This window comes from Cytobacillus sp. FSL W8-0315 (assembly GCF_038002905.1).
GTDB classification, from domain to species: Bacteria; Bacillota; Bacilli; order Bacillales; family Cytobacillaceae; genus Cytobacillus; species Cytobacillus pseudoceanisediminis.
Window position 1 is genome coordinate 2,246,460 of record NZ_JBBOOC010000001.1, and the last position, 57,671, is coordinate 2,304,130.

A 57,671-nucleotide genomic window follows, 5' to 3' on the forward strand; every position below is an offset into this window, starting at 1 on the left:
ATTGCTGAGATGGCTAATAGTCTATTGGAAAGGGATAAAGACCGGGGGATGCAAGCTCGTTCGCAAGCCTATTCCGAATGGTTAGGGCAGCAGAATTTAACGAGAACAGACCGTGACTTTAATTATCAAAAATCACTTAATGACCGTAACTTCAATTACCAAAAACAGCTTAATGCGGATGAGAAGAAATGGCGTGAGCATACGTTTAATAACATGTCAGCAAAAGATAAGCTTCTATTTAACTATACCAAGCAAAAAGACGGCGAAGACGCTGCATGGCGCATGTTTGAGTTGAAATATAGAGGTGAGTTAGAAAAGAGCATGAATGATTCGCAATTAAGCCTGTATGGACAGGATTTTCTAATACCGTAGGAGGCGGGTCTGGTTCAACTACTTTAGGTTCTTTATCTAAAAAGTATGAATCAGGCTCATCCGGTCCTGGAACCATCGCCCGAAATAGTGGTGATTGGGGTGGTGCATCCTACGGAACCTATCAAATTGCCACTAATACCGGTACTATGTCTAGTTTCTTAAGTTATGCCAAAAGAAAAGACCCGAAGATCGGGAACATGCTTGCTAAATATGCTCCAGGTTCTAAAGCGTTTGATTCAGCGTGGAAGGGAATTGCAGCTATGAAGCCCGCGGAATTCAATCGTCTGCAGCATAATTTTATTAAGGCTTCCCATTTTGATCCTGCTGCAAAGATGATAAAAGGCGCTACTGGTTTTGATGTTAATAGATATTCCGTTGCTGTTCAGAATGTTCTTTGGTCTACTGCTGTTCAACATGGGTCAGGTGGAGCGAAAAACATATTTAGAAATGCTGGAATCAGACCAGGGATGAGTGAAGCAGAGATAATCAGACGGGTGTATAACGAACGGGGAGCCAATAACGGCTTAAAGTATTTCTCTCGTTCCTCCGCAAGCATACGTCAGTCAGTTGTGAACCGATTCCGAAATGAAATGAACGACGCACTCAGAATGTTAGGTTAGGGCGGTGGAAAAATGGCATGGAATGAAGATAAGTATAAAAGGATATTTGAATCGCAGTATGGTAAAGGCTCGTTTGATTCGGGCCTTTCTTCTGCTCGTGCTATTGGCGAGAACAAGGCAAGGGCTGAATATGCGAAGAAATTATATGAACAGCGCAAAAAAGAACAGCAAGAAGCTGCCCTGAAGCAAAGTTTATTTTCCGATAACGTAGATAATACCACGCTTACTATGAGGGATGGCACGACTCTAACCCTTGAAGACATGAGAAGGCAAGGAGCGTATCGAATTAGCGAGGAAATCCGTAACGACCCTTATCTGAAAGCGCAAGTGAAAGAAAAAGGGTTTGGCATAGATGAATATGTCGATTCCCTTTATGATAAACTGTCAAACGGTAAGTTTCGTTCACAAAGAGAATATAATAAATTCTCTGAAGCACAACAAAAAGAAGCAAATAAAAAGCCGACTAAAGAGGATTTAATCGCTCAATTCAGCAAACAAACTGCTTCATCATCAGCGAAAAAAAAAGAGAAGAAAGATGATGACGGCCCATCCTTATTAAAAGATATTTTCACTCCTTTAAAACGGTTCGGTCAGGCTATTAATCCTTTTGATGATGTGAGTATCAAAGAAGCGATTCAAGGCAATGTAGACGATGCCTTAAAAACAGAAAGAAGTTCTGTCACCAAAGAAGTGACAAGGGGATTAACACGTATTGCTAACACCGGTACATTAGGTGCTCTTGACCAAGTTTACAAGAAAACTAATGACGGTGAAAGGGCTGCTCAATTCACAAACGAGGATAGAAGCACAGGCGGTAAGGTAGCTGATTTCGGTTATGATGCACTAGGTTATCTAATCCCTGGTGTTGGTGCGTATGGAGCTGTCAGAGGGGCAGGATTAGGCGTTAAATCTGGTTCGCGAGGATTAACTAAGCTCAGGCAACTAGCGCAAGAGGGAGCCATTACAGGGGCTGGAATTGGAGCAGCTGAAGTAGGGGTAAGAGAAGGTCTTAATCCTGGTGATACTACTACAGCAGATAACCTGAAACATATTGCTCTTGGTGGTGCATTGGGTGCGGTTGCAGATCCTGCATTATATGGTGCTGGTAAAGTAGCTGGAAATGCGCTTGCTAGGTTTGCTAAAGGTGATGTACCTACTTATAGCGGTGGTGTGAGCAATGATGTAATAAACAATTTACCTAGGTCTCAAACCCCTAGTCAAGGCGGTCAATCAAATCAATTATTTGATAATCTAATAGCTAATTCTCGTCAAATGGATGAAACTGCAGCTACAAGATCCTTAGAATCTTTAAGAAATCCTGAACCAATTCAACCGGCTGGCAATCTTGAACGTTTACGAGCTGGACGGGATTTTGAACCGATTAACAGAGGAACTGCAGAAAGAGAACCTGAATTAGCGCGTGTGAGTGACGTATTGCTAGATGATGCACGACAATCCCAGGGTGATATGAACTCTTTCCGTTCAAGAATTAACGACACACCACAGAAGAAAGATGGCAACTTAAAAGGATTGCGTGCTCAATTCATTGATGATGTAGCCCCATTAGAAAACATCGAAAAGCAAATAGCAGGAAAAGTCGGCAGCGCAGAGAATAGTTTATACAAGCAAGCGCGGTTATTTAGAGGAAGTCCGGAGAAAGCGCATATGATGGTACAAGAGCAATTACAGCCAGTGCTTAGAGATCTTGAAACGAGTAAAATAGATTATAAAGACCTTCGTGACTATGCGCTTGCTGTTCATGCGAAAGATGTTAATGAAAATGGTATTAATTCAGGCTTTACCAACGCAGAAATAGATGATGTTATCCGGAAACTTGGTTCTGAGCCTATGGAAGCAGCAAGACAAAAGCTCTTAGGCGTTAATAACAATGTCCTGGATATGCTGTCATCTAATGGAGTGCTTAGTCGTGAACAAGTAGACGCAATGAAACAGAAATGGCCTAATTATATGTCTTTGTTCCGTTCCTTTGATGATGATAAAATCGAATTTGCTGGAGGAATGAATAAAGCAATGGCGAACGCAACAAACCCTATCAAGAAATTGGAGGGTTCTAGCCGTGATGTTATTGACCCCATGGAAAGCATGGTAAAGAACATCTTTAAAGCGGTGAACACAGTAGAAAAGAATAAAGTTTCTACACAAGTTGCTAAATTAGCTGAAAAAGATGTTGAGGGTAATTTCATCCGGAAGTTAGCGGATACTGAAGATGCTAGCAGGCTAAATGTTATAAGTGTTCTCAATAATGGGAAGAAAGAAAAATATGAAGTTCCTCCTGAAGTCTATAAAACTTTAATGAATTTAGACAAAGAGAGCACCAATACACTTATAAAGATACTTCAAAAACCAGCTTCTATGCTTCGTGCCGGTGCTACCCTTACACCTGAATTTAGTTTACGTAACCCATTGCGTGACGTTCCACATGCTTTCATTGTATCTGAATCGGGCTTTAATCCCATCACTGACTTTACCTATGGATTAGTACAGTCAATTGGTAAGGGACGTACAATAAAAATCGGTAGGAAAGAGTACAAAGTACCTGGTGAGCTTTATAAACAGTGGGTAAAAGAAAATGGTGGTTATGGCAATATCATTTCAATGGATAGAGAACTTCATAGGCAAACTCTTAAAAAGGCTCTTACTGACGTTAACACGAATTATATTGATGTATTAGATCCGAAAACGTATACTTCAATCATGAAAAAGTTCGCTAATCCTATTGGTGTATTACGTACTGTTGCAGATGTAAGTGAATCAGCAACTAAGGTTGGAGAATTTAGAGCAGCGTTGCGCAAAGGGGTATCACCACAAGAGGCGGCATATCGTGCGAGAGATATCATGGATTTCGGAAGAGCTGGTATTAGCGTGAGGGAGGCTAACAAAGTAGTGGCATTCTTAAATGCGAATATCCAAGGTAAAAGCAAATTGTGGAGAGCATTTAAAGAAAATCCTGCTGCTGTTACAGGTAAAGCTATTGCATCAGTTACTTTGCCAACGATAGGCGCAATAGTAGCCCAACACACATATTCTAACGAAAAACAAAGAGAAATACTTGATGATGCTCCACGTTGGTTGAAAGACACTTTTTATCTTATTCCTGTCCCTGGCACTAATCAAATTGCCCGAATACCTAAACCTTTTGACTTAGCTTTCGCATTCTCGAATACAATTGAAAGAGCGGCTGATTATATTTACAAAAATGACAAAGAAGCTTTCAATGATTGGGTTAAACAAGGGTTTTCTACTGCGGCTGTTCCTACTATGTTAACAGGGATTGCTCCTCTTGTTGAAGGTATGGCAAATTACTCTTTCTTCCGTCAAGGTCCGATAATTCCGCAACGAGAGCAAAACATGGAGTATCCAGACCAATACGATATTAACACCACTGAGACTGCTAAGTTTATTGGAAATCAAATCAATAAGGTTACAGGTGGTCAGGGCGCTTTCAGAAACTTTGGATCTCCGAGAGTAATTGATAACACAATCCAAGGATTTACAGGCGGTTTAGGAACTTACGGTACTAGTGCTATTGATTACTTTGTAAATAAAGCTAGTGATACTGATAAGCCGCAAAGACCAACCAAGAGCATCGATCAGGCGCCATTAACAAGGGCTTTCTTAGTTAATCAATCTTCAACCGGAGCATCTTTAGATAAGTTGTATAAATTGAAAGATACCTTGTCAAAACAACGTGGTTCTGCATCTACCAACGATAGGGAGTTCGAAAAAGAAGGCTTATATGATGCTGTTAATGATTTCACTAAACGAATTAGTGAAATTAACAAAGAAATTCGAGCGGTTGAAAACTCTCCGGAGCTTACTTCGGATGAAAAGAAAAATGCAATGGATGAACTGAACAAGGTAAGGAATGAAATTGCTCGCCAAGCTATGGAACTATTACAAAATGTGGAGTGATGAAATTGGCGTGGTATCATTGGATTGCAGGATGGCTCATAATTATAGCTGGAACAACATTTACAATTATTCCGGATAAACCTTTGTGGTTGTGGGCTGCGATTTTTATTGTAGGTTTAATGGGATTGTTAATGGTGTTTTTACCTCATAAAGAGGATAAATATGCGAATAAAAATTAAGAGGGCTGATTTTCAGCTCTCTTTTTATTTGGGGGAGAAAAGAATGAAACATAATACCGACACATTATATACAGTTATCACTGGCGGCACTATATCTAGTGTCGCTTATTTATTTGGAGGATTAGATAAGCTACTGTTAGCATTTGTGATTCTTATGGCATGCGACTTCGCCACAGGAGTACTAGCTGCTTTCTATGATAAGAAAGTATCTTCGAAGAGCGCGTATAAAGGCTTGGCTAAAAAAGGCGGCATGTTCGTTATGATCATTGCTGCTAATGTAGTGGACCAGGTGACAGGGAGTGATAATCACTTCATGAGGAATGCCATGATCATGTTTTTGATTGCCACAGAAGGAATTAGCTTAATTGAAAATCTTGGCCGTTTAGATGTAACGGTACCTAAATTTTTGTCGCAGGCATTCTCTCAATTGAAAGATAAACATGGTAAGGGGGAGTAAATATGAAAATCTCATTGTCTCCAGGTCATGCTTCAACTACTTCCGGCAAACAAACACCTGACGGCATGAAAGAATGGGAGTTTAATGCTGCGGTTGTAAAGTGTATTATTGACGGGCTAGAAAACTATGAAGATGTTCAAGTTTTGCGTTTGGATGATCCATCAGGAAAAAAAGATATTTCCTTGAAAACTCGTTCTGATAAAGCAAACGCCTGGAAATCAGATGTGCATATTGACATACACGCAAACGCTGCGGGTCCTGGAGGCTGGTATGATGACGCAAAAGGGATTGAAACCTTTGTATACACTTCTAAGCCTAAAGAAGCTCTTACACTTGCTCAAAAGGTGCAAAGTAACCTTGTCTCAGCGACTAAACTTCAAAACAGAGGTGTAAAAGCAGCTGATTTCCATATGCTCAGAGAAACAAAGATGACTTCTATTTTAATCGAAGCTGGATTCATGACAAATAAGGATGAAGCGAAACTCCTGAAGTCCGATAATTATCGAAGAATCGTTGCTGGAGCTATTCTTGATGCGTTGGTTAGTCATTATGGGTTAAAACAGAAAGCGAGGGTATCAGCCGTGAAAAAAGAGGATCTTTCTAAGGTATGGGGTGCAGATTCCATTAAAAAAGTAATTGATCAAGGTGTTATCCCGGGATATTCTGATGGAACATGGAGACCTAACGAACCAATTAAAAGGGCAGAACTTGCTGTTATTTTGGATAGGTTAGGATTACTGAATAAAAAGTAAAATCAAGAGCCCTCTGCTTTTACGGAGGGCTTAACTAATCATATCCACTCTTTTAGCGGTTTCCCCTTATTCCACGTTAGATTCTTCACATTCTCATATACTTCCGGATAACACTTGCTGCAGTAATACTGTCCTAACAGCACCCACATTTCATTTTCTGGATGCCATTTAGCACAGTACAAACACATTTTATTCATTTCTTACCTAATTTCCTTAAAATCCGAGGATGTGAAGTTTTTAATAATAATTGGAAAATTTTCTTTAACGCTTCATCTGATGGCTGTTTCATGTTGTTTTCTCCTTTTTAATTATCCTACGTTTAATAGTATAGTAAATAAATTCTTGTGCCTTCTTCTTATTTAACTCAAATTTAGGTCCTTTGATTATGTTTACTTTCATATTTCACCTCTTACTTATCCCATAGACCATCGTTATCTAAATCTCTGTCTATTCCACCTGCGTCATAATCCCACATGCCGTCATTATCTATATCGTTGTCAATCCCACCAAAATTATAATCCCAAGAACCGTCATTGTCTAAATCTTTGTCAATTCCTGAATTAAAGTCAGGGACAGGCTCATATGTGCTGAGTTCAAGTTCTTCTAATGTAATAACCAATTCTTCATTAGCTGATTTTAGTTCTTCGTTCTCTGTAGCAAGATCGTAATTTTCTAATTCCAAATCACTCATCTCATCTTCTAGCTCATCTATCGTAACCTGCATTTCTTCAATTGTATCTTCCAATTCATAAATCGCTTCATCATTTGCTGCATTCTCGGAACACCCGGCGAGCAATAATAAAGGGATCATTAATAACCTTTTCATTCTTCTGTACCTCCACTTGTTCGTTCATATAAATCATCTACCTTAACACCTAATAAATCAGCTAATATGTATGCTTTATCAATAGGTATAAGACTTCGGCCAGATTCATAATTTCTTAATTGTTTCACGCTTACACCTAAATTTTCAGCTATGAAACTCTTTTTATAACCACTTTCATCTGTAAGTTTTTTAATTTTACTCTTAATATCCATCATCATCACCTGAGAATATATTCCACATAGACAAGTGTTATTCCTCTTAGGAACAAAAATTAGCCTGTTCGAGGAATTTTAAGTGGCATAACGGACAATCCAATCATAATACCATTAACTATATCCCTTGGAATTTCCAAATTAGAATTTGTGTTGGCAGAAGAAAAAGCCTGTTATACCAAAGTAGAACAGACATTTTTAGCATTCTAAGTAAAAGGGATACTTACTATCGTAAGTTCAATGAGGTGGCGTAGGAAGGAGGAAGATAAACAAATGATTTTCGAAATCTTATCGACAGCTGCATTCGGAGCAATTTCTTTGAAAGCTTATTTATCAAAAAGCGGAGTAGGGAACGATTCTCAAAAACTGAATAAAATTTTTACTCTTAGCGGCCTGAATGTTAAAGACGGCAAACAGACACTTACAGCTCAACTGATGAAGAAAAGAAATTATGATTGGGGAAACGAATACCGTTACCGCATACCATTAGGCAGAAGTTTTGAAGATTACCTTAGCAAACAGAAAACCATTGAAGCGGGGATAAATACTCGTTCTGTAAAGATGCAGTTTAAAGACCTTAGAAGCCTAAAATTAGACCGTCACATCATTTCAAATATAAAGAGTCTATACGAGAAGAACCTAGCCGATAGGAAGGAGATAGAGCTTTCATATGACGGTATGTTGATTATAAGAGTGTACAATGATCCGTTACCCGCCAAAATTGAATTTGAAAAGGCTGATGACTGGAAAGTGTTTTTTGGTGTAACCAGGGAGAAAAACAAACCTATCTATCATGATTTTAGAGAAATCCCTCATTTAGCATTAGGAGGGGCAACACGCTATGGAAAATCAAACACAATTAATTGCATTATCACATCCTTGCTCCAGCAGCATCCCGAAAACACAAGATTACACCTTGTTGATTTAAAAGGTGGTATGGAATTATGTGATTACGAAAACATCAAACAGACAGTATCTATCGCTTACGAGCCAGAAGAAGCTCTTTTAACACTTGAAAATGCTTATTGCCGAATGAAAGCTATGCAGCAAAGGATTAAAAAGTTAGGCAAAAAGAAAATTGAAGATACCGATATCCAAGAAAGAAACTTTATCATCATAGATGAAGTTGGGGAATTAAATCCGGATGAGGCAGTGGATGGGGAAGAAAAGAAGCTGAAACAAAAATGCCAAAAATACATGTCCCAAATAGCTCGTTTAGGTGCAGGGGTGGGATTTTACCAAATTCTAGCCACCCAGTACGGAACTGGAGATGTCATCCCTCGTCAATGTAAGCAAAATAGTGACGGAAAGTTATGCTTCCGTGTGCAGTCAGGTACGGCCTCTAGAGTTGTTTTGGATAGTGATGGAGCGGAGCATCTTCCTAAAATCAAAGGGCGGGCAATTTATCAAACAGCAGATAAAAGAACTATCGTTCAAACACCTCTTATCACACCAGATATCATACAAAAAACTATTCAACCTTACATCATTGATAAAGGAGGTTTGAGACTTGAAACCATTAACAGAGAGACAAGAGAAGATACTGTTATCTTTGAAAAAACAGGATTATCTTAATCGGGATCAGTTAATGCGAATGCACAGGCTGGGAAGTGTAAGAAATGCCAACCTTGTGTTAAAAAACCTATCACACTATTTATCAAGCTTTAGGGAAGATTCTAATCCCACTGTGTATTTTTTAAATAAAGAAGGAAGAGAGTATGTCAGGTCTGAAAAGGTAAAACGAAAAACCAAATTTGTAAATCACTATCTTATGAGGAACGATTTTTACATCTACATGGGCTATCCTCACGAATGGGAAAACGAATTGAAAATAAGTGATGGAACATATACGGTCATATGTGATTCTTATTTTAAAAAGGATGGCAGATATCATTTCCTGGAAGTAGACTCTACACAAAAAATGATTGTTAACAGGAAGAAGATTGAGCAGTACAAAGGCTTAATGAAAGAAGGGAAACTTGCTAAAAATGTAGGTCATTTCCCTAAGTTAGTTTGGCTTACAGTAACTGAGTTGAGAAAAAAACAGTTAGCGGCATTGTGCAAAGGGCTGCCTTTTGCAATTTACACCATGAATGAAATCAAATAAAGGGAGTGTCTATAATGTCTAAAATGATTAATTTTAAAGACTTTATGACTGGAGAATATAAAACGAAGGAAAAGGTGAAAAAGAAAAAAAGAATGCGTAATGTGGCAAGAATCGCAAGCGCAGCTATACTCCCTGTGGCAACTTGCGGGGCTGTTGGGACATTAGGGTTTGCTGCAAAGGCTTTCGCTGCCACGAGTTCTCCTGTAATTGCTCCAGTTGCAGTGGAAGCTACAGCGAAAGAATGGATGGGAGAGCAAACATTATCAGCATTAGCACATGTATTGGATCCTGTAATAGATATTCTCGTGGCATTATCCTTTCCTATAGCAAGTGTGATAATTGTAGGAGCTTGTTTCTTGTTTATGTTTAGTAGCGCAGAGAAAGCTTGGACTATGATTCAAAACGCAGGACTAGGTTATGTGTTGATCCAGGTATCCCCTTTAATCTTAAATGTACTGAAGCAAGTGGGCAATGCAGTATAAAAAAAGTGGTCAGCAGCCAAAATGACCACATGACCACAAAATGACCACGCACTTGCAATACACAAGCTGAAATTCAAGGGTTTTAAGGCTTCATAAGGTGGTGAGAGGAACCTGTTTGAAACCAATTGCTTCTACATTATCATTTGTCATCGATGGTAAAAGGGATTGGCGGAATATTTAAAGCTTAACTGATCATGGCCGAATAGGCCTTTTTTTTATCTCTTATTTTAATGGCGTGGAATTATATATAAAAATCAGACTTGAAAAAAAATTAAATATATTTGAAAATAAAATAGCTGGTCTATTTTTTGCGACTCCCATTGTATAGGAATTATTATCCAGAAGAATTTATCGCATGATTGACAAAGTTTTTTAGATAAAAGTGAAAAGATAGAAAAATGGCTCATGGTCATAAAGGGGGATTTGTATGGTTCGTGCTCTTCAGCAAATATTTATCATATTTATATTAATTTTGCTACTTGCGGCATTGCCAAAAATTATTTCTGTTGATCCATCAAACGGGAGTCTTGATTGGAGCTTTGAAAGTCTACCGCAGATTTATGGAGATTTTATTAAAGAAGTAAGCGGGGGCAGCCTGGGTACCTATCAGCTCGGCCGGCAAACTCGTCCTATAGCGGAGGATATTGCTGATAACTTTACTACCAGTCTGCTAATTGTATTGATTGCTGTGAATGCTTCCTTAGTTATAAGTCTTATTTTCGGGGTATTTATCAGCCGTTTCAAACTAACTAAGCTTTTTGGTGCATTCTTGAATATCCTTGCGTCCATACCCGACTTTATCATCATTGTAATGTCTATGATTCTCGCTGTTAAAATATATAAAATGACGGGGATCAGAGTGATCTCACTAAGGCCGGATGGAGGAGCCCTTAACACCTGGTTTCCAACAGTGCTCGCAAGCTTAGCTCCAACTCTATATCTATTTAAGCTTGTTTCGGTAAAATATTATCAAACAAGCGGGGAGGACTATATAAAGACTGCAGTTGCTAAAGGAATGAGCTTGAATTACATAAATTTTCAGCATGTATTTAAAAATTTGGAGCCATTTATTAAATCTGAGCTAATCAAAGTGATTTCCCTGGCGATTGGCAATCTCTTCATTATTGAACATATTATGAATGTCTCCGGCATAACTAAATTTATTTTTCAGAGCAATGAGGTCCAGCCGATCGCAATTGGCTTGTTTGCCATGCTTTTGATTTCTCTAATTGTCTATATTTCTAACAGGCTCATATTCTATCTGTTTAAACGGGGTTTTATCTATGAATAAGCTGCTAAAAATAAATTACTCCTTGATTATCGGAATTCTTATGGTTGCAGGCTTGCTTTTTTTCAGCATATTTGGACCTTATCTTGCACCGCATTCATTGACTGCAGCATTGGAAACACAATATACAAACGGGAAGGTTTTGGCCCCGCCATTAGAGCCCTTTGAATCACCCTCCTATCCGCTGGGGACAGACAAATGGGGCTACGACCTTTTGTCCATGATTTTATATGGATTAAGATACACTGTTTTTATTGCAGCTGCTGTTACGATGATTAAAATGGCTTTCGGAACAATCATCGGTTTGTATGCTGGCACATTGAAACGGACACCAGGCTGGCTGATTGCTTTTGAAAATGCCTGGAGCTATGTTCCGCTGTTTCTGATCCTGTATTTTTTCCTGGCGCCAATAAGCTTCAACAGCAGCCTTAAACAAAATGTATTAATAGTCTACTTTATAGTTATTGCGTCGGTCATCAGCATTCCTAGCATCGTGTCATCTGTAAGGCTTAAAACCGCTGAATTATATAAGTCCGTTTATATTGAAGCGGCCAAAGCACTGGGTGCTGGAAAACACCGTTTGATTTGGAAGCATCTATTTCCTCAGTTAAAGGAAACTTTCCTTGTTATGTTTATACTTGAAATTGTGTATGTGATTGCTCTTATGGGCCAGCTGGCGCTTTTAAATATTTTTGTCGGCGGAACCATTATGAGATTTGACCCCATCATATACCTATCAGCTACAAAAGAGCTCGCAGGGCTGGTTGGGCAGGCGAGGTTGAATATCTATGGAAACACTCATATATTAGTTGCGCCACTTGCAGTCCTTTTATATACAACAGTATCCTTCAGCCTTCTGGCAAATGGATTGAAGAATCGATTTCAGTCAAATTATCAGCGTACACCGTGGATTAGGACAGGGCATGAACCATTAATTCAGCCTTCCAGAAAACAATATGGCCAAAAAAAGAAGTTTTGGTCATTTTCTGCCCCAAAAGCAGCCTTTTCTTCACTAGTCATTGCTTTTGCTGGTGCTGGAATTTATGTAATGGCAGCAAAAGATGCCAATATTGGCGTTAAAAGCGGCAGCCACTCGGATTACAACATTGATCTGAAAATGAATGGCGAAGGTTATTTCACTGCCAATGCTAATATCCAAGTGAAAAACCAATCAAATAAAGAATGGGAAGACCTTGTATTTTATTTCATTCCAAACGTTTTTGCAGAGGGACATACATTTGATTCAGTCGAGGGAACATCTGAGGCAGATATCGGGAAGGTAACAGTGAACGGGCAAAAAGCGTCATTTATGCTAAAGGGTGATACGTTAACCATAAAGTTAAAACCTGAAATGAAAGATAAAAGAAGACATAATGTAAAGATCGAATATGGATTTACAGTCCCTGACAAAGGCAGCCGCTTTTCAAAAGTAGACACAAACTATTATCTTGCTCAATGGTACCCTATGGCTGCAGTTTATCAAAAAGGCAAATGGAATAAAGAGCCGTATATGGAAGGACTGGAAACATTTCATACAGGCTTCTCTGATTTCAACGTTTCCTATAAGCTTCCGAAAGGGTATTCTCTGGCTTCCACAGCAGACAAAGATCCTGCAGAAGGGAAGAATGAAGGGCATATTAAAGCCAAAAAGGTCAGGGATTTCTTCATTGCTGTCATGAAGGATATGGAAGTTCATGAAACGGAAGCGAAAGACGGCGTGAAGGTCAGATTGTTTTCAAGAAGCAATCATGACAAAGACCCTGTAGCTTCATTGACACTGGCCAAAAATGCATTAACATTCTATCAGGATCATATTGGAGACTACCCGCATGAGCAGCTTGACATCGTTTTAGATGATGGACAATTTATGGAATATCCCGGTATTGTAACCATTAACCCTTATATTGATGATAAGAGATTTTATGATATATCTATTGTTCATGAAATTGCGCATCAGTATTTTTATGGAGTAGTGGCCAATGACCCCTACAATAATGCGTGGATTGATGAAGGAATTACTGAATTTGCCACCTCTATGTATTTCTATGCAGGTCAAAACCAGGCTGAAAGACAGGCATTTGGCATTTCCCATTTTCGAATGGAGGCCATTGAAGAAGCTGGACTTGGAAGGCAATATTCAAATGTGCCGGTTAATGAGGTAAAGCATTCAGGCTATATCTATGGGCAGCCTTCTCTGGAGATTTTACAGATGATTCAGGAAAAATATACCCTAAAAGGAGAATCCCCTAAAGCCGTGGGGATGCAGTTCCTGTCAGATTATTATCAAAATTTCCGTTATAAAGAGGTCGATACAAAGGAGTTTATATCCTTCACAAAAGATTACTTCAGTGTTCCGACCGGTTATTTCAATAATTGGATTGATACATCTAAACTAGACAGCTAAATAGTTCATTTAAACAAAAACAAGCAGTCATTGAGCCTGCTTGTTTTTGTTTAACCAGGCCGCATTAGTGAATTAATTTTACCTGGCTTGCAGGCAGGATCAGCTTTCATCGATTACGATTCTTTTTCCCTGCTGCTTTGGCACCGTGATTTGCAGAAGGCCGTTTTGGTAAACTGCCTTTACTTTCTTTTCATTAACTGGCTGGGGAAGCGGAACGGTCCGGCTGGAACGCTGCATGCTTTGCTGTCTTCTAAAGATTTTATTTTTCTCATCCTCTTCTGTCACCATCTCAGAGGACTTGACAGAAATGGTTATATAATTGTCCAGGATGTCAATTTGTATTTGCTCTCTATTTATTCCTGGAAGTTCTGCACTAATGATATGTTCTTTTTCGGTTTCCGCAACATCGACATGAAAAGAAGAAGAATTTGGGAAGGGATTCTTAAAGAAATCATCCATGGTCTGCAGAAATCCTCTAACGGGTTTTTCATGAAAAAGCTGATTCATCGATTTCATTAAATCACCAAAAGGCTCATTTCGGTCTTTTTTCTTTGGATCCTCCATATACATCCATCCCCTCTCAAACAGGATTTTTCAACATATCCTATGCTGCCAATTGGGTGGATGTTCCTGTTGAGCAAATAAGGTTAAAAGAAAAGCGGAAGCGCCCTTTGGAACAAGTAAAACCGCTTGTTCCTGCGACTGCGAGAACCTCCAAGGAATCTTTCCTTTGGTGCTCACGGCCGAAACCTCGAGGGAGTAAACGCTTGAGCTGGAAAATAGAATAAACCGCATAGGCGGTTTTTAAAAGATTGTCTCTAAGAGCTGATCAGGGTTTATGATTAAATGTCCATCCTGATCTGTTTCAATTAACTTTTCTTTTTTCATTTTGGTTAAAGTCCTGCTGACCGTTTCCCTTGTAGTGCCAATCATATTGGCGAGGTCTTTATTGGTGAAGTCCCCTTTTAAAAGAAAGCTGCCGTTTTCAAGCGTTTTTCCATGCATTTTGGCTAGACGGACAAGTAATTTGATAATTTGTTCATAAGTATTGTTTAAAATTTGCGCTTCCAGCCGCTCCTGAAGATCAACAATCTTCTCGCCCAGAACTTTAAACACCTTAATGCATAGCACGGGATTTTCAATTAGTACCTTTTCAAATTGCGAAATTGGTACAACGACGAGTTGAGCATTTTCAAGCACCTCCGAAAAAGCCGGATATCCCCCTTTTCTGAAAAATCCTACGTGAGGAAACATCTCGCCTTTTGTTAAGATGGCAACAATCTGCTCTTTTCCATTAATATCACTTCTATAAATCTTAACTCTGCCGTTGTTAATAAAATAAACATTATCCAGCGGGTCATCCTGAAGAAAAACATGGCTTCCTTTTTTCCAATCCCGTGAAATTGATATCTCTACCACTTTATCGAGCTCTTCATTGTTCAGTTCTTTAAATAGAGAGAACTGGGAAAGAACTCCCTTAATTTCTTCTGCTCTCATAATCCACCTCTTGCGTCTGTCCTATAAAGCTTATTGTAACAAAAAACATTCTTAACGTTCATATAAAGAAAAGCTTATTTTAAAATCAGTTTCCTTAAAGAAGATAGTCCGGCTGGGACGTCTAAATATATCGGACCTTCTTGGTGAAAAATGATTTTAATCCCTGAGCGAATATATTAAACGTTAAGATGGCACAGGTCATTGCAAATGCTGGGAAGAAAGGAATCCAAATCGGGCCTCTTATATCCTCAAAGGCTTTCATCAGCATCATAGGCCAAGAAATCGAATTATTGACCAATTGCCAATCTCCTCCCATGGATTGAACTAAATCCTGGGAAATAAAAATGCCGACAAACCCTAATTGACCAAGTAAAAACATGACTTTTCCAAGGTCTGTAACCATATATACAAGAAGCTTGCTAAATAGAAAAGGCAGATAGTATGTTCTGAAAAGCCTGTATGGTGAAGCTCCAGCAGCAATCCCTCCATATATATATTCTTTGGAAGAAATCTGATCAAATTCCAGCTTTATCATTTCTGCGGCACGGGGCATTTCTGCCAGACCTATAATTAGGAGCAGGAATAGGGGCCGGTGTTCAGTTAACAAAAATGGCGGAAGCATGGCAAGAAGCATGACAATGATGATGGTCGGAATATATGACAGCAGTCCATTAAGCCATTTAAGGAAGAGGTGTGTACCCATCCATTTTTTGTGCGCAAGAAAGGAGAGCGGAATTGCCAGTGTATATCTCAGGCCAGTTATACAGGCGACCAGCAAAATGGTTTCTTTTGCGCCCAATATAATCAGGCTGAGTAAATCCCTTCCGCTTTTGTCAGTGCCGAATATGTATTCCTCTGATGGCGGATAAGGCGGTATAACGGGCTTTTTATCCTCATTAAGGATGTAAGTAATCTTTGTTAACTCGCGGTCTACAAAAGGAAGATAAGGTCCGGCAAACGTGATTGCCAATAGTAGCATCAGAAAAACAGTTCCTGTGCAAAATAGGGCATGTCTCTTAAACCATATTAAAACGCGCATACTCCATCACGCCCTTCCTTTTGGCATGAGCCAGAATTTTGCTATCTGTGAAAGGATAATAGTAATAAACATGATAAAGAGAAAAGGGAGCATCAGGGACAGTGCCTTAATTTCATCATTAGATGTTATGCTGAATAGAAGCTCCTTGCCTGCCCCATTATAGCCAGCCAGCTTTTCAATGATTGGCAGACTGGATAGGATATAGAGCATCACCAGCTGCGCCTGGTTCAAAATGGGGGACCAGCAATTCCATAGCATATGCAGGAGTGCTTTAAAGTCGCCAAGCCCTTTTGCATAGGTGGTGCGCACATACTCTTCGCCCATTTCATTTTCAAGTGCAGCCGAGGTAAAACGGGACATGTGAAGAAATGGAAACACGGATAAAGAAATGAGCGGCAGTAAAAAGCTATACCAATTTTCATGCCCATATAGCTTAAAGTAAGGAAGCCCTTGCTGCATCAACAGAATCAGAAGGTATTGAATGGCAATAAAAAGAAAAAAATCGGGTATGGAAGAAAACAGCCAGGAAAGAAAGTTCTGAAGCTTCCCGGAAAATTTTTTTCTCCTGTAAAATTGGAGTGCACCCATCAGTGTGCCAAGCAGCATGCTGACCATGAAGGCCGGCAAAATAATCTTAATGCTGCGCTTAACAAATATCGCTGATTCCTCACTGACTGGGCGTCCGCTCCTTGCATCACCCAAACCTTTTTCAGTTACTATATAAACAGTGAAATCTTGTATTCTCTCTTTATATAATTCAAAGCTAAAGGGGTAATCCGCTTCAACATGAAACGCCGAAAAAACAGCTATTTCTTGTTCCCGGGGAAGAAGAAGAATCAGGATAAATCCAATTAGAATTAACAAAAACACCGCTGCTGATTTTAAAATGCTGTAAAGCATGGCTTCACCTCTTAAAAAAATGAAAAATATACATAATATTGTCCTATATTTAGAACTTTCAGTCAATTTTTCCCATGAAGTCTAATTTAGGGAATTGAGGACGAAGGATTTTAGAGTTTAATAGAATATTTCCATAAAAAGTTAATGGGATTTAAGAGTTTGCTCTGTTAGAACGAACGTTTATTCGCTAGAATAGGGGTATGAGGTGAAATAGATGAAAGTGCGTAAAAATCTGCCTGAAATCATGAAAGAACTTATATCTGAACAGCAATATAAAGATAATATTGTCCATTGGCATACAATAGAAGAAAAAGAGGCTAAGACTGCCGGCCTTCCGGAAGACATACATCCGTCTTTAATAGAAGCATTGCAAAAGAGGGGCATTACAAGGCTTTATACACATCAAAAAACATCTTATCGGGCAGCCATGAATGGGGACAGTCTTGTGGCAGTTACTCCAACGGCCTCAGGCAAAACACTTTGCTACAACCTTCCAGTCCTGCAGACGATCGTCAATGATCCAGATGCAAGGGCGCTTTATATGTTTCCGACAAAAGCCTTGGCTCAGGACCAAAAAAGCGAAATCAATGAAATCATCCAGGAGTCCGGATTGGATATCAATTCCTATACATACGACGGGGATACACCAGCAAATATTCGGCAAAAGGTACGCAGGGCTGGGCATGTGGTTATAACAAACCCGGACATGCTTCATTCGGCGATATTGCCCCATCATACAAAATGGGTGTCTTTGTTTGAAAATTTGAAGTATGTGGTCATAGATGAACTTCATATTTACAGAGGGGTATTTGGCAGTCATGTAGCCAATGTCATACGCCGCCTTAGACGGATTTGCCGTTTTTATGGAAGTGACCCCATTTTTATCTGTACTTCTGCAACAATTGCAAATCCATTGGAACTCGCAGAAAAGCTTACAGAAAAGCCGATGAAACTTGTAGATAATAATGGAGCCCCGAGCGGGAAAAAACATTTTGTATTTTACAATCCTCCTATTGTCAATAAACCGCTGAATATTAGAAGAAGCGCTACTCTAGAAGCGAGAAAGCTCGCAGGTGAACTACTGAAAAATAAAATCCAGACCATTGTGTTTGCAAGAAGCAGAGTCAGAGTCGAGATTCTGCTGACATACCTCCAGGAGCTTGTAAAGCATAAGTTGGGACCTAAAGCCATTCGGGGTTATAGAGGCGGTTATCTGCCAACTCAGAGGCGGGAAATTGAAAAAGGACTTCGTTCAGGGGAGATTTATGGAGTTGTCAGCACAAATGCGCTTGAGCTCGGAGTGGACATCGGACAGCTGCAGGTTTGTATTATGACCGGATACCCCGGTACAATTGCCAGCTCATGGCAGCAGGCTGGCCGTGCAGGCAGAAGGCATGGTGAATCGCTTGTCATCATGGTGGCAAGCTCCAGTCCGCTTGACCAATATGTTATTCAAAACCCTGATTACTTTTTTAATAAAAGTCCTGAAACAGCCAGAATTAATCCAGATAATCTTATTATTCTGGTGGATCATATCAAGTGTGCAGCCTATGAGCTTCCTTTTAATGCCGGGGAACGTTTTGGCACCTTTGAAACTGAAGAGGTATTGGAATACCTGGCAGAAGAAAGGGTACTGCATCAAAATGGAGATAAATTTTATTGGATGAAAGACTCATTTCCTGCCCATAACATCAGCCTCCGTTCAGCATCACAGGAAAATGTCGTTATAATCGATCAATCGGATATCGCGAATGTGAAAGTTATTGGCGAAATGGACCGCTTTTCCGCTATGACCCTTCTGCATGAAGAAGCAATCTATCTCCACCAGGGGACCCAGTTTCAGGTGGAAATGCTTGATTGGGAAGAGAAAAAAGCATTTGTCCGCGAAGTGGATGTAGACTATTTTACAGATGCTAACCTGGCAGTTGAGCTAAAGGTGCTGGAACAGGATAAACTCAGATCATCCACCATTGGGGAAGTAGGGTTTGGGGATGTAAGTGTTGTGGCAATGGCTACGATCTTTAAGAAAATTAAGTTTGAAACACATGAAAATATCGGATCCGGTCCAATAACACTTCCGGAAGAAGAACTTCATACAAGCTCAACCTGGCTTTCGTTTAACAAGGAATCCTTAAATTATAAGCAAGACCGGCTTGAGCAGGGACTCATCGGAACAGCACATGCGCTTAAACATATTGTGCCTCTTTTTGTTATGTGCGATCCTCAGGATGTTCATGTTGTCCCACAGGTAAAAGCGGCCCATAATGAAAAGCCGACGATCTTTTTTTATGACAGGTATCCCGGCGGGGTAGGGCTAAGCGAGAAGATTTTTGGGGGAATAGAACATATCATGCACGAAACGATGGAAATGGTCAGCAGATGTTCATGTGAGCATGGGTGTCCTTCCTGCATTGGAACTGATACCTCTTCAGAAACCGCGAAAAAAGACGTACTCAGGATTCTCAGCTCTTTTAAAAATGGAGTTAATCGAGCAGGTGATAGACTTGTCCATTAAAAACAAACTGAACAGGCTAAAGGGCCATCTCGGTACAGAGAAGGATAAACAGCCATCACCCGTCAAGTTGTCAAAGAATAATATCGATGTGCCATTTAAAGAAGTATGGGAAGCCGAAAGTGTCTATCCATATTATTTTGAAGACTCCTATTGCCTTGTGAGGGAAAAGGAATATAGCCTTGATCAAATGCATGGAATCTATTCTTTTGGCCAGTTTACAGCGGCGGTGGAGGCCTGGAATTCTTCAGGCATCAGGCATCCGCTGTCTGCTGCCGGACATGGGCCGGAAAATCTTTTCTTCTTTGATACAGAGACAACAGGCTTAGGCGGAGGGACTGGAAACACTATTTTCCTGCTTGGCCAAGCCAGTCTGCACGGAGATAAAATAAAGCTGAAGCAGCATATCCTTCCTCATCCTGGAGCCGAGATTCCATTGTATAAAAGCTTTCTTGAAAGCATTGATTATTCAACAATGGTGACATACAACGGGAAGGCTTTCGACTGGCCGCAGGTAAAAACGAGGCATACCCTTCTGAAGGAGCATGTCCCCAAACTTCCTCCATTTGGCCATTTTGATTTGTATCATGCAGCAAGGAGAATGTGGAAGCACAAACTCGAGAGGATAAAACTTACTGCAGTGGAAAAAGATGTTTTGGGGATCGAAAGAAAGGATGATATTCCGGGTTTTCTGGCACCGATGATCTATTTTGATTTTGTGGAAAGAAAAAATCCTGAAGGAATGCTGGGAATAATTAAACATAATGAAATAGATATTTTGTCCCTGATCAGTCTTTATACACATCTTTCTTTCCAAATAATGCAGCTGGATGAAAAACAGACTCCCCGTGAGGTCTATGAAGTAGGAAGATGGCTTTCGACATTGGGTGAATCTTCACAGGCGAAGACAGCCTTTAATAGAATATCTGAAGGAGAGTCTTCTGAAGCTTTGGATGCCAGGTTTGCACTGGCTTTTGAGCATAAGAAACATAAAAATTGGGATGAGGCGGCAAAATTATGGAAGGATATTGCTGAAAAAGGCTTGATGAATAGGAAGGTAATATCATGCATTGAACTGGCCAAGATCTATGAGCATCGCTTAAAGGATATAGGCCAGGCAATTATATATGCGAAAAAAGCTTTTAACATGATGAAAGATATCTCAGGTGGCGAAACAGAAAAGCTGAAAATAAAACAGGAAGAATTGCATCGGCGGATTGTACGGCTTGAACGAAAGTTTAATCGAACTTAAATTTCCCTGTAACATAATTTTAATATACCAGACAAAAAAATCCACTATTTCCTAGTTGTATGTACTTCTTCTTACAGGTAAAATTATAACTTGTGTGGTACTTTTTTAGGAATTTTATATAGTGAGGCTGGTAAAATGTATAAAGCAATCTTATTTTTATTCTTCCTTGTGATTTTCACTACAGCAATCGTTTTCTCCAATTTAAAAGACAGTTTCTACAGCATGCTCTAAGGCTAGTACCTAAAAAATAGGTGTTTTCATTAGTACAAGATTACTCTTTCTCACATAGGTTGTTAATGTAAAAACAATTTGGAAAGGGGATCTTTACATGTTTTGCAGACCAAGACCTTCGCAGGTGATGCCTGCTGTTGTTCATCCGACAAAATGCTGTGTAACTCATTCGTTCCAGAACATTGTGGTTCCACACATTCATCCTACACATCATACTCATGTAAACCACATTAACTATGAGAATCAGCATTCTTTCCCGCATACTCAGTCAAATGTGAACCAGGTGACACAATCAAATGTTAATATGGGACCAAGACCAGGCGTGGCAGGTGCATATAGCCCAGGAATGGGTCCAGGTATGGGAATGGGCCCAGGTATGGGAATGGGTCCAGGATATGGCGGACCAGGAACTGGCGTAGCAGGAGCATCAACCGGAATGGGGCCAAAACAAGGGCCGAGTTTTTCCGGCAGATAATCAACAAGGGCTTTATGCCCTTGTTTTATTTATATAAATATCAAATGGAAACTTAAATGAGTCCCGGCCAGATTTCTTTAAGGAGTTTTTGCAATTGACAAAAGTAGCAGTTATTTCAGGGTATAAGCCTTTTGAAGTAGGGATTTTTAAAAATGATGACCCGGCAGTCGGCTATATAAAAACCGCCATAAGAAAAAGCCTGCTTTCACTGATTGATGATGGGCTCGAGTGGGTAATCATCAGCGGGCAGCTGGGTGCCGAGCTTTGGGCGGCTGAAGTTGTATCTGACCTGAAGCTGGAAGGTTACGAAGACCTGAAGCTTGCATTCATAACTCCTTTTTTGGAGCAGGAAGCATCCTGGAAGGATGCGAACAAAGAATGGTATGAATCCATACTGCTTCAGGCTGATTTTGTTGATTCAGTATCAAAAAAACCTTATGAAAGTCCTCAGCAATTCAGGGTGAAAAATCATTTTTTTGTCGGCAAAAGTGATGTGCTGCTTCTTTTTTATGATTTGGAAAAAGAGGGAAGCCCCAAATATTTGTATGAAACCGCAAAAAAATATCAGGAAGAAAATGAATATGAAATTAGACTAATCACCTTTTATGATTTACAATTGATTGTAGAAGAAGAACAATTCTCTCAGAGAGACATATTTGAATAATACACAGATAAATTGACAAATGTACATATCTCTGGAAAAATAGTATTAATTATGATTGGCGATATACTGAGGTGAGTATCATGCTATCCGATAAAATTAAATTAACTGCAAAAGATATTTTGGAAAAAGAGTTTAAGACAGCTATGAGAGGCTATAAGCCTGAAGATGTTGACAAGTTCTTAGATTTGGTCATAAAAGATTATGAAGCATTCCATCAGGAAATTGAAGATCTTCAGCAGGAAAATATGAGATTGAAAAAACAGGTTGACGATGCTTCACGCAGACCGGCAGCACAAACTGCAGGTACAACCAATTTTGATATTCTAAAAAGATTATCAAATCTGGAAAAACACGTTTTTGGCAGTAAATTGTATGATTGACAGGAATTAACAGTTTTTCCTGTTTAAAACCATTGCTATTCCATCGCAGATTACATATAATATTCTTTGTGATCATTAATAGCGTTCGGGTAATCGCTGCAATATGTTTTATATTGTAGAGGAAAGTCCATGCTCGCACAGGCTGAGATGCCTGTAGTGTTCGTGCCTAGCGAATTCATAAGCTAGGGCAGTCTGAGCTAGCTCTGGCTGACGGCAGGGAAAATGCCTAAGTCCTTCTGGATATGGCATGAATACCTTGAAAGTGCCACAGTGACGTAGCCTTTTCAGAAATGAAAAGGGTGGAACGAGGTAAACCCCGCGAGCGAGAAACCCAAATGATGGTAGGGGCACTTTCCCTGAGGAAATGAACAACGGGAAGGACAGGCAGATGCCTGTAGATAGATGATTACCACCTGAGTACGAGACATTTGTCGCTTGCAGTACTACGGTACAAAACATGGCTTACAGAACGTTATTAGTGAGACAGTATGAGTGTTATAAATTCAAGCTCTCCTTTTTGGGAGAGCTTTTTTACTTTTCTGCCTGCTGTTAAGAAGTTTAAGCTGTTTTCGTAAAGTTTGTTGCTATTTAATAACTTAGTTTAATGGTGTAAATTCGAAGTAGCTTATTCAATGTCCTGCGGGAGGAGGGGGAGCGGGAGACCCCGTAGTCGAAGCTGGGGAGGCTCCCGTTCCTCCCCGCGGAAAGCAACTTCCCGCAGTGGAAATCAACGGACTAATTCATTAGCAAAAACACAAAACTTTTAGAAAAAAGCAAGGCTGAAGTCCAAGATGACCAATCAGAGAACCTGAAAGGCTCATTGCGGGTAAGTAAATAAACAGATATACTTTATATGTTGATTGCTAAGCCGAGTTAGGGTATACATAATAGTAATAAGAATTAGGTTAGGGTGAAAATATGTCTAAATACGATTTAATCGCCACTACGGCCATGGGGCTTGAGGCACTCGCTGCCAAAGAAGTGCGCGATCTCGGATATGAATGTGAAGTTGAAAACGGCAGAATAACATATAAAGGCGATGAAGCTGCAATTGTCCGGTCGAATTTATGGCTGAGAACAGCAGACAGAATACGCATAAAAGTGGGAGAATTTAAAGCAACAAGTTTTGATGAGCTTTTTGAGAAAACAAAATCGCTGCCCTGGGAAAATTATATGCCTGAAAATGCCGAATTTCCTGTTTCAGGAAAGTCTGTGAAGTCCAAGCTTTTTTCAGTTTCCGATTGTCAGGCTATTGTCAAGAAAGCAATAGTGGAACGCATGAGAACAAAGTATAATAAGACAGGCTGGCTCGAAGAAAATGGGCCGTTATTTAAAATAGAAGTTGCTCTTCATAAAGATGTAGCGCTTTTGACCATCGATGCCAGCGGAAGTGGACTCCATAAACGGGGATATCGTACGGGGCAGGGGGAAGCACCCCTAAAGGAAACACTTGCAGCTGCACTGGTTATGCTGACTAATTGGAACCCGGATAAGCCATTTGCAGATCCCTTCTGCGGATCTGGCACTATTCCGATAGAAGCAGCGTTAATCGGCCAGAATATTGCACCAGGTTTTAATCGTGAATTCATTTCGGAAGGATGGTCATGGATTCCTGAAAAAGTCTGGGAGGATGGAAGAAACGAAGCTGAAGATCTGGCGAACTATGATCAGCCTCTCGATATTACAGGTGCTGACATTGATCACAGGATGGTGAAAATAGCAGAAGAAAATGCTTTTGAAGCCGGATTGGGAGATTTAATAAACTTCAAACAAATGCAAGTGCGCGATTTTACGACTGCTAAGGAATATGGTGTCATTGTCGGAAATCCTCCGTATGGGGAGAGACTTGGTGAGAAGGCAGCGGTACAGCGAATGTACGCTGAAATGGGGAGGGCCTTGGCCCCTCTTGATACGTGGTCGATTTATATCCTGACTTCAGACGAGGAATTTGAAAATCACTTTGGAAAAAAAGCGACTAAGAAACGCAAGCTCTTCAATGGTTTTATTCGCACAGACTATTATCAGTACTGGGGCAAAAGACCGCCAAGAAATAATTAGATGTAAAAACAAAAGCATAATTCCTCCTGAGGCTGTATAGAATATATCTATCTGATTCTTTTTTCAACATCAGAATCTATATTCTTTTTCGAGAGCTGTCTAGCTCCAGCGCCTACCCCCTCGAGTTCACAAGCCATTCCTCCCAAAAAGGCACAAAACGCCTTTCCGTGAGGCTCGTCTTGTGCATGTCGGGGGTGGGCAAGGCGCTTGCGCTTTTCTAAGGAGGGGTGGCAATGAAACATTCAAGCATTGATTTTAATAAAATTTCCCAGGCGCTTAATGGAACACTTGAAGCAATACAGGGTGACGGTGATCCATCAGCAGAAGCACTGGAGAGTCTAAGAAATGCACAGGACGAATTGCAGCAGGCATTGTCATTTTCTATGTCACGTGTCAACTAATCGTCAATACCTGAGCAGGGGCTGCCTAATAGCACCCCTGTTTTTTTATGTAAAAGATCAATATTCGTTTTTTTATAAATCTTGACAGTTGCAGTATTTGAGATAAAATTATATGATGTTCATTTGATTATTAACAATCTAAATATGAAATACTGATAGAACTGAAATCAAAGCGTCTGGATAAAAAGGCGCTTTAACTTTTTAATTACGGAGGGGTAGCATGTCTAACCGAATGCCTTTTGCCATATCCAAAAGCGAATCTTTTTACGAAAAGCTAAGCGAGTGGATCGGAGATGTTTTTTACGATATATTGCCTGAAGCAGGATTTGAAATTCGGGATGAACAAATATTTATGGCCTTTCAGCTTGAGAAGGCATTTAAAGACAAAAGTGTTATTTTTGCTGAGGCTGGTGTAGGGACTGGGAAAACGATTGTTTATCTTTTATATGCAATCAGCTATGCAAGGTACATAAACAAACCTGCTATTATCGCATGTGCGGATGAGACTTTAATTGAGCAGCTTGTGAAAAAGGAAGGAGATATTGCCAAGCTGGAGAAAGCATTAGGATTGAATATTGATGTCAGGCTGGCAAAATCACGTGATCAGTACCTATGCTTAAATAAGCTGGATAAGCTCGTAGCGAATGATGTTCATGATCATTATAACCGCATTTTTGATGATCTCCCGGATTTTGTTCAAACAGGATCTTCCATGCAAAAGTTTGAGAAATATGGTGACCGGAAAGATTATCCTGATTTGCCGGATGAGCATTGGAAGAATGTCTCGTGGGATTCAATCCAGGATTGTTTTACTTGTGAGAAGCGCCACCGCTGTGGTCAAACCCTCCATAGGGAATACTACCGGAGCGCAAAAGACTTGATTATTTGTTCGCATGATTTTTATATGGAACATATCTGGACAAAGGAATCAAGAAAACGTGAAGGGCAGCTGCCTTTGCTTCCTGAGAGCTCCTGTGTGGTTTTTGATGAAGGCCATTTGTTGGAATATGCATCCCAAAAGGCTCTGACGTATCGTTTTACTGAGCAGATACTGGAATCCATTTTAACAAGACTCATGGCTAATGATGTACGTGAAAAAACGTTAAATATAATTGAGGATGCCATTTACCAGAATGAGCATTTCTTTTTAACACTTGCCATGTCCGCTTCTGGTGACGCAGGCTCTGACAAGAAAACGATTGAAAAAACTGCCGATGTAATGAGAGAAGGCCGTAAACTCCAGAACTTAATCAATACACTTGAGGAAGAATTGGTGTTTGAAAGCGAAATGTACGTTATTAATGAATATGACTTAAAAATTGTCGAAGAATATCTTGAGCAAATCGCATACTCACTTTCACTGTTCCTAAAGGATTTAAAAGGAATTACCTGGTTTGAAGAAACAAATGGTGAAAGAACCCTGGTCATCATGCCAAGAATGGTGGAAGATATTATGCGGGAAGAAGTATTTTCCCAGAAGAAGCCGTTTGTATTTTCTTCAGCAACATTATCAGAGAATAAATCCTTTGATTATATGGCAAAGAGCCTTGGGGTAGATGAGTATTTATCATTTACCGTAGATTCCCCATTTGACTATGAAGAGAATATGGTTATTCGCATGCCGGAATTTGCAGAGGAATCTGCCACAGCGAAGATGGATTATATTCTTGAACAAATTATGCTGACAGAAGGCAGGGCTTTAGTTTTATTCAATAGCGCTTCTGAATTGGCAGAATTCAAAGCCTTTGCATCAGGAAAATTGAGTGTGCCAATCTTTTTTGAAGGGGATGCAGAAATAAGTACCCTCGTGTCAAATTTCCAAAATGATGAGTATTCAGTACTCTGTTCTGTCCATTTATGGGAAGGTCTTGATATACCGGGAAGATCCCTGGAAAATGTGCTTATTTTTGGCTTGCCATTTCCTCCTCATGATCCGGTCTTTACAGCCAAAAGGGAAGGTTCATCTTATCCTTTCAGAGAGGTTGATCTGCCATATATGATTCTGAGGTTAAGGCAGGGTATTGGGAGATTAATTAGAACACATGAAGACAAGGGCACAGTTCACATTCTAATGAATGAAAATGAAAACGAAGAAGTGCGTGAAACGATAAAAAAGGTTCTGCCTGCAGAGCCATCCATAAAGAGTTGAACAAAGGCAGTGCCCCAAGCGGGCACTGCCTTATTGTTAACCTCTCAAAAGCTGATTTGCTTCAGATGTCATACGGGCAGGGGTCCAGGCTGGTTCCCAGACAAGATTAACCTCAACAGCAGAAAATTGCTTCAGATCTTCAATGCAATATTTCACTCCGCTGACAATACTGTCATGAAGCGGGCATCCGGGTGTTGTCAGGGTCATGGTAATAACTGCCTTGCCATCATCGGGAAAATCAATATTATAAATAAGTCCCAAATCCACCACGTTTATATTTAACTCAGGATCCATAACTCTTTTTAGATTGCTGAGAACTAATTCTTCTGGATTCATGTTCATTCCTCCTATTTTTTTAAAACAGAAATAATTAAATAACAGAAAACAATGGATGCTCCAAGAGTTAAAATCTGGCCGGAAAGGAACAGGGCAAGGTGTTCATATGCAATGGAAACAGTCACACTGAGTATACCGAGAATAAAGGCGGAAAGAACCGGAATGGATGCCTTGTCATTCATCATATCCTTGAGCGAAGGCACACTGTGTTTGCCTATCTCTTTGCTATATCTCCAAGTCCACCATAAGAATGGAACAATTTTAAATAAATAACCCATAATGCTCAATGCTACCCAAAGCTGGAGGTATGCAAATGCCAGATATCCAATGGCACTTTCGAAGCTCCCGGTAAGCGAGCATATGAAAGCTCCCAGGTGGATGGCCAGTCCTGCAGGTATAGCGAGCAGAGCAAAGCGGAATGAATAATCAAGCTTTTTCTTTACTCTTCTCTGCAGGATTTGCAGCATGTGCCAGGTGAAGAATGCAAATCCGCCTGCCAGAATCATTAATGCAATGGTAAAAAGTGAGTTTTTCTCTGTGAAAAAAGACAGAACTGCCGCAGCCAGCCCTGATGCATAAACCGTAAAGACGTATTTGGCCGGCTTCATGCTGTAGCCATGAGACAAGGAAAACATGGGAACCATTTTATAGGAAAATCCAAAAATCAAGAGGGTAAACCAGCCCGCTGTTGCGAACAGTATGTGGCTTTTAAAGACTGCTTGATAATAATCAGAGATAAATCCAGTTTTCATGCTGAAGACCATAAGGATTCCCAGTAGAATTGCAGTTAACAGGCTAATTAGTGCAGTTCCCACGAAAAGAGTCAATACATTGGGCTTCGCCTGCTGCCTTAAAGTCATGAACATTTGCAGCAGAAACATTAAGATCCCCGTTAAAGTAATAAGCCCAGGCAGCAGTGCACTCTCCGGATTATGAAATAAACTATGGGCAAAATATAATATTCCAAAGGCAGTAACCGTAAATTGGATAAAGCCAAACCTTTCATTCCAAATTGGTGTCAGAAAAACCACTGGAACGAGCTGATACATGGCTCCCATTGCTGTCATCAGCGCCCATCCCAATATAAAAAGGTGAGCGGCTGACCAAATTGCGGGTACACGAAATTGGCTGCTGATGATGGAATCCCCTTTAAAAAGAATAAGGGACATAGCTCCTATTAAACAGAGCAGGCTGAAAAGTATAAATAAAAATGGAAGTTTGATATTGGTCTCATTTTTTGTTTTGGCGAACATTGGGATCACCTGCTTATTTCTTAATTTCTATTAAAAAGCTTCCATCTTCCTGTTCGGCAGTTACATGGCTGCAGCCCATTTCGTCCAGCTGTTCATAAAGAAACATGGGCCGCCTGTCATTAATGATTAATAAGGTTTCTCCTTCTGGAAGGCTTTCAAGAGCTGCAAGTGTTCTCAGCATGGGCTGCGGCGGCTCCAGTCCCCGGTTATCCAGCTTCATTTTGACTCACCGCTCTTAGTAAAGATCACTTTCCAATGCTTCTTATCAATTTCTTCAGTTTTATATTCAAACCCTTTTGCCTTTAATACTCCAAAAAGAGGGATGGGCTTAAATGGTGCATGCAGAATAAAAACATCTTCGGCATCCAGTCCAGATACCGCGGACATGATTTTCTGAAATGGCTCCAATTTGTTTTTTATATCTTCTCTTACATCAAGTTCAACGACTTTGTTTTTCATTTTGACCTCTCCTTTAATTGGCTGATAGTTTAAAATAGCTGCCAATAACAGTGAATCAACTGCAGTGAGAATAGTTATTAATTGCTTTAAGTTTAACAGCGGCAGCTTTTCAAATAAGTGACATAAATCATATTTCGAAGAACATTTTTCAAAAGGCATTATAAAGTTATAAAAAAATCATTGGAACAAAAAAACCCGCAGATGCTTACTCTGCGGATTCTTCCTGTTCTTCAATACATTTAAAACAGATTGTTTCATTTTTTTCGTTATGAACTCCGTTGAAGAATCCATCAAGACAGAATAGGTCTTTGCCGCAAACAGAGCAGCTGCCAACTAATTCCTTCATTTTCGGTCACTCCTGGCTCTCTAATATTTGGGAACTTTGCTTTTTAAAGTATATGAACATCCCGCATACCGTTAACAGTAAAAGCGCTGCGGCGATCAAGAAACCTATATTGAAAGTTACTCCCATTAAACCTAATACGGTGGAGCCGGCTACAACGCCCAAAGAAAAAAAGGCATAGAAGAGGCCAAATGCCTTTCCTCTTGTTTTTTCAGTTGTATGGCTGGCTATAAGGGCATTAATGGAAGGGAATAAAAGAGCAAACCCGGTGCCGTAAAGGACCATGCATAAAAACATGAATGCAAGAGAATAAGCTGAACTTAGCAGAATGAGTGCAATTCCAATGATCAGCATCCCTGAAAGCATGCTATTGTGATGCTTAAATGTATCAAAAATTTTATTAATAGGCAGCAGAAAAATAAGAATTGCGGTTATTCCGAAAGTGCTTAATAAGATTCCGCTGTACATTGAATCAAATTGCAGAGCTTCTACCTGAAGGGGGAGAAGGTAAGCAAGTGCCCCTTGAGCAAACATGAGTGAAAAAGCTCCTAAATAGCTTGCTGCGAGCATAGGATTCTTTAATAATGAAAGCATTTTCTCAGAATGAGAGCTTTCTTCTTTAACCTTTTTCAGATTCCCTGATGGCAAAAACACAAAGGCCAGGACTGCACTGCTGATCATCGTTGCTGCTATAATTAAAAAGACCCAGTTTATGCTGTAATTGGAAGCAACCACAGCGCCAAAAGCAGGCCCGATAATGGCAGAACAGCCAACAGCAGCACCTGATACAGCCATTTTTTTTCCTTGTTTGTCTGATTTTCCGCGGTCTGCGATGACTGTAAAAGCTGCAGGTACCAGAAACCCGCCAAATAACCCATGAAAAAACCTTACTGTAATTAAATGCAAAGGTGTCTCAGCAAATGCATACAGGACTAAAATGGTGCCAGTTAAGGAAAGGCCAGAGACCAAAACTTTTTTTGCTCCGTTTTTATCAATCCAATAGCCTGCTAATATATTGCCTATCATATTCGAGAAGGAATACATCCCAACAATTAATCCCACAAAGGCTGGTGAGGAGTCAAAGGTTTTGGCAAAAGGGCTCATAATAGGGAGCTGGGAAAAGGTATCAATAAATGCTGCGATAATGATAAAGTAAATCAAATATTTCATGCTATCTCACTTTCTCGCGTCCAACGGGCAGTAAGACCTTCACTTTAGGGCTAAAGAGGAATCAAAAGAGGATAAGTGGGGGTCAAACTGCCCATAAGGGCACGATAAGTTCAACTAACAATCAGCGGGGAAAAGCGCCCCGCTAATTGAAGTTTCACTTTATAGTTAGTTCACTTTCCATCATTATAACTCTTTGGCCGGCAGGTTAAAAAGAAAAACAGCAATGGGAAAGAGATTATGTTGACTGCCTTTTCAGAAAAATGTGATAAAATGATAATGTAATAGATATATATAGGGGGTAAAATTATGGCAGAATCATTAAAACAGACAGAACAGCAATTCCTTGATTATGTCAAAAAAATGACGGCATATAATGAAGCCATCGGGCTGATGTATTGGGATATGCGGACAGGGGCACCCAAGCAGGGTCTGGAACAGCGTTCCGAAGTGATTGGAATGATCTCTTCAGAAGTATTCAAAATGTCAACATCTGAGGAAATGGCTGCATACATAGCAAAACTTTCAGGTCAGGAAAATCTTACTGAAGTGACATTGAAAACTCTTGAAGAATGCAAAAAGGATTATGATCGGAATAAAAAAATTCCTGCGGAGGAATATACGGAGTATGTCATCCTGCAATCCAAAGCTGAAAGCATTTGGGAAGATGCAAAAGCAAGCTCAGATTTCGAGATGTTCCAGCCATATTTGGAAAAGCTTGTTGAAATGAATAAACGATTCATTTCTTATTGGGGATATGAAGGTAACAAATATAATACTCTGCTGGATATGTATGAACCTGGTGTTACCGTTGAAACACTTGATCAGGTTTTTGGGCAGCTTAGGGAGAAAATTGTCCCTCTGGTTCACCAAATTTCCGAATCACAGAATAAACCGGACACCAGCTTTTTATTTGAACACTTTGCCAAGGACAAACAGCGGGATTTCAGCCTTAAAGTTCTTGAACAAATGGGTTATAACTTTAAAGCAGGACGACTGGATGAGACTGTTCATCCTTTTGCGACCGGTTTAAACCCTGGTGATGTCCGGGTGACAACCAAATATGATGAAACAGATTTCCGAACTGCCGTATTTGGCACGATTCATGAAGGCGGGCATGCTCTGTATGAACAAAATATTTCTTCTGATCTTGTGGGCACCCCGCTATGCTCTGGAACATCCATGGGAATTCATGAATCACAGTCATTATTTTATGAAAACTTTGTTGGAAGACATTTTTCTTTCTGGAAAAGGAATTATGACCTTCTTAAAGAATATGCCAGCGGTCAATTTGATGATGTGCCAATAGATGCTTTTTATCGTGCCATTAATGAATCAAAGCCTTCTTTAATCCGTATTGAAGCAGACGAATTAACATATCCTCTTCATATCATCATCCGATATGAAATTGAAAAGGGCTTGTTCAATGATGAAATCGAAGTTAAAGACCTTCCTGCAATCTGGAATGAAAAATATGAACAATACTTGGGAGTAAAGCCTGAAAATGACGGAGCAGGAATTCTGCAGGATGTTCATTGGGCTGGAGGAAGCTTCGGTTATTTCCCTTCATACGCTTTAGGATATATGTACGCAGCACAGCTTAAAAACAGCATGTTAAAGGATTTGCCAAACTATGATGAATTACTTGAAGAGGGCAATTTGCTGCCAATCAAAGAGTGGTTTACCCAAAATGTGCACCAGTTCGGCAAAATGAAAAAACCGCTTGAAATCTTAAATGACGTAACTGGAGAAGGACTGAATGCCCAGCATTTAATTGATTATCTATATGATAAGTACGGTAAGGTCTATCAGTTGAAATAGGTGTTTATTATAATTTGAGAAGAGGGTGGCCTCAGCCATCCTCTTACTTCATGGAGAGAAATAATGAAGAAAATACTTCCATTCATTATGATTGCGTTAGGGGCAAGTCTATGGGGAATTATTGCTGTTTTTGTTAAAGGGCTCGGAGAATATGGATTTACGGCTATGGAAATTGTGGCCGCGAGAGTTTTTTTTGCAGCAATATTTCTTGTCCTAATAGGAATTATGCGTTTCCGGAACTGCTTTAAATTGCAATCTGCCTCTGACATCAGACTTTTTGCAGGAACCGGAATACTGAGCATCGTCTTTTTTAATTATTGTTATTTCACAGCAATGAACCAAATCAGCATATCAATGGCTGTCGTTCTGCTTTACACAGCTCCAGCATTTGTTACTGTATTATCTTACCTGTTTTTAAAGGAAGGAATAAATCTTGGAAAGATTGCAGCTGTGGCAGGCACAATTTTAGGCTGCATTCTAATTGCCGGAGTAACAGCAGGCAGCCGTGATATCACTTTGCTTGGAATTATGACGGGATTGGGTTCTGGGTTTGGCTATGCACTGTATACGATATTCGGAAAATTTGCATTAAGAAAATATCATCCGTATACAGTTACGCTTTATACATTCCTGATTGCATCGGTATTTCTAATCCCGGTAACCAGACTGTGGACAAAAGCTGAAATCTTTCTAAACACTGAAGTTTTGTTTCTTAGTATTGGTCTTGGATTTGTACCTACGGTTCTCGCCTATTTTGTATATACATGGGGACTGGAAAAAACGGATGGAAGCAAAGCAGCTGTTATTGCTACAGTTGAACCTGTCGTGGCCATGCTTCTAGGAGTCACACTTTACGGGGAAAGTCTCGGTGCAGTCCAGATTGCTGGTGCTTTGCTGATACTCAGTTCTGTAATTATTGTGAATTTGCCTGCAAGAAGGAAAAATGCAGGAAGGGCGGCTGACTCAAGCAAGCTTGAACACTAAAACACTCCGTCCATATCGGAACGGAGTGTTTTTTTTACCAAAGCTTATATCCTTTAGCCCCGGGAGGTGCATTTTGAATTAAATCTATAAAAGGAATGGTGTAGGCAAATAGAATAAGAACAACCGTAATTCCAAGCCAAAGCTTCCAATTTTCAAATACCATTGGAGCTTTTTCGGCTTCATCAGCAGCTTCTCCGACAGGGAATTCCTGCTCTCCCTTTGGTGCGAAAAAGGCAAGGTTGATGAAGATATAAAGCATTAAGATGATGCCTATAAATAGGATAGAACCGCCGATTGCCTGTGCAACCTGGTATGGAATCCATTCTGCTGCTTGTGCTGCTCCGCCATATTCAGAGTATGATGAACGGCGCGGCGCTCCCAGAAGACCGGCAGCATGCATGGCACCAGACATGAATGTCATTCCGATTGCCCAGATAACTGCTTGGATGATACCCAATTTATTCATCGCTTTTGTTAATGTTCTTCCTGTGAGATGTGGAATCAGCCAGTAAGAAACCCCAAAGAATGTAAGTACTACAGATGTTGCCACGGTTAAGTGAAAGTGGCCGGTTACCCAAATCGTGTTATGGACAACCTGGTTCATCTGGTGGGACGCATTAACGATACCGCCTGCTCCCGCAGGTATAAAGGCAACCATCCCGATGAAAGGAACAGTAAATCGGGCATCTCCCCAAGGCAGTTTTTTTACCCAGCCGAATAATCCTGTGGCCCCTTTGGAACGCCCAAAGCTTTCAAAAGTGGCAAAAAGAGAAAATGCAGTCATAAGAGATGGAATGACAACCAGGAATGTTAGGATAACCTGTAAGAATTTCCATGCTGGGTCAATTCCCGGCTCCATTAATTGATGGTGAAATCCGACAGGGATTGAAAACAGCAGGAATAATATGAATGACATGCGCGCCAATGAATCAGAAAAAATCTTTCCGCCGATGACTTTAGGAATGACAACGTACCAGGCCATGTAAGCTGGCAATAGCCAGAAGTAAACAAGCGGATGTCCGAAATACCAGAATAGAGTACGGCTGACTCCGATATTTACTGTTTCTACAAACCCCAATGACCAAGGAAGAAGCTGGAAAAGAACAGTAGACGCTACACCGATTGTTGCCACAATCCACATCATTGTGTTGACCAATGACATAAAGGTTAATAACGGACTCGGCTGCCCGGGATTTTTTCTTCTCCATTCTGCATACTTCATAATGATGGCTGCCCCGTCAATCCAGCTTCCCACTATAACAAGTGTTAAACCGATATAGTACAATGCATGTGCCTGAAGAGGAGCATAGAAAGTATAAAGAACAGTAGCTTCATTCAACAGGATCATGACAGCTGCAAGAACAGTTCCTGCTGTCATCAGCCAAAAACCGGCCCAGCCGGCAATTCGCTGTTTATTTGTAAGGGTTCCTGATGTTTTGCTTGTTGCTGCTAACTGGAAGCCCATTATAAAAAAGGTAGTAAGTACAAGTCCGAGTACAACACCGTGAACCGTGAGAATTTGGTAATACCCGATGCCTGCCGGAAGCTCGAATTTACCGGAGCGGACCAAAGTCTGCAATAAGCCAGCAAGGCCGCCTATTGCTAAAGCTGTAAATGCAACGAAAAAGTGAGCCATTGCCAATTTTCCGTCACGGCGGTCAACTTTAAATTTTGCTGAAGGATTAAACATTATTCCACCACCTTAATTTTAGACGACATCATGTGGTGACCAACACCGCAATATTCATTACATACAATTAAGTATTCTCCAGTTTTATCAAATGTTGTAATGTGTTCACTGATATAGCCGGGTTCTAGCATCATGTTGATATTTGATCCTGCAACTTCGAAACCGTGGACAACGTCTTTGGTTGTTGCGATAATTTTCACTTTAGCACCATATGGAACCTCCACTTCAGCTGGGCTATAGGAAAACGCAGATGCTACGTATACCAATTCGTAATCCCAATCTTTCCCTTCTACCCTTTTCAGTCCTGGCTCATTAAATGGAGCGGTAGTATCGACCTTTTCAGGGTCGATTGTTGCCAAACAGCTTGGGGGCTGATTGCCCAGGTAAAATGCGCTGACTCCCAAGACTGTTAGAAAAACAAGCAGCGATCCGATTCCAAAAGTGAGCCAGGCCTTTTCAAATTTATGCATATGCATGGCTTTTTCCCCTTTCTAACTCTAAAAGCGGCTGATAAATAATGAATAAACACCTGCCCATGTAATGATCAGGAAGAATCCTAATAAGAAAACGGAAGCTAGCGTTCCCTTTAAGGAAGAGCTATCCTCTATTTCAGTTTTTGTTTTTCGGCTGAGTTCTGTTTTCGCCATTGTCTTTCACTCCTTTCGAATATTTGGAAAAAGTAAATGATTACACTTTCATAATACAAAACATTTAGGAAGATTCTAGATGCTTTCAGTGAGTTCACAAATTGTTCATTCGTAACTTAAACACTATGATAATGGTGAAAAATTGATATTTAAGTGATTTATGTCACAAAAAACTCCTGTGAATTGTGAAAAAACTGTGAAGGTTTAATTGAGCTTCAGAAGGAAGGCAAATTTTTAAAAATAAACATACTGAAGAGGGCGAATTATCTGATTAGCGAACAATTTTCTGGTAATATATTGTTTAGTTCGTATTTAGTTAAATTTTTGATTGAAGTATTAGTAAATGATGTTATAATGTTAATAAATTAATAACATTCACTCATATAATCGCGAGGATATGGCTCGCAAGTTTCTACCGGGTTACCGTAAATGATCCGACTATGAGTGAGCAATGTAAAGGACGTTTAAAGTCATCCTTGTTTGCCTGCAGCTTAGATCATTAGCCTGAAGGCCATTGCTTCACTCATTTTTATGTTGTGAATGCGATGGGCTTCAGGCTTTTTATATGGCTGGAATGAGTAATTGAAGGCTATCTATCATAGAGGAGGATGCAAAATGGATATGCTTATTGAAAAAATAAAGAGCGAAGGGATTGTTTTATCTCCGACAGTTTTAAAGGTGGATTCTTTTCTGAACCACCAAATAGATCCTCAGCTAATGCATGAAGTCGGCAAAGAATTTGCAGATAGATTCTCCAGAAGCGGGATTACAAAAATATTGACTATCGAATCTTCGGGGATTGCGCCAGCTGTAATGGCTGGGCTCCATCTGAATGCTCCAGTTGTATTCGCTAGAAAAAGAAAATCTCTCACTCTGGTAAATGACCTGATTACAGCCTCTGTCTATTCTTTTACTAAGGAAGAAACAAGTGAAATCTCTGTTTCAAAGAAATATCTATCAGAAAAAGATAATGTCCTTATAATCGATGATTTTCTGGCGAATGGACAGGCAGCACTAGGTCTTGCGGATATAGTAAAAAAAGCGGGATCAGGAATTGCAGGGATTGGAATCGTTATTGAAAAAGGCTTTCAAAATGGCGGACAGCTGCTGAGGGAAAAGGGATTCCGGGTCGAGTCCTTAGCTATTATTGACTCACTTGAAAACGGCATGATCAGCTTTGATAATACAGCAAAGAATATGGAGGAAATGATACGATGAATCAGAATCCGCTTAAAATTGCTTCATTGGGAATTCAGCATGTCCTTGCCATGTATGCAGGCGCGGTAATTGTACCATTGATTGTAGGAGGGGCACTTGGCTTAACAGGGGAACAGCTTACTTATCTTGTTTCCATTGATATTTTTATGTGCGGAATTGCAACACTCCTTCAAGTATGGCGCAGTAAATTTTTTGGGATTGGCCTTCCCGTAGTTCTGGGCTGCACATTTACGGCCGTTGGACCGATGATTGCGATCGGAGGGCAGTATGGAATACCTGCTATCTATGGTTCTATTCTGGTTTCTGGTATTTTCGTTGTAGCTGTTTCAAAGTATTTTGGAAAACTGGTTAAATTTTTTCCGCCTGTTGTAACAGGGTCTGTAGTTACCATTATAGGGATTACGTTAATTCCTGTAGCAATGAATAATATGGCTGGAGGTGAGGGAAGCCCTGACTTTGGCTCCCTGACAAATATAGCATTGGCTTTTGGCACTTTGCTGTTCATCATAGTACTTTTCCGATTCTTTAAAGGCTTTGTTCGAGCGATTGCCATTTTGCTGGGGCTGGCTGCTGGCACCATTACTGCGTTTTTTATGGGCATGGTAGATTTCTCCGCTGTTGGGGAAGCTTCCTGGTTTCATATGCCATCCCCTTTCTATTTCGGCATGCCGACATTTGAGGTGACAGCGATCCTCACAATGATACTCGTAGCAATGGTCAGTTTAGTTGAATCTACGGGCGTATACTTTGCCCTTGGTGATATCTGTGAAGAAAAATTGGAAGAGAAAGATCTGTCAAATGGCTATCGTGCCGAAGGACTTGCGATTATCCTTGGTGCTGTCTTTAATGCTTTTCCTTATACAACATATTCGCAAAACGTCGGACTTCTTCAGATGTCAGGCGTTAAAACAAAAAATGTCATATATACAGCAGGGGCTTTTCTTGTACTGCTTGGGCTAGTTCCGAAAATCGGCGCATTGACAACCATTATTCCTACTCCTGTTTTAGGAGGCGCAATGGTAGCTATGTTCGGTATGGTAGTCGCCTATGGAATAAAAATGCTCAGCAAGGTAGAGTTCTCCTCTCAGGAAAATTTATTAATCATTGCCTGCTCTGTCGGGATGGGATTGGGAGTAACAGCCGTTCCTGAACTATTCGCGCAAATGCCTTCCAGTGTGCGTATCCTGACTGATAACGGTATAGTGGCTGGCAGTGTGACAGCAATTCTTTTAAATATCGTATTCAATGTTGCTAAAGGAAAAAAAGCAGTTCAGCCTGCATCTTTTGCGGAGCAGAAGGCTTCATAATTCTTCTTTGCGGCAATCACAATAATTCTGGCAATCAATATAATATTCTATCGGTATTTTACATTTCCGAAGCGATTGTTTCTTGCACGAAAGAGAGTGGAATGTGATGGAGAAATTTTATTGTGATAACTGCCGGCTTTTATATAATGAAGAAGAGGTTTGTGCTGCTTGCGGTATCCTGGTTACGAAAAAAATATATATAGAAGTACAAAAGCATCACAAAAACAATAATGGATTGGATGCATCAGAATAACTATGCCATGGGCCAGCCATTTTTTATTGAATGCTTGGCTCTAGAGCTAATTGGAAAAGATTTAGTAATGATATTCATTTAGTTATTCCATTATAATAAAGATGCACAACAACTCCTTCAAAACACATTGCTTCCTCCTAATGGGGGGAGCTTTTTTTTGCTTGATTATCCAATTTTGTAACATAAATTGCTTTTATTTGGAAAAAGTAAAAGAAAGCAAGTGGAGGAGAGTCATGTATGCCAGCAATTGTATCAGTTGCAGAAGCAATACCTGAACATGTTCTGACACAGGATCAGGTAATGGATTTTGCCAGAGATTTATTTTCAGAGTCCTTTAAGGATATTGAACGCCTATTGAAAGCTTTCCGCAACGGCCAAATTGAAAAGCGCCACTTCGCAAAGGGACTCGAATGGTTTAAAACAGATAAATCATTTGAAGAGCGAAACAATGCTTATATTGAACAGGCTATTGAACTGGGAACAAAGGCTATAAAGTGCTGTCTGGAAAATGACATTTTCCTGAGCAAGAATCTCCAATGTGATGATATCGATGCCATCTTTACTATTTCAAGCTCAGGAATCGCCACACCGAGTATTGAAGCAAGAATCATGAATAAGCTTCCATTTTCTGAACATACGAAGCGAATACCGATATGGGGACTGGGTTGTGCGGGCGGCGCATCAGGCCTTTCAAGAGCCTATGAATACTGCCTGGCTTACCCTGAAGCAAAAGTATTGGTTTTAACTATAGAATTATGCAGTTTGACCTTTCAGCGCAATGACAGATCAAAGAGTAATCTTATCGGGACCTCTCTTTTTGCTGACGGCGCAGCATGTGCGCTGATAACGGGTGATGAAGTTCAAAGGGATTTTCAAAAGGTGTCATCCATTCCGAGAATCCTGGGAACCCAATCAACAACAATGCGCAATTCTCTGGATGTGATGGGCTGGGAAGTGAAGAATGCGGGCTTATATGTGGTTTTCTCAAAGGATATACCATCCATAATAGAGGGCTGGCTAAAGCAGAATGTAACGGAATTTCTAAGGGGAAAAGGCATGGAGATGAAAAAAATAATCCATTTTGTTGCCCATCCTGGGGGAAAAAAAGTTATTGATGCTTATCAGAAAGCATTGCAATTCGATCCTGATATGACAAAAGTTTCACTTGATGTATTAAAGGAGTTCGGGAATATGTCCTCAGCAACCATTCTTTACGTGCTGAAAAGGTTTATGGAGATCGGCAGAAAGGGAGATACCGGACTTGCAACTGCTCTCGGCCCGGGATTTAGCTCGGAATTACTGCTGCTGGAATGGGAGTGAATACATGCTGTTCAAACTATTTATTGCCGTCATCATTTTGCAGAGGGCAGCAGAGCTTGCTGTAGCCCGAAATAATGAAAAGTGGATGAAAGGCCGGGGCGCACTGGAATTTGGTCAGCGGCACTATCCCTGGATCGTTGTGGTTCACGTTTCTTTTTTCATTTGCTTTCTGATTGAAGTAACCATCTTTGAAAAAGACCTGTCCCCTTTTTGGCCCATTCTTCTGATTCTTTTCTTTCTTACCCAGGCAGGAAGAGTATGGGCACTCTTCTCTTTAGGGAAATACTGGAATACCAAAATCATAGTCATGCCGGGGGCAAAGGTCGTCAGAAGGGGGCCATACCGCTTTATAAAGCATCCCAATTATGTAATTGTAGCTGCTGAATTTCTCGTAATACCTTTAATGTTCCAGGCTTATATCACTGCGGCTGTATTTACCCTGCTAAACATAATGGTACTTTCGGTCAGGATACCAGCCGAAGAAAAAGCACTGAAAGAATTGACAGGATACGAAGAAGCTTTTTTACGATTAAGACCTGGCAAGAATAGAGATATTAAAAAAGTTTGACAATTTTAAAATCCCTATTGAAAATGATTATCGTTCGTGATAAACTTCTAATTGAATTTGAAAATTATTCTCAATATCATTCCAACAGGAAGGTGTTGCTACATATGACAATTCTATTTGTTGCAGGCACAATTGCTGCCTACTCACTTGTTATGAAACATGTATTAAATAACGTAGCTAGACCACATACAAGATAATAGTATTTTTTGAAACCAGGCGCGGGAGGCCTGGTTTTTGTTTTTTTAACGCATGTGAAAATACAAGCAAATGAACATAGAATAAAAGCAGCTGCTGAGAAATATTAGAAAAATCAAAGAATAAACCATCCTATATAGGAAAATAAACGAAAATCATTTAAAATAGGAAGTAAATTAAAGTTACAAGGGGATTAATGGAAATGGCTGACACGATTTTGCAACCAGGATTACAGCAAACTGAATTAATGAACAGAATTACTGCGATATATACATTCGCCCAGAGAAATGGGGATAGCCAGACAGCTAAAAGAGCTAAAGATCTCTTAATTAAGCTAAGAGACCAGGAATTTGCCATCGCTTTTTGCGGACATTTTTCTGCTGGAAAATCGAGCATGATTAACAAGCTTGCAGGAGAAGACCTCCTTCCGTCCTCGCCGATTCCAACCAGTGCCAACCTGGTAAAAGTCAAATCAGGTGAGGAAGATTATGCAAAAGTTATTTTTAAGGAAGGAAAGCCAAGGCTTTATCCTGCTCCGTATGATTACGGACAGGTAAAATCCTATTGCAAGGACGGCGATTCAATTCATTCCATTGAAATAAGCCATTCCGCCACCAGTTTGCCCAAGAAGGCAGTAATTATGGATACACCTGGAATCGATTCTACAGATGATGCGCATAGAATTGCTACTGAATCTGCTCTTCATTTGGCTGACCTTATTTTTTATGTTATGGATTATAACCATGTCCAGTCGGAATTAAATTTTCTTTTTACAAAAGAACTGACGGCTGCAGGAAAAGAAGTTTATCTTGTTATCAATCAAATTGATAAACATCGGGATGAAGAGCTCAGCTTTGAACAATTTAAAGAAAGCGTAAAGGAATCATTTGCATCCTGGGGAGTAAAGCCTGCACGGATTTTTTACACCACGTTAAAAGATGAAAATCACCAGGCAAACGATTTTAAGGCACTTCAGAACTTTATTAACAGCAGCATTGATAACCGTGAAGAGCTTTTGCCCCAATCCGTTTTTAATTCTTTAAAGAAATTAACAGAGGACCATCTGGCATTTTTAGGAGACACCCATGCAGCTGAAAAAGGTAAATGGGAAGAAAAACTGGCTGAATTAGATCAGGATGAACGGGGTCAGCTCGGAAACAGGCTGCAAGAGTTAGAGAATCAGTTGAATAAGCTAAAGTCTTCTATGCATGAAGCAGATATTGAGTTAACCGGAAAGATAGATGAGATTTTAAAAAACGCTTATTTAATGCCTTTCCAGACGAGGGAACTGGCTGAATCTTACCTTGAGTCGTGCCAGCCTTCGTTTAAAATTGGCCTATTTTTCAGCAAACAGAAAACGGAGCAGGAAAGGTCAGTGCGGCTTGACCGCTTCTATCAAGATTTTTCCGAAAAGGTTAAGTCTCAGCTGGAGTGGCATATAAAAGAGCTGTTTTTACAGCAGTTCAAGCAGCATAATATCCATGATTCAGAAATTCTAGCACAAGTTCAGAGCTTCAAGCTTTCCTTTGAACCAGCAGTTTTAGCCGAAACAGTAAAGTCCGGGGCCATGGTTTCAGGAGATTATGTTCTTCAGTATACGAACGACACCGCAGAGGCTGTAAAGAGAATTGCCAAAAAGAACGCAGCTTTCCTGAAAAATGCACTACTGGAAGCGCTTGAAGAAAATATCAGCCAGGATCAGACTGTACTGGTCAATGAAATCCGCAAGCTTACTGTCTATGCGGAAGCTCTTAGTGCAATTAAAGCTCTCAATGAAAAAGTTATTAAGGCATCTGCCGAGATGAAAGTCTATTTAACAGGTGACTTTGCTCAAGTTGAGTTTCAAGAGCAAGCCAAAATCCTTGCAGCAGAAGATGTCGATGAAGCTGAAGTTGTTTTCCTGCATGAAGATAAAGCTGAGAAGGAAAAGGTGCCAAAGAAATCTGGAAAATCTGCTGAGGAAGAGCAGACAGGGGAAGCCGTTCCTGCGGTTTTCGTTCAGCCTGTTATTGAAAAGCTTCAATTCACCGCTAATGCAGTAAAGGATATCCCAGGTTTCAGAAAGCTTGCTGCTGATTTGGCAGATAAAGCATCAAGGCTTGAGAGCAAAGAATTCACAGTTGCCCTTTTTGGTGCATTCAGTGCAGGAAAGTCCTCCTTTGCCAATGCTTTAATCGGGAAAAAACTGCTTCCGGTTTCACCAAATCCGACGACAGCTGCAATCAACAAAATTAAGCCTGTTACGGCTGAAAATGTCCATGGAACTGTTCTTGTAAAAGTAAAGGATTCACAGACTCTCTTAAATGATATCAATCATTCATTGAAGGTCTTTGATTATTCTGCAGGAAACTTTGGCGATGCTGCTGCAGCGATTAAAAAGATCACTGGGGAAAACCAGGATTTCGATGCGAATGAAAAGACACACTTTGCATTTCTTAATGCCTTTATGAGAGGTTTTAATTTCTTCACAGATCAGCTTGGGAAAATCATAAAAGCTGATTTGGAAGAGTTTCGGGATTATGTAGCCAATGAGGAAAAATCATGCTTCGTTGAGACAATAGAGGTTTACTTTGATTGTGAACTGACAAGGCAGGGAATTACCCTGGTTGACACACCTGGGGCAGATTCGATTAATGCGAGGCATACCGGGGTCGCATTTGAATATATAAAAAACTCGGATGCAATCCTTTTTGTAACTTATTATAATCATGCCTTTTCGAAAGCCGATAGAGAATTTCTTATTCAGCTTGGAAGGGTCAAAGACACCTTCTCACTTGATAAAATGTTCTTTATCGTTAATGCCATTGACCTTGCCAATAATGAAGAAGAAAAGGATTCGGTACTTGAGTACGTTGAAGAACAGCTGGTGCAATACGGAATCCGCCGGCCGCATCTGTCTGGCATTTCAAGCCTTCAAGCTCTGGCAGAGAAGCTGGATAACAGCAAAGAGGGAGTTTCCAATATCAGTTCATTTGAAAAAAGCTTTTACTCCTTTATAAATCAAGACCTGCTGAATATTTCCATCTCATCAGCAGAAACAGAGTGGAGGCGGCTATTAGCCCAGCTGAGGTCTTACATTTCCTCCTCACAGGAAAATAAAGAAGTCAGGTTTGAAAAGCTGAAACAGCTTGAGGAAGAGCATCAGACGGTTACTGAGATTATCCGTGGACAAAAATCCGAACTGCTTTCCCAAAGGCTTGAACAGGAAACGGATGAGCTAGTCTTTTACATCAAGCAAAGAGTATTTCTGCGTTTCTTTGATTTTGTTAAGGAGGCTTTCAACCCTTCAGTCCTGAAGGATGATGGCCGGAACTTAAAGAAAATGCTTAAAATCGCTCTTGATGAATTCCTTGCAAGCTTTGGGTTTGATTTTGCCCAGGAACTTCGTGCAACAACATTAAGGCTTGAATCCTATATATCCAAGCTGATCGGCCAGCAGCAGGAGACTATTTCGAAAAAAGCCGCCAATGTGAACAGTGATTTGTCTTTTAGCTCATATGAGCCATTAAAAATGGAGAGTATTGAATTTGATTCTGCATTTTCCAATGAAGACCCGAACCAATTTAAAAAGGCTCTATCCTACTTTAAAAACCCAAAAACGTTTTTTGAAAAGAATGAACGCAAGCAGTTGGCGGATGAACTGGAGAAGAACCTGCAGGAACCTGCAGATCGTTACCTGCAAGCTGAAAGCACCAGACTAAAATTCCATTACAGCAGCCTGCTGACGGTCGAATTTGAGCGGCTGCTCAATTCGCTGATTGAACAGAACAATGAATATTATGAAGGTATTACGGCTGCTTTAAAAGATGATTTCCCGATTGAAGAGCTGAAAGAAATTGAGAGGAACATTGCACAGTACGAATAATAGGTATTGAAAGGTTGCTGCTTTTCTTATGGAAAAATGGCTTTCCGCTGCTGAAGAAAAATATAATATAGACATCCTGTTTGCATGTGAAGCAGGAAGCAGGGCCTGGGGGACAGATGATGCGGAATCAGATTATGATATCCGCTTCATCTTTAAACATAAGGACCTGAAAGCATATCTTTCCCTTGAACGTGCCAAAGAGGTTATTGATTCAGATAACCCTTATGATGCGCACGGCTGGGATATTTTTAAAGCATTTGACCTTATGCAAAGATCAAATCCAAGTATATTCGAATGGGCATACTCACCCATCATCTACAAGGATAGGGATGGCTTTTCAAATAGGCTGAGGAGTATCGCGGAAAAAGAGTTCTCACGGTATAAGTTATTCCAGCATTACACCCAGCTATTTTCCCGCAATCTTGGGGAAGCGGCAAAAAAAGAGGGCTTTTCTATTAAAAAACAGAAGCTGTTAATCCAGGCGATAAGAGCCTGCCTCATTTCAAGGCAGCTGCTTCAGCAAAGCAAAATAAACGGAGATTTTTTGTATACAGGTCTCTTTTGCTTAAAGGAAGAGGATGAGATTACCCGCTTTTATCAGACCCTGGTTAATGCAAAACAACGCGGGGATCTTATTCAGGAGCATCTAGCTAATCAAATAGCTGATACACTCGAGTCAGAAAGGGAATTCCTCTATACAGCCGGTGAATCAATGCCTATAGGAAAAGGCAAAGTATCCGGACTGAATAAATGGCTTTGGGAACTGCTGAAAGTTTAATATCATTCTGAGAAGTAAAGGGAGAGCTATGGAGAAAAATTCATTTCATGCATGTGCAACCTGCGTAAACTTCCATCCTGAAAAGCGTAAAGAAGGAATGGTTTATTTTTGCAGCAGACTGGGCTATGAAACGAAACCTGACTATCAATTTAACTGCTGGACACCAAAGGAACATATAAAACGCCTGATGGAAAAGAGAAAAGGGGAGAACCTTAAATGAAGTATCAAGTAGAAAAGGAATGGGTAGTAACTAAACTGGATGATCTTAATATCCGAATTGCCGACTGCCGCTTTAAACTTGGGTCACCTGAAGAAGGGCGCAGCTTATATAATCTCAGCCATATTCCCAATGCCGTGTATTTTGATTTAGAGAAGGATCTGTCAGGCCCTGTTAGAGAACATGGGGGCAGGCACCCGCTTCCAAATCCCTCTCAATTTAAAGAAGTCCTGGAGAAGGCTGGTATCAGCAGGGATACCACAGTAATTGCCTATGATGGAGGAGAAGGGGCTTTTGCCGCAAGGTTCTGGTGGCTCCTCAGGTATTTGGGACATGATAAAGTTTATGTATTGAACGGCGGATATAAAGAATGGGCTGAAAGCGACTATCCTTTGTATAATAAGATTCAAAGCTTCGGGCCAGCTGACTTTAAAATCGATCTGCGGCCTGACATACTTGCCTCATACGAAGAAGTTAAAGAATATACCGGTAATCAGGATACTGCTGTAATTATTGACTCGAGAGAGGAAAAGAGATACCTGGGACTGGAGGAGCCAATTGATAAAAAAGCCGGCCATATCCCTGGAGCAATCAATAGAGTTTGGCTTGAAGCGTATAAAAATGGCAGGTTTAAAGAAGCAGAGGAACAGGAAAAACGGTTTGCAGACATCGATAAGAATAAACCTGTAGTTGTTTACTGCGGATCTGGGGTAACAGCAGCACCTAATTTTCTGGCATTAAAGGAAGCTGGCTTCCGTAATGTTAAATTATATGCTGGAAGCTTCAGCGATTGGATCTCTTATGACGGAAATAAAATAGAAACTGTCGAAGAATAGAGGAATCCCTTTTAAAAAAAGGGATTTTTTTACTGTTAAAATTATTATATAATTCAAAAGGTTTAATAGATTTTGAAAATGGGGTGGTTAAATGAATACTTCGGGCTACACGATAACAAAAAAACAAAGAACTGAAACAAAACAAATATTGGTAACGACTGCAATTATTCTAATATTGTCAGCAATTTTTATTCCTATATTTTTACTTTCACCATTTCAGGCACAATTTTTCAGACCTGAAGGGACCTGGGTTTTCGAAGCGCCTAAAGCCGCTTATGTTACATTTAGCATAGCTTTGGCATCGATGGGGATTTTTATCCTAGCGGGGGTTTGGCTGCACAGTGCTGAAAAATTGGGCAGGATTGCGAAATTTATTACAGGAGCCGGTTTTTTGTTTTCACTGGCTACAGTTATCCTCAGTTTTGATTATTACCACTATATTGATAAGAATGGTGTCCATTTTAATACATTATTCAGTTTGAAGGAGAAGCACTATAATTGGCCGGAAATCAAACATGCCAGGCAAACGGTCATAAACAAAATGGGTGTTATGTCTGATGATGAATTAATCTTTACCTTTAAAGATGGAACTACATATGCGTATCCATTAAATAATAATGTCCGAAATGCGCGAATCGCTACTTACTATGAACTGGAAGAACATGGAGTTGAACTAATAAGGGAAACAGAATAGGGCTGTAAAACTTTTCAAGAGAAACGGAGAGTTTCCCATGATATAATAGTTGTTATGATTATAATCGGGAGGCGGAAAAATGAACGAGAAAAAACCTTCACTGCTGCTGGTTGATGGAATGGCTCTGCTGTTCAGGGCATATTTTGCAACAGCGATGTCCGGTCAATTTATGATAAATTCAAAAGGAATACCTACAAATGGAGTTTACGGATTTGTTAAACACTTTTTAACGGCTGTTTCTTCCTTTAGCCCGACTCATGTGGCCGTTTGCTGGGATATGGGAAGCAAAACCTTCCGTACGGAAATGTTTGATGCCTATAAAGCAAACCGTCCTGAAGCTCCAATTGAACTTGTGCCTCAATTCGATCTGGTAAAAGAAGTCGTGGAAGCTTTTGATGTTCCAAATATTGGCCTTGAAGGATATGAAGCTGATGACTGCATTGGCACCATTGCAAGAAAAGCAAGCCAGGAAGCGGAAGTACTGATCCTTACTGGCGACCAGGATATCCTTCAGCTTCTGGATGATAATATTTCTGTCATTTTGCTGCAAAAAGGCTACGGCAATTATCTTGTGCATACGACAGAAACCTTTTATGAAGAAAAGGGAATAACACCGAAGCAGATGATTGATTTGAAAGCCTTCATGGGAGATACAAGTGATAATTATCCCGGAGTAAAAGGGATTGGCGAAAAAACAGCTCTGAAGCTGCTGCAGCAATTTGAGCATATTGAAGGTGTATTAGAAAACCTGGAACAGCTCACAAAAGGACAGCGTGCCAAGATCGAACAGGATCTTGAAATGCTGCACTTGAGCAGACAGCTCGCCGAAATAAAATGCGATGTACCTGTTGAATGCCCTCTAGACCTGGCGCAATTCACAATGAACCGGGAAAAGGTCATAGAGAAATTCACTGAAATTGAATTCCGCGGTCTTCATAGATTTCTTGATTTTAAAAAGGAATATGCATAATAGAGACCCCAGGCTCCTGCCTGGGGTTTTAAATTTTTTTCATGATTGCGCATCTCCAAGTAAAAGAGAAAACTGAGCGCATAAATGCAAGAAACCCGCACACACCATAATCATGCGCGCATACCGAAGAACCCCCGCGCACAAAAATGACAGTAACCGCTCACACAAGGATCATGCACATATAACCGAAGTAAAATGTGTACATCTCCATCAGACCCCAAATGCAGCTTTACTCTAACAAACATTAATGCCGCCAAAGGCGGCATCCAATTTACTTAGTATTCTTCTTTTTCGCTGCATTCTCCAGTTTGCTTTTAGGTTCCTCTGAAAATTCAGCATCCTGCCCGTATCCTTGAGGGTTTACACCAGGTGCTTTTATTCCTCTGTTTGTATGTCCATTTTTGCTCATGTGATTCACCTCCCCAGTCAGCAACTTCTCCATTGATAACCTTATTATTGTTAAAGTCTTCGGGTTTTAATCATGTCCATCGAGGGTACAATTTAGCAACTGATGCGGTGAGTTCTTCTTCTGTTTTGGGTTTAATTATTCCATAATTACAGGCCTATTTAGCATTTGAAGGAGGAATAATAAAAGTCTGCATACTTCACAATAAAGAAGAGGTGAATTGTTATGAACAAGGGAGTTTATATCGCTCTTTTAAGTATAGGGCTGGCACAGGGCCTAAAAATCCCCATCCATTATGTGAAAAAGGGAGAACTTCGTCCTGATTTGTTTTTCCAGACAGGGGGCATGCCGAGTTCTCATTCGGCTGGTGTTTCTTCTTTAACCACTTTTATAGCTTTAAAGCGCGGAGTTCCGACGGTCGACTTTGCTTTATCACTGGTTTATGGCCTGATTGTTATGTATGATGCCCAGGGAATCAGGCGCCAAACCGGTGAGCTTACCTTAAAGGTAAATAGTCTTGGTGAGCTGGTTGATAAAATTCACAAAGATGAGACAGTTAAGTTTGAAGAGGAAGGTCCAAAGAAGCTGAAGGAAATGCTCGGCCACCAGCCTGCTGAAGTATTGGGCGGAGCTCTCCTCGGTGTATTAACCGGAACACTTGGCTACCTTCTAACTAAGAAGAAATAATTGAGCTTACAACTCCCCTGCTTCATGCAGAAAAAAGGTAGATAATTGTCGAAAAATCAGGTAAGATTTAGGAGAACGCAGGAGGGAGCAGGGGAAGAGGGTAAGTGAAATGAAGACAGTTGAAGAGTATTTGCACTTTTTGCAAAGTAAAGGATTTCAATTTCGGGAAGACGCGATTGGCTTCATTTACTTTGGCAAAAATTATACCAATGCTTCTGATGAGCTTGCCAATGCAGCAATAGAACTTACATTAAAAGCTCAGAAATCATTTGACGGCAGTTTTTACGTATCATTGCTTGAAACATTGGTTTCAAAGAATATTACCAGCAGGCGTGAAGCAATAAAATTTGTAAAAGAAAAATCAATCATTTAAAAGGCGTGTTTTTTGAGGACACGCCCTTTTTCTATTTATTAAGCTGTTTTTCTCCTAAAGATGGATAATGTTTTCTTAGCAGGAATTTCTGCAAAGACCATACCTGCAAAAATTAGCAGACAGCCAGTCAGGGCACTAAAGGAAAGTCTCTCATTCGCCCACATAAATCCTGCAGCAGCAGCAAACACAGGTTCCATGGCGAATATGAGGGCCACTCTTGTTGGGGTTGTGAATTTTTGAAAAGCCGTCTGTGCAAAAAATGCGAGCGCGGTCGCAAACAATGAAGTTACAATTAGAGCAGTCACCACATTGGTCTTAAATAATACTCCAGTTTCAAATGCCTGCTGCCAATTTTCTGTAAAAAACGCAAAAATGCCTGATAGCAAGGCCACGGTACCTACTTGAATAACCGTTAATAGCAGGGCCGGGTATTTGCTGCTATATTTTCCTGTGAATATAATATGAAGGGCAAAACCAACTGCACAGATTAATACATATGCATCACCGATATTTAGCGAGACTTTATCAGTCATTGTAAGCAAATACAATCCCGCTGTTGCAATTGATACACCTATAATAGCATTGAACCCTGGCTTAATTTTTAAAAGCATAAAAGAAAAGACTGGGACCATTACTACACTTAACCCCGTAATAAAGCCAGCTTTTGAGGAAGTTGTATGAAGCAGTCCGATTGTCTGGAAAGCATAGCCTATAAATAAAAACAAGCCCATAATAATTCCAGAAATCAAAAGCTTTTTGTTTATTTTCTTTAACTGTTCTCTTTCAAAAATAACTAGCCAGCCTCCCAGCAAGAAAGCGGCCATGAAAAAGCGTACACCATTAAAAGAAAATGGCTCAAGAAAAGCAATGGCGTTTTGTACAAGCACAAAGGTAGTTCCCCACACAAAGGCTACGAGCAATAGGCTTACATCTGCAAATATAACCGATCTATTCATTATCTCATTGACCTTTCGTTCTATTTTTGCGAATGGCTGCTCTGGCTAATTCATCCGCTCCTTTGTTTTCGGAGCTGGGCACCCATTTCATAAAAAACAAATCAAATTGCCTTGTAAGCTCCAAAGCATTTTCAAGCAAGGGAGCAAATTTTTTATTTTTAACGAATTCCTTTTCAACGGCCCGGTTAACGAGCTGTGAATCCGTTCGAAAGGATACTGTTTTGTATCCCTTTTCTATACATATTTCCAGAGCATGAATAAATGCACGGTATTCGGCTTCGTGATTTTCCATATTCCCTAAAGGAATGGAATAGCGTTCAACTTGGCCATTATTTTTAATGAAAATGCCTGCCCCGCTGGGACCCGGGTTTCCGGCACTTGCTCCATCGATATACACTTCAATCAATTAAACTGCCTCCTGATTTTAACAGCATAATAGGGTAAACTAAGTGTAGTTTATCATAAAAATAAGCGATAAAGTGAAACTTCAATAAGTGGGGGGCTTTATCTCCCACTTATTGTTAGTTGAACCAATCGGGCCTTTACGGGCAGTTGGATCCCCCAGTTATCCTCCATTGATACCGCTGAGTCTTTAATTGGGGGAGCCTACTGCCCGTCAGACCGCGATAAAGCAGAAAAGGATACCAAAAATGGCATCCTAATCTTTTACTGGAAAACGTTTAGCAATATAGCCAAACGGGGTATCAAGTATAGCTACTATAAATTTCAGCAAATAAGTGGTGATGAATATTTGAATCCATTCCTCCATTGGAAATACGCCGAGGAAAGCAATGCTTGTAAAAACAAGGGTATCCAATAGCTGGCTGATCATAGTGCTGCCATTATTCCTGATCCAAAATTGGCCATCCTTTGGAAATTTCTTTTTTAAATAGGTAAAAATATAAACATCCGTAAATTGACTGACTAAATAGGCAGCGAGGCTTCCGGCAGCAATCCGCGGCAGAATCGAAAAAAGAGTGCTGAGGGGCTCCTGTGCAAAATCTGTTTCATGCGGTTTAAATAATAAAACCATCTGCATGATGAGAGTCATGGACAGAAGAGTAAAGAAACCAAGCCATACAGCTTTTTTTGCTTCTTCCTTTCCGTACTTTTCATTTAGGATATCCGTAACGAGAAAAGCGGTACCGTACATAGCGTTTCCTAAAGTAGCCGTCAGGCCGAACATTTCAATGGTTTTTACGACTTGAAGATTGGCCATGACAGTAGAGAAGCCAATCCACACGAATAAACCAGTCTTTCCGAACACGCGGTACATAGTCAATACTAATGTGAAATTAATAATTGCAAAGAGAAGTCCAAACCATTCGTTAAACATCATATTCCTCCTAGTTTTGTTAATGCGGGAGTTTACGAACCGCAGGAGATATAAAATTGTCATTGACCATTATACCTTGAAATATACTCAGTTAGTAATAAACTGAGTAAAGTATAATAAGTTCAACTATTGCAAACAGTTCTAATAATGATGACCAGCTAATAAAGTACAGAAAGGCTGACCTTAATGAAATATAAATTGGAATGGAAATATAAACTTAAAGGTAATGAGGATATATTATTTACTTCAGACTGGATTGACGGTGAATCGGCCTTGCAGGCTGGAGAAGATATTGAAAAATCAGGGAAGGGCAAAGAAATAATTTACTATGATGAAGCTGGCACTTCATGGAGCACAAAGGAAATGAGAAAACTTCTAATGGAAGTGGAAGAGGATCCCCACGATATTACCGTATTTTTTGATGGGGGATTTAATAAAGAAACCTGTCAGGCTGGGCTCGGTGCAGTAATATATTTTAAACAGGGCAAAAAAAAGTACCGTGTGCGGGCAAATGAGCTATTTGATGAGATGGATAATAATAATGAAGCAGAATATGCGGCCATTTATTACACTCTCAACCTGCTCGAAGAAATGGGCGTTCATCATATGACTTGTGAATTCAAAGGTGATTCACAGGTAGTGTTGAAACAGCTTGAAGGTGAATGGCCATGTTATGAAGAAAATTTAAACCGCTGGCTTGACCGAATTGAAGAAAAGATTAAAAAGCTTGGTATTCTGCCAAGATATAGACCCATTCCGCGCAATGAAAATAAAGAAGCAGATAAATTGGCCGGTCAGGCACTGCAGGGGAAGTTTATTAACAGCAAAATGCAGATCATATAATCCGATATAAGGAAGGCGTGAATCGTTTGAGCAGGAAGGAAATTATTAATGAAGTGGAGGAGCTGATAATCAGTTACTGCAAAGACTGCTTCCTTCATAAGCATCATAAAGAGGAAAGAGGGCGCAGATATGCCCATCGATTTTGCATTACAGAGTGCACTGTAGGTGAGAAAATTAAATCAATAGGCAGCAAGCTTTCATAAATCAGGAAAAAAATAAAAGGCTGGCAGGTGCCAGCCTTTTTATCGTTATATTTGAATTATAGTTTTACAACGTTTGCAGCTTGAGGTCCGCGGTTTCCTTCAACGATTTCAAAAGAAACTTCCTGGCCTTCTTCTAAAGATTTGAAACCTTCACCTTGGATAGCAGTGAAGTGAACGAATACATCGTCTCCGCCTTCAACTTCGATGAAACCGAAACCTTTTTCATTGTTGAACCATTTTACTTTACCGTTTTGCATGTTTACTTTTCCTCCTAAGCCTGTCAAGACACATCTTGTGCCTTAGATGAATATTACCACCTAACAAAACATAGAGCAGATATTTTTATCTAATAACGGAAATATATTCTGTTAAATGATGATTATAATATACATGAATGGGCACTTTCCGTCAAGGAATTAAAACGCTTTTTTACAAAAAACAATAAAATATTTAAAATATTTCAACTTTTGTTTATTTGAGAGTGAAATGCAATGTTCACTAGTCAATTGATAACATAAATTAGAGATTTTCTCATATTAATTATTAATTATCTTGTTGGCAAAGGGTGAGGAAAATGTATCGGTTTTCCATTGAGAATCAAGATTGGATCTTGAGGTTTTCACCCAACATCCAAATAGAAGCAGAAGAGAAGCAGGCCATCATAAGCTCGATCCTGCAGCTTGGCAAGGATCTCCCTCTATACTCACATGGAGAGTCATTTCTTATTATGAATGACCAATTAGGCATCATTGTATTTAATGTTGAGAAAATTCCATCCATGATTTTGACGGTCGCAAACATTGTTACAGAAAATAAATGGTACATCCAAAAAAACCTGACAATAAAGCGCTATCTTAAAGAATGATCGGCAAAAGCCATTTTTTTGATAGAAAAAAATTTTAATCGTCGATAACTTTCCAGCTCCACAAGGAATGCAACGACAGCTTTATCATCGCACGACTAAAAGTGTTAGCTTTTAGGAGGAGCGCCTGCCCCTCGAGGTCACAAGGCTGTCTAGTTGCGGCTCCTAGTGACGAAAGACTAGCCAATCCCTTCCAAGGAAAGTACACTTCTTGCAGGGCTCGTCTTATGCTTGTCGTCCCTGTGCAGTCGCCTCTACATGTAGGGCAGCCTTCGAAAAAAGGGAAAGAACTCCTTTCCGAGAGGCTAGTCGTGTGCTTGATGCCCACAGGTTAAGGAAGGCTTCGACGGTATACACACCGCACGACCAAAATTGGCAGCTTTTGAGAGATATGGCGTTCTTACTGCAAGGCGCTTGCGCTTTTCTTATTGCAAGCAAATTTATTAGGTAATAAATCACAGGGTCTTCCGCCTTATGCAAACGCTTTCCTGCATGGATTAATATATAATTGCAGGAAACTTTAAACAATTTGCAAAGGAGGACTTATGTTGAGAGGGTATAAACAGTTTATTTTTCTGGCCGCTGCTATAATATTGGCGGCATCCAATCTTTTATCCCCATTTATGCAAACGATTGCATCAGCTGAAAAATCGACACAAGGGCTCGATCAGACTACTGCAGTCACTATCCATTATCAGCCTGCAGAGGGCAATGCGAAAGATTGGAATTTATGGGTATGGCCTAAAGATGGCGAAGGTCAGGCTTTTGAATTCACTGGTGAAGATGAATTTGGACTCACTGCAGAGATTGTACTCCCTGGAATCCATGATGAAGTTGGGTTTATTGTCCGTACTGACAGCTGGGAGAAGGATGGGGGAGACCGATTCATCAATGTACAGAGCGGCAATGATGAAGTATGGGTAAAAGCAGGCGATGAACATACATATACATCACCGCCTGATGGTGAGTACAGAGACTTTCCGGCATTTGGAAGGGTGAAGGTAAAACTCCACTACTTTCGATATGACGGTAATTATGAAGGCTGGAATTTATGGACTTGGCCAGAAGGCAAAGATGGCAAAAGAGTTGATTTTGCAGCAGAAGATGATTTTGGGAAAGTTGCTGAATTTGAGCTTGAAAATCCGGAAGGTATGACAAAGGCCGGATTTATAGTCAGGAAGAGCATAGAAGGAAATGACTGGGCAGGCAAGGAATTTAGTGATCGCTTTATTACAAAGTTCGATGAAAATGGGAATGCAGAAATATGGATTGTTCAGGGAACAGAAAGAATTTATTACAATCCAGCCTATATTGAAAAAGATCCAAAAATAGTGAATGCTTCTATGGATACTTTTAATCAGATTACGCTTGAAACTAATTTTCCTTTCCAGTGGAGGGATTGGGAATCCATCATTGAAATTGACAATGCTGATATTAAAGATGTTGTTCCTTTTGACGGGGACGAGGAAAAGGATTTTACAAATAAAGTAAGAGTGATAACAGAAGATAAACTAGATTTCAGGCAATCATATAAAATTTCTGCAGTTTCATTCGGAGAGGCAGAGGTGAAGATTGGGGAAATTGTCAGATCAAAGGAATTTGATGATGCTTTCTATTATGATGGGAAGCTGGGAAACCAGTATGCGAAAAATCAAACCTCCTTCAGGCTTTGGGCCCCTACAGCAAGTGAAGCATCGATAGTGCTTTATGACAGCTGGCATGATCAGACTGCTGAAGAACTGCCTCTTAATAGAGGTGAAAAAGGAACCTGGACAACTGTTCTAAAAGGTAATCAAAATGGGCTGATTTACAATTATAAAGTTAAAATCGGAGGGGAATGGACAGAAGCGACTGATCCCTATGTCCGGGCTGTAACAGTGAATGGCGACAGGGGCGTTGTGATGGATCTGGATTCAACCGACCCTAAAAAGTGGAATAAACAGAAGCCGAAGTTAAAGAATCCAGAGGACTCCATCATTTATGAAGTTCATATACGGGACCTTTCGATTCATGAGGACAGCGGCATTAAGCATAAGGGGAAGTTCCTTGGAGCTGCTGAGAAAAGCACTTTAAATTCAAAAGGAGAAAAAACAGGTTTACATCATATAAAAGATCTTGGAGTCACACATGTTCAGTTCCTTCCGATTTATGACTACCGGACAGTTGATGAAACAAAACTGAACGAACCACAATATAACTGGGGCTATGATCCTAAAAACTACAATGTGCCGGAAGGCTCGTATTCTACTGATCCTTATGATCCAGCTGCAAGAATTACAGAATTGAAGACAATGATTCAGGAATACCATAAAGAGCAGCTGCGGGTTGTAATGGATGTTGTGTATAATCATGTATTTGCAGTAAATGAATCCAGTTTCCATAAGCTTGTTCCAGGCTACTATTTCCGCTATAACGAAGATGGAACACTTGCCAATGGCACAGGAGTCGGCAATGATACAGCTTCGGAAAGAAAAATGATGCAGAAATTTATCGTCGACTCTGTTGCATATTGGGCTGAGGAATATAATCTTGATGGATTCCGCTTCGATCTGATGGGCATTCATGATACTGAGACAATGAATAAAGTAAGAAAGGCATTGGATAAAATTGATCCTACTATCATTATCATTGGGGAGGGATGGGATTTAAACACACCACTGGCAGCTGAAAGAAAGGCCAATCAGAAAAATGCCGAAGATATGCCTGGCATTGGCCATTTCAACGATGGCATCCGGGATGGTTTAAAAGGCAGTGTGTTTGATGAACTGGATAAAGGTTTTGTAAATGGCAAACAAGGCATGGAAGAATTTGTTCAGCAAGGAATTGCAGCAGGATTGGAATATCCGGGCACTATGGCCACATACAAAGATCCTGAACAGGCGGTTACCTATGCTGAGGCGCATGATAACCACACTCTTTGGGATAAGCTTGAACTGACTAATCCAGACGCAGCGGAGGAATCAAGAAAGAAAATGCATAAATTGGCTTCTTCCATTATACTGACATCCCAAGGAATCAGCTTTGTTCATGCAGGCCAGGAATTCATGCGGACAAAATACGGGGATCACAACAGCTATAAATCCCCTGACAGTGTAAATCAGTTAGACTGGGACCGCCGAACAGATTTCAGCGGGGAAGTAGACTATTTTAAAGGTCTGATTAAGCTCAGAAAGCATTATAAATCGTTTAGAATGACATCAGCTGAGGATATTCAATCAAAGCTTGAATTTATTGATGCCCCAGATAATACGGTGGCTTATAGACTGGATGCAAAAGGCCTAAAAGATAGAGCGAAAGAGATTGTTGTAATCCATAATGCAAATACAGAAACAGCCAAAATAACACTTCCAGGCAAGGGCCCTTGGCATTTGCTTGCAGACGGAAAACAGGCAGGGATAAAAACCCTAAAGATATATCAGTCAAAAACAATTGAAGTACCTGCACAAACAAGCTTTATTCTAAAAAGATAAGTAACGGAGGAGAATCCTGTCAGGGGATTCTTCTTTTGTTTTGCTTAGCGGAACAGATTGTTTTAAAAATTTCATAACTATATAGGTATTTTAACTCCCTTTGCTAAATTTTTAGGTTAATATTAAAATAGATGTCTACAATTTGTTCTACAATGCAAAGGGAGCTAAAGTATGAAATTGATAATCGCGGAAAAACCCGATCAGGGTATGACGCTGGCTTCTATTTTTAAAATGAAGAAACACCAGGGATATATTGAGATTCTTCCGAACGATATATTTCCCCATGGGGCTCATGTTACTTGGGCTATAGGCCACCTATGCCAGCTGTCTGCCCCTGAAAAATACAAGAAGGATTGGAAAAAATGGTCATTGGATACATTGCCCATAATTCCGGAGCAATTTCAATATGAAGTGACAAAGGATA

At 40.1% G+C, this 57,671-nt stretch carries 59 protein-coding genes, 1 other RNA gene and 1 riboswitch (2 of these 61 cut by a window edge); of the genes, 40 read left to right on the forward strand and 20 right to left on the reverse strand.

The annotated features are described in order from the left end of the window. The 6 genes in view from MKY20_RS11555 to MKY20_RS11580 are tightly spaced (at most 43 nt apart) and all read left to right on the forward strand, a layout consistent with a single transcriptional unit that may run on beyond the window. Nucleotides 1–372, forward strand: the 3' portion of a protein-coding gene (locus MKY20_RS11555) for a hypothetical protein (protein WP_341001115.1). Its footprint begins 258 nt before the window's first position; 372 of the gene's 630 nt are visible here — the last part of the coding sequence; its start codon lies beyond the left edge, outside the window; its stop codon occupies nt 370–372. Then, on the forward strand, nt 336–992 hold the full coding sequence (locus MKY20_RS11560) for a VgrG-related protein (protein WP_341003327.1): 657 nt from the start codon (nt 336–338) through the stop codon (nt 990–992). Before MKY20_RS11555 ends, MKY20_RS11560 begins: the two co-directional genes overlap by 37 nt. Before the next feature lie 12 nt (nt 993–1,004). After that, a complete protein-coding gene (locus MKY20_RS11565) occupies nt 1,005–4,925 on the forward strand; it encodes an LPD38 domain-containing protein (RefSeq protein WP_341001116.1) in 3,921 nt (1,306 codons plus the stop codon). Between the two features lie 5 nt (nt 4,926–4,930). Continuing rightward, complete coding sequence (locus MKY20_RS11570; protein ID WP_341001117.1) at nt 4,931–5,104, forward strand: hypothetical protein; 174 nt, start codon at nt 4,931–4,933, stop codon at nt 5,102–5,104. A gap of 43 nt (nt 5,105–5,147) precedes the next feature. Continuing rightward, on the forward strand, nt 5,148–5,561 hold the full coding sequence (locus MKY20_RS11575; protein ID WP_341001119.1) for a phage holin family protein: 414 nt from the start codon (nt 5,148–5,150) through the stop codon (nt 5,559–5,561). A gap of 2 nt (nt 5,562–5,563) precedes the next feature. Next, the gene (locus tag MKY20_RS11580; protein WP_341001120.1) at nt 5,564–6,313 is read left to right on the forward strand and encodes an N-acetylmuramoyl-L-alanine amidase; all 750 of its coding nucleotides are present in this window, start codon (nt 5,564–5,566) and stop codon (nt 6,311–6,313) included. 409 nt (nt 6,314–6,722) lie between these two features. Here the strand turns inward: MKY20_RS11580 and MKY20_RS11585 are convergent, their stop codons facing one another. Both MKY20_RS11585 and MKY20_RS11590 read right to left on the reverse strand, forming a co-directional pair. Beyond that, the gene (locus MKY20_RS11585) at nt 6,723–7,139 is read right to left on the reverse strand and encodes a hypothetical protein (protein ID WP_341001122.1); all 417 of its coding nucleotides are present in this window, start codon (nt 7,137–7,139) and stop codon (nt 6,723–6,725) included. After that, nucleotides 7,136–7,351, reverse strand: a complete 216-nt coding sequence (locus MKY20_RS11590; RefSeq protein WP_341001123.1) for a helix-turn-helix transcriptional regulator — start codon at nt 7,349–7,351, stop codon at nt 7,136–7,138. Before MKY20_RS11590 ends, MKY20_RS11585 begins: the two co-directional genes overlap by 4 nt. Before the next feature lie 273 nt (nt 7,352–7,624). Between MKY20_RS11590 and MKY20_RS11595 the strand changes: the two genes are divergently transcribed. From MKY20_RS11595 to MKY20_RS11615, 5 genes are all read left to right on the forward strand, one after another. After that, entirely contained in the window at nt 7,625–8,926 is a 1,302-nt protein-coding gene (locus tag MKY20_RS11595) for an FtsK/SpoIIIE domain-containing protein (RefSeq protein ID WP_341001125.1), read from the forward strand. After that, on the forward strand, nt 8,862–9,458 hold the full coding sequence (locus MKY20_RS11600; protein WP_341001127.1) for a replication-relaxation family protein: 597 nt from the start codon (nt 8,862–8,864) through the stop codon (nt 9,456–9,458). The genes MKY20_RS11595 and MKY20_RS11600 overlap by 65 nt, the downstream gene beginning before the upstream one ends. A 14-nt stretch (nt 9,459–9,472) precedes the next feature. Then, on the forward strand, nt 9,473–9,940 hold the full coding sequence (locus MKY20_RS11605; protein ID WP_341001129.1) for a hypothetical protein: 468 nt from the start codon (nt 9,473–9,475) through the stop codon (nt 9,938–9,940). A gap of 427 nt (nt 9,941–10,367) precedes the next feature. Next, nucleotides 10,368–11,231 (forward strand): ABC transporter permease subunit, encoded by an 864-nt coding sequence (locus MKY20_RS11610; RefSeq protein ID WP_009332701.1) that lies wholly within the window; start codon nt 10,368–10,370, stop codon nt 11,229–11,231. After that, complete coding sequence (locus tag MKY20_RS11615) at nt 11,224–13,632, forward strand: ABC transporter permease subunit (protein ID WP_019379763.1); 2,409 nt, start codon at nt 11,224–11,226, stop codon at nt 13,630–13,632. The genes MKY20_RS11610 and MKY20_RS11615 overlap by 8 nt, the downstream gene beginning before the upstream one ends. A 99-nt stretch (nt 13,633–13,731) precedes the next feature. On the opposite strand, the gene MKY20_RS11620 is transcribed toward MKY20_RS11615, so the two are convergent. The 4 genes from MKY20_RS11620 to MKY20_RS11635 all read right to left on the reverse strand — a co-directional run bounded on the left by MKY20_RS11620 (nt 13,732) and on the right by MKY20_RS11635 (nt 17,068). Then, nucleotides 13,732–14,196, reverse strand: a complete 465-nt coding sequence (locus tag MKY20_RS11620; protein WP_009332699.1) for an Hsp20 family protein — start codon at nt 14,194–14,196, stop codon at nt 13,732–13,734. Nucleotides 14,197–14,436: 240 nt separating this feature from the next. Beyond that, nucleotides 14,437–15,129: a Crp/Fnr family transcriptional regulator gene (locus MKY20_RS11625; RefSeq protein ID WP_009332698.1), complete on the reverse strand. Its 693-nt coding sequence runs from the start codon at nt 15,127–15,129 to the stop codon at nt 14,437–14,439. Between the two features lie 121 nt (nt 15,130–15,250). Continuing rightward, nucleotides 15,251–16,108, reverse strand: a complete 858-nt coding sequence (locus MKY20_RS11630; RefSeq protein ID WP_226280631.1) for an ABC transporter permease subunit — start codon at nt 16,106–16,108, stop codon at nt 15,251–15,253. 66 nt (nt 16,109–16,174) lie between these two features. Then, entirely contained in the window at nt 16,175–17,068 is an 894-nt protein-coding gene (locus MKY20_RS11635) for an ABC transporter permease subunit (RefSeq protein WP_019379762.1), read from the reverse strand. Between the two features lie 214 nt (nt 17,069–17,282). Between MKY20_RS11635 and MKY20_RS11640 the strand changes: the two genes are divergently transcribed. The 9 genes from MKY20_RS11640 to MKY20_RS11685 all read left to right on the forward strand — a co-directional run bounded on the left by MKY20_RS11640 (nt 17,283) and on the right by MKY20_RS11685 (nt 27,190). Further along, entirely contained in the window at nt 17,283–19,583 is a 2,301-nt protein-coding gene (locus MKY20_RS11640; RefSeq protein WP_019379761.1) for a DEAD/DEAH box helicase, read from the forward strand. Continuing rightward, nucleotides 19,573–20,832, forward strand: coding sequence for a ribonuclease H-like domain-containing protein (locus tag MKY20_RS11645; RefSeq protein ID WP_019379760.1), 1,260 nt, complete (start codon nt 19,573–19,575; stop codon nt 20,830–20,832). The genes MKY20_RS11640 and MKY20_RS11645 overlap by 11 nt, the downstream gene beginning before the upstream one ends. 328 nt (nt 20,833–21,160) lie before the next feature. Further along, a complete protein-coding gene (locus tag MKY20_RS11655) occupies nt 21,161–21,538 on the forward strand; it encodes a CotD family spore coat protein (RefSeq protein WP_009332693.1) in 378 nt (125 codons plus the stop codon). 94 nt (nt 21,539–21,632) lie between these two features. After that, a complete protein-coding gene (locus MKY20_RS11660) occupies nt 21,633–22,202 on the forward strand; it encodes a DUF1273 domain-containing protein (protein ID WP_009332692.1) in 570 nt (189 codons plus the stop codon). Nucleotides 22,203–22,282: 80 nt separating this feature from the next. After that, nucleotides 22,283–22,582: a cell division regulator GpsB gene (gene gpsB / locus MKY20_RS11665; RefSeq protein ID WP_009332691.1), complete on the forward strand. Its 300-nt coding sequence runs from the start codon at nt 22,283–22,285 to the stop codon at nt 22,580–22,582. Between the two features lie 81 nt (nt 22,583–22,663). Beyond that, nucleotides 22,664–23,052: RNase P RNA component class B (gene rnpB / locus MKY20_RS11670), an RNA gene on the forward strand. Nucleotides 23,053–23,500: 448 nt separating this feature from the next. Beyond that, complete coding sequence (locus MKY20_RS11675; RefSeq protein WP_009332690.1) at nt 23,501–24,640, forward strand: THUMP domain-containing class I SAM-dependent RNA methyltransferase; 1,140 nt, start codon at nt 23,501–23,503, stop codon at nt 24,638–24,640. A 233-nt stretch (nt 24,641–24,873) separates the two neighbouring features. Then, a complete protein-coding gene (locus MKY20_RS11680) occupies nt 24,874–25,041 on the forward strand; it encodes a hypothetical protein (protein ID WP_009332689.1) in 168 nt (55 codons plus the stop codon). A gap of 220 nt (nt 25,042–25,261) precedes the next feature. Beyond that, nucleotides 25,262–27,190, forward strand: coding sequence for an ATP-dependent DNA helicase (locus MKY20_RS11685; RefSeq protein ID WP_341001141.1), 1,929 nt, complete (start codon nt 25,262–25,264; stop codon nt 27,188–27,190). 36 nt (nt 27,191–27,226) lie between these two features. Here the strand turns inward: MKY20_RS11685 and MKY20_RS11690 are convergent, their stop codons facing one another. From MKY20_RS11690 to MKY20_RS11715, 6 genes are all read right to left on the reverse strand, one after another. Beyond that, nucleotides 27,227–27,526 (reverse strand): metal-sulfur cluster assembly factor, encoded by a 300-nt coding sequence (locus tag MKY20_RS11690; protein WP_019379758.1) that lies wholly within the window; start codon nt 27,524–27,526, stop codon nt 27,227–27,229. Nucleotides 27,527–27,537: 11 nt separating this feature from the next. Beyond that, a complete protein-coding gene (locus MKY20_RS11695) occupies nt 27,538–28,779 on the reverse strand; it encodes a hypothetical protein (RefSeq protein ID WP_019379757.1) in 1,242 nt (413 codons plus the stop codon). Nucleotides 28,780–28,792: 13 nt separating this feature from the next. Further along, on the reverse strand, nt 28,793–28,999 hold the full coding sequence (locus MKY20_RS11700) for a DUF2249 domain-containing protein (protein ID WP_009332685.1): 207 nt from the start codon (nt 28,997–28,999) through the stop codon (nt 28,793–28,795). Continuing rightward, on the reverse strand, nt 28,996–29,238 hold the full coding sequence (locus MKY20_RS11705) for a DUF2249 domain-containing protein (protein ID WP_026041556.1): 243 nt from the start codon (nt 29,236–29,238) through the stop codon (nt 28,996–28,998). Before MKY20_RS11705 ends, MKY20_RS11700 begins: the two co-directional genes overlap by 4 nt. Nucleotides 29,239–29,443: 205 nt before the next feature. Next, nucleotides 29,444–29,584: a hypothetical protein gene (locus tag MKY20_RS11710; RefSeq protein WP_019379755.1), complete on the reverse strand. Its 141-nt coding sequence runs from the start codon at nt 29,582–29,584 to the stop codon at nt 29,444–29,446. A gap of 6 nt (nt 29,585–29,590) precedes the next feature. After that, nucleotides 29,591–30,751: an MFS transporter gene (locus MKY20_RS11715; RefSeq protein ID WP_019379754.1), complete on the reverse strand. Its 1,161-nt coding sequence runs from the start codon at nt 30,749–30,751 to the stop codon at nt 29,591–29,593. Between the two features lie 306 nt (nt 30,752–31,057). On the opposite strand from MKY20_RS11715, the gene MKY20_RS11720 reads away from it, so the two are divergent. Both MKY20_RS11720 and MKY20_RS11725 read left to right on the forward strand, forming a co-directional pair. Further along, nucleotides 31,058–32,569: a carboxypeptidase M32 gene (locus MKY20_RS11720; RefSeq protein ID WP_009332682.1), complete on the forward strand. Its 1,512-nt coding sequence runs from the start codon at nt 31,058–31,060 to the stop codon at nt 32,567–32,569. Between the two features lie 63 nt (nt 32,570–32,632). Continuing rightward, nucleotides 32,633–33,553 carry a DMT family transporter gene (locus MKY20_RS11725; protein WP_009332681.1) on the forward strand — a complete coding sequence of 307 codons (921 nt, stop codon included), beginning with the start codon at nt 32,633–32,635 and terminating at the stop codon, nt 33,551–33,553. 34 nt (nt 33,554–33,587) lie between these two features. Here the strand turns inward: MKY20_RS11725 and MKY20_RS11730 are convergent, their stop codons facing one another. The 3 genes from MKY20_RS11730 to MKY20_RS11740 are packed head-to-tail and all read right to left on the reverse strand — an operon-like array spanning nt 33,588 to nt 35,890. Continuing rightward, complete coding sequence (locus tag MKY20_RS11730) at nt 33,588–35,243, reverse strand: b(o/a)3-type cytochrome-c oxidase subunit 1 (RefSeq protein WP_019379753.1); 1,656 nt, start codon at nt 35,241–35,243, stop codon at nt 33,588–33,590. After that, nucleotides 35,243–35,719, reverse strand: coding sequence for a cytochrome c oxidase subunit II (locus MKY20_RS11735; protein ID WP_019379752.1), 477 nt, complete (start codon nt 35,717–35,719; stop codon nt 35,243–35,245). The genes MKY20_RS11730 and MKY20_RS11735 overlap by 1 nt, the downstream gene beginning before the upstream one ends. A gap of 21 nt (nt 35,720–35,740) precedes the next feature. Further along, nucleotides 35,741–35,890 (reverse strand): cytochrome c oxidase subunit 2A, encoded by a 150-nt coding sequence (locus MKY20_RS11740; protein WP_009332678.1) that lies wholly within the window; start codon nt 35,888–35,890, stop codon nt 35,741–35,743. 359 nt (nt 35,891–36,249) lie between these two features. After that, a riboswitch (purine riboswitch) is annotated at nt 36,250–36,351 on the forward strand. A 154-nt stretch (nt 36,352–36,505) separates the two neighbouring features. Here MKY20_RS11740 and MKY20_RS11745 point away from each other — a divergent pair. The 11 genes from MKY20_RS11745 (at nt 36,506) to MKY20_RS11795 (ending at nt 48,111) form a co-directional block, all read left to right on the forward strand. Further along, the gene (locus MKY20_RS11745) at nt 36,506–37,108 is read left to right on the forward strand and encodes a xanthine phosphoribosyltransferase (protein WP_019379751.1); all 603 of its coding nucleotides are present in this window, start codon (nt 36,506–36,508) and stop codon (nt 37,106–37,108) included. Next, nucleotides 37,105–38,415, forward strand: coding sequence for a nucleobase:cation symporter-2 family protein (locus tag MKY20_RS11750; protein ID WP_009332676.1), 1,311 nt, complete (start codon nt 37,105–37,107; stop codon nt 38,413–38,415). The genes MKY20_RS11745 and MKY20_RS11750 overlap by 4 nt, the downstream gene beginning before the upstream one ends. Before the next feature lie 106 nt (nt 38,416–38,521). Next, nucleotides 38,522–38,668 (forward strand): hypothetical protein, encoded by a 147-nt coding sequence (locus tag MKY20_RS11755; RefSeq protein ID WP_019379750.1) that lies wholly within the window; start codon nt 38,522–38,524, stop codon nt 38,666–38,668. 237 nt (nt 38,669–38,905) lie between these two features. Further along, nucleotides 38,906–39,988: a type III polyketide synthase gene (locus MKY20_RS11760; protein WP_019379749.1), complete on the forward strand. Its 1,083-nt coding sequence runs from the start codon at nt 38,906–38,908 to the stop codon at nt 39,986–39,988. Between the two features lie 4 nt (nt 39,989–39,992). Beyond that, nucleotides 39,993–40,556: an isoprenylcysteine carboxyl methyltransferase family protein gene (locus MKY20_RS11765; RefSeq protein WP_341001155.1), complete on the forward strand. Its 564-nt coding sequence runs from the start codon at nt 39,993–39,995 to the stop codon at nt 40,554–40,556. Between the two features lie 397 nt (nt 40,557–40,953). Further along, nucleotides 40,954–44,616: a dynamin family protein gene (locus MKY20_RS11770; RefSeq protein ID WP_341001156.1), complete on the forward strand. Its 3,663-nt coding sequence runs from the start codon at nt 40,954–40,956 to the stop codon at nt 44,614–44,616. A gap of 28 nt (nt 44,617–44,644) precedes the next feature. Continuing rightward, nucleotides 44,645–45,394, forward strand: coding sequence for a nucleotidyltransferase domain-containing protein (locus MKY20_RS11775; protein ID WP_341001158.1), 750 nt, complete (start codon nt 44,645–44,647; stop codon nt 45,392–45,394). A 28-nt stretch (nt 45,395–45,422) separates the two neighbouring features. After that, the gene (locus MKY20_RS11780) at nt 45,423–45,614 is read left to right on the forward strand and encodes a hypothetical protein (protein WP_192907736.1); all 192 of its coding nucleotides are present in this window, start codon (nt 45,423–45,425) and stop codon (nt 45,612–45,614) included. After that, nucleotides 45,611–46,447: a sulfurtransferase gene (locus MKY20_RS11785; RefSeq protein WP_341001161.1), complete on the forward strand. Its 837-nt coding sequence runs from the start codon at nt 45,611–45,613 to the stop codon at nt 46,445–46,447. The genes MKY20_RS11780 and MKY20_RS11785 overlap by 4 nt, the downstream gene beginning before the upstream one ends. 91 nt (nt 46,448–46,538) lie before the next feature. Next, nucleotides 46,539–47,141, forward strand: a complete 603-nt coding sequence (locus MKY20_RS11790) for a hypothetical protein (protein WP_009332665.1) — start codon at nt 46,539–46,541, stop codon at nt 47,139–47,141. Nucleotides 47,142–47,220: 79 nt separating this feature from the next. Next, on the forward strand, nt 47,221–48,111 hold the full coding sequence (locus MKY20_RS11795) for a 5'-3' exonuclease (RefSeq protein WP_009332663.1): 891 nt from the start codon (nt 47,221–47,223) through the stop codon (nt 48,109–48,111). A gap of 271 nt (nt 48,112–48,382) precedes the next feature. Here MKY20_RS11795 and sspL read toward each other — a convergent pair whose 3' ends face one another. Next, nucleotides 48,383–48,520, reverse strand: a complete 138-nt coding sequence (gene sspL / locus MKY20_RS11800; RefSeq protein ID WP_009332662.1) for a small, acid-soluble spore protein L — start codon at nt 48,518–48,520, stop codon at nt 48,383–48,385. A 222-nt stretch (nt 48,521–48,742) separates the two neighbouring features. Here sspL and MKY20_RS11805 point away from each other — a divergent pair, with 222 nt between their 5' ends. Beyond that, nucleotides 48,743–49,204 carry a divergent PAP2 family protein gene (locus MKY20_RS11805; protein WP_009332661.1) on the forward strand — a complete coding sequence of 154 codons (462 nt, stop codon included), beginning with the start codon at nt 48,743–48,745 and terminating at the stop codon, nt 49,202–49,204. Between the two features lie 109 nt (nt 49,205–49,313). After that, nucleotides 49,314–49,577 carry a DUF6123 family protein gene (locus MKY20_RS11810; RefSeq protein ID WP_009332660.1) on the forward strand — a complete coding sequence of 88 codons (264 nt, stop codon included), beginning with the start codon at nt 49,314–49,316 and terminating at the stop codon, nt 49,575–49,577. Between the two features lie 38 nt (nt 49,578–49,615). Here MKY20_RS11810 and MKY20_RS11815 read toward each other — a convergent pair whose 3' ends face one another. From MKY20_RS11815 to MKY20_RS11825, 3 genes are all read right to left on the reverse strand, one after another. After that, nucleotides 49,616–50,533 carry a DMT family transporter gene (locus MKY20_RS11815; RefSeq protein WP_251156225.1) on the reverse strand — a complete coding sequence of 306 codons (918 nt, stop codon included), beginning with the start codon at nt 50,531–50,533 and terminating at the stop codon, nt 49,616–49,618. A gap of 4 nt (nt 50,534–50,537) precedes the next feature. After that, nucleotides 50,538–50,939: a reverse transcriptase-like protein gene (locus tag MKY20_RS11820; protein WP_019379740.1), complete on the reverse strand. Its 402-nt coding sequence runs from the start codon at nt 50,937–50,939 to the stop codon at nt 50,538–50,540. A gap of 252 nt (nt 50,940–51,191) precedes the next feature. Next, a complete protein-coding gene (locus tag MKY20_RS11825; RefSeq protein WP_009332657.1) occupies nt 51,192–51,869 on the reverse strand; it encodes a queuosine precursor transporter in 678 nt (225 codons plus the stop codon). A 186-nt stretch (nt 51,870–52,055) separates the two neighbouring features. Here MKY20_RS11825 and MKY20_RS11830 point away from each other — a divergent pair, with 186 nt between their 5' ends. Both MKY20_RS11830 and MKY20_RS11835 read left to right on the forward strand, forming a co-directional pair. Then, nucleotides 52,056–52,712, forward strand: coding sequence for a ribonuclease H family protein (locus MKY20_RS11830; RefSeq protein ID WP_019379739.1), 657 nt, complete (start codon nt 52,056–52,058; stop codon nt 52,710–52,712). A 26-nt stretch (nt 52,713–52,738) separates the two neighbouring features. Then, nucleotides 52,739–52,915, forward strand: coding sequence for a zinc-finger domain-containing protein (locus MKY20_RS11835; RefSeq protein WP_009332655.1), 177 nt, complete (start codon nt 52,739–52,741; stop codon nt 52,913–52,915). Between the two features lie 56 nt (nt 52,916–52,971). Here the strand turns inward: MKY20_RS11835 and cspD are convergent, their stop codons facing one another. Next, the gene (cspD, locus tag MKY20_RS11840) at nt 52,972–53,172 is read right to left on the reverse strand and encodes a cold-shock protein CspD (protein ID WP_009332654.1); all 201 of its coding nucleotides are present in this window, start codon (nt 53,170–53,172) and stop codon (nt 52,972–52,974) included. 317 nt (nt 53,173–53,489) lie between these two features. Here cspD and MKY20_RS11845 point away from each other — a divergent pair, with 317 nt between their 5' ends. The 3 genes from MKY20_RS11845 to MKY20_RS11855 form a co-directional block, all read left to right on the forward strand. Further along, on the forward strand, nt 53,490–53,780 hold the full coding sequence (locus tag MKY20_RS11845) for a hypothetical protein (RefSeq protein ID WP_009332653.1): 291 nt from the start codon (nt 53,490–53,492) through the stop codon (nt 53,778–53,780). A 542-nt stretch (nt 53,781–54,322) separates the two neighbouring features. Further along, complete coding sequence (gene pulA, locus MKY20_RS11850) at nt 54,323–57,247, forward strand: type I pullulanase (RefSeq protein ID WP_341001177.1); 2,925 nt, start codon at nt 54,323–54,325, stop codon at nt 57,245–57,247. Nucleotides 57,248–57,418: 171 nt separating this feature from the next. Continuing rightward, a protein-coding gene (locus MKY20_RS11855) for a DNA topoisomerase III (protein ID WP_341001178.1) crosses the window boundary here: on the forward strand, nt 57,419–57,671 show its start. The gene runs 1,910 nt beyond the window's last position; 253 of the gene's 2,163 nt are visible here — the first part of the coding sequence; it begins with the start codon at nt 57,419–57,421; its stop codon lies beyond the right edge, outside the window.

Bases quoted from the DNA above. Each gene is read 5' to 3' on its own strand.
- MKY20_RS11565 (WP_341001116.1), top strand. From the start codon at position 1,005: ATGGCATGGAATGAAGATAAGTATAAAAGGATATTTGAATCGCAGTAT.
- MKY20_RS11575 (WP_341001119.1), top strand. From the start codon at position 5,148: ATGAAACATAATACCGACACATTATATACAGTTATCACTGGCGGCACT.
- MKY20_RS11580 (WP_341001120.1), top strand. From the start codon at position 5,564: ATGAAAATCTCATTGTCTCCAGGTCATGCTTCAACTACTTCCGGCAAA.
- MKY20_RS11585 (WP_341001122.1), bottom strand. From the start codon at position 7,139: ATGAAAAGGTTATTAATGATCCCTTTATTATTGCTCGCCGGGTGTTCC.
- MKY20_RS11590 (WP_341001123.1), bottom strand. From the start codon at position 7,351: ATGGATATTAAGAGTAAAATTAAAAAACTTACAGATGAAAGTGGTTAT.
- MKY20_RS11595 (WP_341001125.1), top strand. From the start codon at position 7,625: ATGATTTTCGAAATCTTATCGACAGCTGCATTCGGAGCAATTTCTTTG.
- MKY20_RS11605 (WP_341001129.1), top strand. From the start codon at position 9,473: ATGTCTAAAATGATTAATTTTAAAGACTTTATGACTGGAGAATATAAA.
- MKY20_RS11610 (WP_009332701.1), top strand. From the start codon at position 10,368: ATGGTTCGTGCTCTTCAGCAAATATTTATCATATTTATATTAATTTTG.
- MKY20_RS11615 (WP_019379763.1), top strand. From the start codon at position 11,224: ATGAATAAGCTGCTAAAAATAAATTACTCCTTGATTATCGGAATTCTT.
- MKY20_RS11620 (WP_009332699.1), bottom strand. From the start codon at position 14,196: ATGGAGGATCCAAAGAAAAAAGACCGAAATGAGCCTTTTGGTGATTTA.
- MKY20_RS11625 (WP_009332698.1), bottom strand. From the start codon at position 15,129: ATGAGAGCAGAAGAAATTAAGGGAGTTCTTTCCCAGTTCTCTCTATTT.
- MKY20_RS11630 (WP_226280631.1), bottom strand. From the start codon at position 16,108: ATGCTACTATTGGCAATCACGTTTGCCGGACCTTATCTTCCTTTTGTA.
- MKY20_RS11635 (WP_019379762.1), bottom strand. From the start codon at position 17,068: ATGCTTTACAGCATTTTAAAATCAGCAGCGGTGTTTTTGTTAATTCTA.
- MKY20_RS11640 (WP_019379761.1), top strand. From the start codon at position 17,283: ATGAAAGTGCGTAAAAATCTGCCTGAAATCATGAAAGAACTTATATCT.
- MKY20_RS11655 (WP_009332693.1), top strand. From the start codon at position 21,161: ATGTTTTGCAGACCAAGACCTTCGCAGGTGATGCCTGCTGTTGTTCAT.
- gpsB (WP_009332691.1), top strand. From the start codon at position 22,283: ATGCTATCCGATAAAATTAAATTAACTGCAAAAGATATTTTGGAAAAA.
- MKY20_RS11675 (WP_009332690.1), top strand. From the start codon at position 23,501: ATGTCTAAATACGATTTAATCGCCACTACGGCCATGGGGCTTGAGGCA.
- MKY20_RS11680 (WP_009332689.1), top strand. From the start codon at position 24,874: ATGAAACATTCAAGCATTGATTTTAATAAAATTTCCCAGGCGCTTAAT.
- MKY20_RS11685 (WP_341001141.1), top strand. From the start codon at position 25,262: ATGTCTAACCGAATGCCTTTTGCCATATCCAAAAGCGAATCTTTTTAC.
- MKY20_RS11690 (WP_019379758.1), bottom strand. From the start codon at position 27,526: ATGAATCCAGAAGAATTAGTTCTCAGCAATCTAAAAAGAGTTATGGAT.
- MKY20_RS11695 (WP_019379757.1), bottom strand. From the start codon at position 28,779: ATGTTCGCCAAAACAAAAAATGAGACCAATATCAAACTTCCATTTTTA.
- MKY20_RS11700 (WP_009332685.1), bottom strand. From the start codon at position 28,999: ATGAAGCTGGATAACCGGGGACTGGAGCCGCCGCAGCCCATGCTGAGA.
- MKY20_RS11705 (WP_026041556.1), bottom strand. From the start codon at position 29,238: ATGAAAAACAAAGTCGTTGAACTTGATGTAAGAGAAGATATAAAAAAC.
- MKY20_RS11710 (WP_019379755.1), bottom strand. From the start codon at position 29,584: ATGAAGGAATTAGTTGGCAGCTGCTCTGTTTGCGGCAAAGACCTATTC.
- MKY20_RS11715 (WP_019379754.1), bottom strand. From the start codon at position 30,751: ATGAAATATTTGATTTACTTTATCATTATCGCAGCATTTATTGATACC.
- MKY20_RS11720 (WP_009332682.1), top strand. From the start codon at position 31,058: ATGGCAGAATCATTAAAACAGACAGAACAGCAATTCCTTGATTATGTC.
- MKY20_RS11725 (WP_009332681.1), top strand. From the start codon at position 32,633: ATGAAGAAAATACTTCCATTCATTATGATTGCGTTAGGGGCAAGTCTA.
- MKY20_RS11730 (WP_019379753.1), bottom strand. From the start codon at position 35,243: ATGTTTAATCCTTCAGCAAAATTTAAAGTTGACCGCCGTGACGGAAAA.
- MKY20_RS11735 (WP_019379752.1), bottom strand. From the start codon at position 35,719: ATGCATATGCATAAATTTGAAAAGGCCTGGCTCACTTTTGGAATCGGA.
- MKY20_RS11740 (WP_009332678.1), bottom strand. From the start codon at position 35,890: ATGGCGAAAACAGAACTCAGCCGAAAAACAAAAACTGAAATAGAGGAT.
- MKY20_RS11745 (WP_019379751.1), top strand. From the start codon at position 36,506: ATGGATATGCTTATTGAAAAAATAAAGAGCGAAGGGATTGTTTTATCT.
- MKY20_RS11750 (WP_009332676.1), top strand. From the start codon at position 37,105: ATGAATCAGAATCCGCTTAAAATTGCTTCATTGGGAATTCAGCATGTC.
- MKY20_RS11755 (WP_019379750.1), top strand. From the start codon at position 38,522: ATGGAGAAATTTTATTGTGATAACTGCCGGCTTTTATATAATGAAGAA.
- MKY20_RS11760 (WP_019379749.1), top strand. From the start codon at position 38,906: ATGCCAGCAATTGTATCAGTTGCAGAAGCAATACCTGAACATGTTCTG.
- MKY20_RS11765 (WP_341001155.1), top strand. From the start codon at position 39,993: ATGCTGTTCAAACTATTTATTGCCGTCATCATTTTGCAGAGGGCAGCA.
- MKY20_RS11770 (WP_341001156.1), top strand. From the start codon at position 40,954: ATGGCTGACACGATTTTGCAACCAGGATTACAGCAAACTGAATTAATG.
- MKY20_RS11775 (WP_341001158.1), top strand. From the start codon at position 44,645: ATGGAAAAATGGCTTTCCGCTGCTGAAGAAAAATATAATATAGACATC.
- MKY20_RS11780 (WP_192907736.1), top strand. From the start codon at position 45,423: ATGGAGAAAAATTCATTTCATGCATGTGCAACCTGCGTAAACTTCCAT.
- MKY20_RS11785 (WP_341001161.1), top strand. From the start codon at position 45,611: ATGAAGTATCAAGTAGAAAAGGAATGGGTAGTAACTAAACTGGATGAT.
- MKY20_RS11790 (WP_009332665.1), top strand. From the start codon at position 46,539: ATGAATACTTCGGGCTACACGATAACAAAAAAACAAAGAACTGAAACA.
- MKY20_RS11795 (WP_009332663.1), top strand. From the start codon at position 47,221: ATGAACGAGAAAAAACCTTCACTGCTGCTGGTTGATGGAATGGCTCTG.
- sspL (WP_009332662.1), bottom strand. From the start codon at position 48,520: ATGAGCAAAAATGGACATACAAACAGAGGAATAAAAGCACCTGGTGTA.
- MKY20_RS11805 (WP_009332661.1), top strand. From the start codon at position 48,743: ATGAACAAGGGAGTTTATATCGCTCTTTTAAGTATAGGGCTGGCACAG.
- MKY20_RS11810 (WP_009332660.1), top strand. From the start codon at position 49,314: ATGAAGACAGTTGAAGAGTATTTGCACTTTTTGCAAAGTAAAGGATTT.
- MKY20_RS11815 (WP_251156225.1), bottom strand. From the start codon at position 50,533: ATGAATAGATCGGTTATATTTGCAGATGTAAGCCTATTGCTCGTAGCC.
- MKY20_RS11825 (WP_009332657.1), bottom strand. From the start codon at position 51,869: ATGTTTAACGAATGGTTTGGACTTCTCTTTGCAATTATTAATTTCACA.
- MKY20_RS11830 (WP_019379739.1), top strand. From the start codon at position 52,056: ATGAAATATAAATTGGAATGGAAATATAAACTTAAAGGTAATGAGGAT.
- cspD (WP_009332654.1), bottom strand. From the start codon at position 53,172: ATGCAAAACGGTAAAGTAAAATGGTTCAACAATGAAAAAGGTTTCGGT.
- MKY20_RS11845 (WP_009332653.1), top strand. From the start codon at position 53,490: ATGTATCGGTTTTCCATTGAGAATCAAGATTGGATCTTGAGGTTTTCA.
- pulA (WP_341001177.1), top strand. From the start codon at position 54,323: ATGTTGAGAGGGTATAAACAGTTTATTTTTCTGGCCGCTGCTATAATA.